Origin of the sequence: Hyunsoonleella ulvae (assembly GCF_016827605.1) — a bacterium.
GTDB lineage: Bacteria > Bacteroidota > Bacteroidia > Flavobacteriales > Flavobacteriaceae > Jejuia > Jejuia ulvae.
Window position 1 is genome coordinate 57,672 of record NZ_JAEPJQ010000007.1, and the last position, 57,671, is coordinate 115,342.

Here is a 57,671-nt window from a genome sequence, read left to right on the forward strand (position 1 = left end):
ATTAGAAAAGATGGTTGCGGAAATGTTTGGGAAAGAAACGGCCTTGTTTTTTCCTAGTGGTACAATGGCTAACCAAACTGCGATAAAGTTACAAACACAACCTGGAGATCAAATAATTTGTGATAAGTATGCACATATCTATAATTATGAATCTGGAGGTGTTGCATTTAATAGTGGGGTGTCTTGTAATTTAATTGATGGGCAACGCGGTATGTTTACAGCAAATCAGGTTGAAAAAGCAATAAATCCAGATGCGTACTATTACAGTAAAACAAGTTTAGTTGAAGTTGAAAATACAACAAATAAAGGAGGTGGAGCTTGTTGGGATTTCAATGAAATCTTAAAACTTAGAAGAGTTTGTGATAAAAATAATTTAAGTTTTCATTTAGATGGTGCTAGATTATGGAATGCTCTAGTGGCTAAAAATGAAACTACTGAGCAGTATGGGAAAGTATTTGATACTATTTCTGTTTGTTTTAGTAAAGGACTAGGTTGTCCTGTAGGCTCTGTTTTAGTTGGGGATAATACAATTATGCAAGAGGCAATTAGGATACGAAAGATATTTGGAGGCAATATGAGGCAAGTAGGTTATTTGGCAGCAGCAGCACTATATGCTCTAGACCATAACATTGAAAGGTTATCCGAAGACCATAGAAAAGCAAAAGAGATAGAAAGCGTATTAAATAAACTTTCGGTAGTAAAACAAGTACAACCTGTAGATACTAACATTGTTGTTTTTGAATTAAATCCAGATGTTAATGAGCAACAATTTACAGAGAAGTTAAGAGCAAATAATATTTTAATTATAGGAATGGGAGGAGGTAAATTGCGTATGGTAACACATTTAGACTATACCGATGCTATGCACGAAAAGCTTATACGTTTTATGAAAACGTTTTAATCGAAAAGAATTCCCCGTATGCTTGCATTGGGGTATCTGTTGGAATTGTCATTCTTGTGAAATCGAAGATTCATGAATACGAGAATCTAAAATACAGAATTTCGATTTTTGGCTTAAAGCTAAAATGAAACCAGTGAAATCCCCCTGTGACTTGTCCTGTGGATGGTGGGTTTCAAGAAATGCTTTATTTTAAAAATCCATTCCAGGAATATTCGGCATACCTTCTTTAGCAACAGCAGCTAGTTCAGCTTCGTTTACATCAGTTGCCTTTTTTATGGCTTTATTTAGGGTGACAACTAAATAATCTTGAAGTTGCTCTTTATCCTCTAATAAGGAATCGTCAATTTCTATAGACTTTATAGTTCTGTTAGCAGTTAGAGTAATCTTTAACAAGCCATCATTACTTTGTTCATCCACTAAAACTGTATCTAAACGCTTTTTTGTTTCTTCAACTTTTTTCTGGGTTTCTTTAAGTTTTCCCATCATATTCATCATATCTCCAAACATAATCTTGTGTTAAATAAATTTGTAGAGCACAAAACTATTAAAATACAGGGTATTTTTGATTTAAAAATTGTTAAAGTGGAAAAACATCTTAAGATTATTATACTATGCCTTATTTTTGCGTCCTCTTGTAAAGATGATAGACAGATGAAAAACACATTAGAAAGCATAGCTCCTCCAGTTGCAGACAAAAAACCGCATAAACTCACTATACATAACGATACCAGAATAGATAATTATTATTGGTTGAATGAAAGGGAAAATAAAGAAGTGTTGGATTATCTAAATGCCGAAAACGCTTACACAAAGACAATGATGAAGCACACAGAAGGTTTTCAGGGGGCTTTGTTTGAGGAAATGAAAGGCAGAATTAAAGAGAATGATACATCTGTACCCTATAAACTAAATGGTTATTGGTATATAACTAGGTTTGAAATAGGAAAAGATTACCCTATTTATGCCCGAAAAAAAGAAAGCTTGGAGGCTGAAGAGGAAATAATGTTTGATTGTAATAAAATGGCAAAAAATCATGCTTATTTTAAGTTGGGAGGGATTTCAATTAGTCCAGACAATACCATGGCAGCTTTTTCAACAGACATTATTAGTAGAAGACAATATACTATCAAAATAAAGAACCTAAAAACAGGAGAAATATACCAAGATGAAATAAAGAATACTACGGGTAGCATTACTTGGGCAAACGATAATAAAACCTTGTTTTACACCAAAAAGGACGAGGAAACATTACGGTCTTACAAAATACTAAAGCATGTTTTAGGGACAGAAACTACCAAGGATGTTGAGGTTTATCATGAAACAGATGATACCTTTAACACCTTTGTGTACAAAACAAAGTCAAAAAAATATTTGGTAATAGGTTCGTCTAGTACCTTATCAACAGAGTATCGTATTCTTAATGCAGATAAGCCTCATGGAGATTTTAAAATATTTCAAAAACGAACAAAAGATTTAGAATATTCCATAGCGCATTTTAAAGACCATTTCTATATCATTACCAATGCAAATAAGTCTACAAACTTTAAAGTGTGTAAAACCCCTGAATTTAATACTACCAAAGAAAACTGGAAAGACATCCTGCCGCATAGAGAAGATGTGTTAGTAGAGGATATTGAAATTTTTAAAGACTATTTGGTAGTTAATGAACGAGAGAACGGATTAAATCGTATTAGAATTATGCATTGGGCAGGTACAGAGGATTACTATTTGCCCTTTGATAATGAAACCTATAACGCTTACATTGGTAACAATCCAGATTTTGAAAGTGATACTTTGCGCTATGGTTATAACTCCTTAACAACCCCCAGTTCAGTCATTGATTATAATTTTAAAACGAAATTAAAAGACATAAAGAAAGAGCAAGAGGTTCTTGGAGGGGCGTTTAATAAAGCCAATTATGAGTCCAAAAGAATATGGGCTACAGCAAGAGATGGTGTAAAAATCCCCATATCTATTGTTTACAGAAAAGGAATTAAACTAGATGGCACTAACCCATTGTTACAATATGCATATGGTTCTTATGGTTCAACTATAGATCCCTCGTTTTCCAGTATAAGGCTAAGTTTGTTAGACCGTGGTTTTATTTATGCCATAAGTCACATTCGAGGAGGGGAGTACCTAGGAAGACACTGGTACGAAAACGGTAAATTACTCACTAAAAAAAATACATTTACTGATTTTGTTGATTGTTCAAAACATTTAATTTCAGAAGGATACACATCAAAAAAACATTTATATGCCTATGGAGGTTCAGCAGGAGGTTTGTTAATGGGGGTTATAATTAATACCAACCCAGAGCTATACAACGGCGTTTTGGCAGCAGTGCCATTTGTAGATGTTGTAACTACAATGCTTGATGATAGTATACCACTAACAACTGGAGAGTATGATGAATGGGGTAATCCCAATCAGTTAGAGTTTTATAATTATATGAAATCTTACTCGCCATATGATAACGTGGTAGAGCAAAACTATCCAAATTTGTTGGTAACAACAGGGCTGCTTGATTCCCAAGTGCAATACTGGGAGCCCGCAAAATGGGTAGCAAAGTTAAGAGACTTAAAAACCGATGGCAATACGCTTCTGCTGCATACAGATATGGATTCAGGTCATGGTGGTGCTTCGGGAAGGTTTGAGAGTTTAAAGGAAGTAGCCTTAGAATATGCTTTTTTGTTAGATTTAGAGGGGATTAGGCACTAACAAAAAAAATGCTTATTTTTGGCGAGTTAAAATCATCATTTTGAATTACTTCAATTGTTGATAAATTACATTTATGAAACAACAAAATAAAGTTTTTGACAATGTATTAGATTTAGTAGGCAATACACCGCTTGTTAAACTTAATCGCATCACTTCAAAGCTAAAAGGGAAATTTTACGCAAAAGTAGAATCTTTCAATCCAGGTCAGTCTTCCAAAGATAGAATAGCACTTTACATTATAGAACAAGCTGAAAAACAAGGTATATTAAAACCAGGAGATACTATTATAGAGACTACATCTGGTAATACAGGATTTAGTTTAGCTATGGTAAGCATCATAAAAGGATACGAGTGTATACTTGCAGTTAGTTCTAAATCTTCGGCAGATAAAATTGATATGCTAAAAACCATGGGGGCCAAAGTTTATGTTTGCCCTGCTCATGTAAGTGCTGATGACCCTCGCTCATACTATCAAGTGGCAAAGCGGCTTCATGATGAGATGAAGGGATCTGTGTATATCAACCAATACTTTAATCAGCTCAACATAGATGCACATTATGCGTCTACTGGCCCAGAAATTTGGCAACAAACAGAGGGCAAAATAACACACTTAGTGGCATGTAGCGGTACAGGAGGTACAATTTCAGGGACAGCTAAATACTTGAAAGAACAAAATCCAGATATTCAGATTATTGGTGTGGATGCATTTGGATCTGTAATCAAGAAGTACCATGAGACCAGAGAGTTTGATGAAAAAGAAATTTACCCTTATCGTATAGAGGGCTTAGGGAAAAATTTAATACCGGCAGCTACAGATTTTGATACTATTGATGAGTTTGTTAAAGTAACAGATGAAGATAGTGCGCACACTGCAAGGGAAATTGCCAGAACAGAGGGTATGTTTGTAGGGTATACTTCAGGAGCGGCAATCCAAGCCATCAAACAACTAGGTGAGGAGAAAAGGTTTAAAAAGGAAGATTTGGTTGTAGTAATATTTCCAGATCATGGTTCTAGATACATGAGTAAAGTGTATTGTGATAAGTGGATGAACGATCAAGGATTTTTTGATAGTATTCACGAAGAAGCCTCACAAAAAATTCAGTACATAAAATAGTAAGTAAATAAATACTTTTTTGAAAATGGTTTTTTGTTTATCGCAAAAAACCATTTCTTTTTTTATTTTGTCGATAATTGGAGAGTAAAAATTGTGGTTAAACCAGATAAATATTTAATTTTGCAGTAACTAACTAAGAACTGAAAAACTTCATACCTCAAACATAAAGGAACTCTATAAAAGTTCAAAAGCATTATGTTTAATTTAGAGATATATTTTTAATAGTAGATGAAAGATTTATTTGATAAGATTTACAAGGATAAGGGACCTTTAGGGAAATGGGCTTCCCATGCTGAAGGTTATTTTGTGTTTCCGAAACTTGAAGGGGAAATTTCAAACAGAATGAAGTTTCAAGGTAAAGAAGTAATTACCTGGAGTATAAACGATTATTTAGGTTTAGCAAACCATCCAGAGGTAAGAAAAGTGGATGCGGAAGCAGCCGCAGAGTATGGCTCTGCTTACCCTATGGGAGCTAGGATGATGTCTGGTCATACAAATCTTCATGAACAACTTCAAAATGAATTAGCTGCGTTTGTTAAAAAGGAAGCAGCTTATTTGCTTAATTTTGGATATCAAGGAATGGTATCTACAATTGATGCACTGGTAGCTAAGGATGATATTATTGTATATGATGTTGATGCACATGCATGTATTATAGATGGTGTGCGTTTGCACATGGGTAAACGTTTTACCTATAAACATAATGATGTAGACAGCTTAGAGAAAAACTTAGAGCGTGCAACAAAAATGGCAGAACAAACCGGAGGAGGTATCCTGGTTATTTCTGAGGGTGTGTTCGGTATGCGTGGAGAGCAAGGAAGATTAAAGGAGATTGTAGATTTAAAGAAGAAGTTTAATTTTAGGCTTTTTGTTGATGATGCTCATGGTTTTGGTACTCTTGGAGCAACAGGAGCAGGAGCTGGTGAGGAGCAAGGTGTTCAAGATGATATAGATGTGTATTTTGCCACATTTGCTAAATCTATGGCTAGTACAGGAGCCTTTATTGCTGGAGATCAGGAAATTATAGATTATTTAAAGTACAATTTACGATCTCAAATGTTTGCAAAATCGTTGCAAATGCAATTGGTGAAAGGAGCTTTAAAACGACTGGATATGTTAAGAACAATGCCAGAGTTAAAACAAAACTTATGGAAGGTTGTCAATGCACTTCAATCTGGTTTAAAAGATAGAGGTTTCGATATTGGAACTACGCAAAGTTGTGTAACTCCAGTGTATTTAAAAGGTAGTATTCCAGAAGCTATGGCTTTAGTTAAGGATTTACGTGAAAATTATGGAATATTCTGTTCTATAGTAGTTTATCCTGTGATACCTAAAGGATTGATTTTATTAAGAATGATCCCTACGGCAACACATACTTTGGAAGATGTTAGGGAAACCCTAGATGCTTTTGATGCTATTAGAGACAGGTTGCAAAATGGGACTTATAAGCGTTTGTCGGCAGCAGTGATGTCGGCTATGGGAGAGTAATTACTATCAGTATTCAATATAAAAAAAGGTTCGAAATTGTTTCGAACCTTTTTTGTTATAAATCTTTTCTGTAAGTTTTCCGTTTTCTATACACTTTGGGATCAAAATGCTTCCATATGTTTTGAATGGCAGTATTTTCCTCCAGTTCAGGAGTTCTGTAGCAAGTTTCAATACCTTTTTCAGTAAAGGTGTGGTAATATTCATTAAAAATAACCGCATGGATTCCTTTATTTTGATAATCTGGATGAATACCTATCAAATAAAAAATAACATCTTTACTTTGTTTTTTAGCCTTTAAAATATGAGTAAAACCAAATGGGAATAGTTTGCCATTGGCTTTTTTTAATGCCTCTGCATAGGCAGGCATCACTATAGCAAAACCTATTAGTTTGTCATCTTTATCTACAACAAACTTTATGTATTCTGGATTTATAAAACTGATAAATTTCTTCTTAAAATATGCTTTTTGAATATCTGTTATGGCTACAAAACTTGATAATTCAGCATAGCTGTCGTTAAAGAGGTCAAACATTTTATCAGCGTAAGGCATTACCTCCTCAGTCTTAGTAAATTTAAGTGCTTTTAGTTGGTACCTTCTCTTAATAAGTTCTTGCGCTTTCATGAACGTATCAGGATTCACATTAGAAAAAGCAAACCTACTTTCAATATAACGCTTTTCAATTATGTATCCAGCAGCTTCATAATGCTTGGTGTAATATGGATGGTTGTACCATGTTACCATGGGCACCATAGCGTTAAAACCTTCATCAACAACTCCAACTTTGTCTAGGTTGGAAAAACCTACCGGACCTTCTGCGAATTCTAGGTTATGCGCTTTGCCGATGGCTTCAACTTTATCTAATAGGGCTTTGGAAACATTAAGGTCATCAACAAAATCAAACCAACCAAAACGCATTTTCTTTTGATCCTGGCTTTTTACTTCCAGCCAATTTATAATGGCTGCTACACGGCCAACAATTTTATCGTCTTTAAAAGCTAAGAACAAATGGGCATCCGCATCATTAAAAACAGGATTTTCTCGCTTATCGAAAGTCTTTAGTTCCTGACTTATAATTGGGGGTGTCCAAAACTTAGAGTCCTTGTATATCTTAAACGGAAATTTTATAAAGGCCTTTAAGTCTCTTTTAGAAGTTACTTCTTTTATTGTAATCATATATTTATAGTAAACAGCTAAGTTGTTAAAAATCTTCGTCTTTTCGTTGTCGTTTTTTAACTTTCTTTTCTTCTGTATTTACATCCTTTTTTTTGCGTTTTTTCTTTTTCTTGGAGCCTTTGCTTCTAAGTTTTCTTTCTAACTCGTCTTCGGCAGAGTTGCCATTATCAATTTCCTTGTCTTTATGAAAATCAAATCTGTATGAGGCACCAAATGTTAGGTTTAAGACTGATGGGGTGTCTTTTGTGTTAAATGTAACTGCCGTGTCTAGTTGAAAGTTTTTGTCCCATAAATAAGCACCTCCAAAGCGTAATAGGTTATCAGCATAAAAATCACTTTTAATCCCCTGTGTTTCCCCAAAGATTACCCATTTAGGGCTAAATGAGTGTGTCAAGGTTAGGATATAAGTGAAGTCTGATTGATCCGTGCCAATTCTGTCCTTAATTAAATTCATTACAAACACCCAACCGCCGTTAAAATTATTTTGTGTGGCTACCATTACTTTAGGGCTAAAACCTTCAATACCTGGAGCTGTATACGGGTTAGCATTGGTGTCGTAATTAGCACCAACATAAACGGCTACGGCTGGAATTAAAGATTTCCAGTTAAAGCTATGGTTGGCTTTCCAACTGTAGAGGTTTGGTTTTTGCTCCTCAGCATTTTTATAGGGGTCAAAAACAAGATATTTGGCACCAACTGCTAAATATCTAAAGTTTGATCGTTTGTTTTCGGTAGTGAATGATGAAAAACTGGTAAATGTATCATTTTGATAATTGCCTTCTATGTTTATCTCTAATTCTTCAAAAAGCAAACCGTATCTTGCTGAAAAATCAATACCAAAACCAGAGACTTCATATCTGGGCAATGGTGTGCGTTCTTCTTTTAGATAATACGGGCCTATCTCAAATTGTAATACGTTTGTGCCCACGGAAAAAGCGCTCCTGGACATACCAGGTCTGTTTGAGTTTATGACTTCAGTATATTGGGCAAAAAGCATATTGCCGACGATGAAAATCAAAACAAAAAATATGTGTTTTAAAAACTTCATAGGTGTGATTTAGGGTGAGATTTTTTGCAAATGTTAGGTTGGGTTGGTTGTCATTAATTTCAAATATAGATATTTTATCTTTTTTTTATGTTTTTTCAGCATTTTTTAAGTCTCTATAATTGTATTTTTGTACAAATTAGTAATTATGCCACAAGAAGCATCTGTTGTTGGATTGATTAAAATTATTGGTATTATCTTACTCGTATATTATGGGGTAAAAGTGCTGTCTCGCTTATTAACGCCTTTTTTATTGAGATATGTCTCAAGAAAGGCTGAAGAAAAATTTGGAGGTCAGTTTAAAAGCCAAGGTTATGAAACACCTAAAAAAGAAGGAGAAGTCACTATAGATAAGATGCCAAAGCGTAAAGCATCAAATAAAAATGTAGGAGATTATGTAGATTACGAAGAAATTGACTAATTTTCAACCTTTAGCATTTTAACTTTTTTCCATGCAATTTTTATTAAAGAAATCACTTTCGCATTTCATTGTTTTGTTAGGTTTTGTGGTAGTTGCATTACTGTATTTTAATCCTGTTTTACAAGGGAAGCAGATATATCAAAGCGACATTGTGCAATACATTGGTATGTCCAAACAACAAAAAGACTTTAAAGCCAAAACGGGAGAAGAAACCTACTGGACAAATAGTGCTTTTGGAGGCATGCCTACATATCAGTTAGGGGCAAGATATCCGCATAATTACATCAAGAAGTTAGATTCGGTATTACGTTTTTTACCAAGACCAGCAGATTATCTGTTTCTATATCTGTTAAGTTTCTATATTCTTCTTTTGGTGTTAAAAGTCGACTTTAAACTAGCGGCGCTAGGTGCATTGGCGTTTGGGTTCTCAACATACCTAATCATAATTCTTGGAGTGGGGCACAATAGTAAAGCGCATGCAATAGCCTACATGCCATTAGTGTTAAGTGGTATCTTATTAGTCTTTCAAAAACGATACATACTTGGCTTTCTTGTAACAGCTGTCGGAATGGGGTTGGAGTTAGTAGCCAATCATTTTCAAATGACCTATTATCTATTGTTGCTTGTTATGGTCCTTGGAATAGCCTATTTAGTTGACGCCTACAGAAAACAAATGTTGCCACATTTTTTTAAATCGATAGGTGTTTTGGTTGGGGCAGTTGTTTTGGCTATTGGTTTAAATGCGACTAATGTGATGGCAACACAGGAGTATGTAAAGTACAGCACAAGGGGAAAAAGTGAGTTAACGATAAATCCTGATGATTCTCCAAAAGAGGTAACTTCTGGCTTGGACAAAGATTATATTACGCAGTTTAGTTATGGTATTACCGAGACGTTTAATCTCTTAATACCAAATTTCATGGGAGGTGGTACTTATGACAATGTTGGAAAAGATTCTGAAACATATGAGTTTTTTAGAAAACTAGGAGCAACACCTAGTCAAGCTCTAGAACAAGCCGAAAACGCACCAACTTATTGGGGAGATCAGCCCATTGTTGAAGCTCCTGCATATGTGGGAGCAGTCATCTTATTTTTGTTTGTATTTGCCTTGTTTTTGGTAAAAGGGCGTTTAAAATGGTGGTTGTTGGGAGGTGTATTGTTATCATTATTGCTCTCTTACGGTAAGAATTTAAATTTCTTAACTAACTTTTTTATCGACTATGTGCCGCTGTATAATAAGTTTAGAGCGGTAAGTTCCATTCAAGTGATATTAGAATTGTGTATTCCTGTTTTAGGGATTTTTGGCTTGGCTAGATTGTTTAATGATTTTAGTAAAGAAGAAGAAAAATTAAAAGCGTTGAAGTATACCACGGGAATTGTTGGGGGGCTCGTTCTTTTGTTTATATTGTTTGGAGCCTCAATGTTTGATTTTGTAGGTATAAGAGATGGGCAATACATCCAAAATTATGGTCAGGGATTTAGCCGTGCCATAAAGGAAGACCGTAAATCTATTTTCACGGCAGATGCCCTAAGAACTTTAGTTTTGGTGTTGCTTTCAGGTGGATTGATTTTTGCCTACTTAAAACATAAAATTAAAGAACAATGGGTTGTTGTTGGTTTTGCAGTTTTAATCCTGTTTGATTTGGTAGGAGTAAATAGGCGTTATGTGAACGGAGATGATTTTGTGTCATCTATTAAAATGAATAAACCTTTTGCTTCAAATGAAATTGACAAGCAAATTCAGCAGGATAAAACACACTTTAGGGTTTTCGATTTGGTATCTGGACCCTCTAAGCCCTCGTATTTCCATAATTCCTTGAATGGTTATAACGCAGCAGAATTAAAGCGTTACAGGGAGGTTTTTGATTGGTATATAGCCAAAAACAACATTAATGTGATGAATATGCTTAACACAAAGTATATTATTGCTCAAGACGAAAAAGGTAACGTTTTTCCTTATTTGAATGATGAAGCCAATGGGAATGCTTGGTTTGTGGAAGAGGTCGTTAAAGTGGCCTCTGCAAATGAAGAGATAAAGCTTCTAGGTAGTTTAGAGAATAAGAAAAAAGCGATTTACACTTTGCCTAAGAATGTTTTAAAGGCTGGGCGGTATCCTAAATATGAAGTTGATTCTACGGCAACTATTAACTTGGTAGAAGTGCAACCAAATTACTTGAAATATAATGCAAGTAATAAAAATGAGGGTTTTGCTGTATTTTCAGAAATTTATTATCCGCACGGGTGGAACGCTACAATTGATGGTAAACCTGCTGATGTTCAGAGGGTAAATTATATTCTTCGTGGTATGAAAGTACCAGCTGGCACAAATGTAATAGAGTTTAAGTTTGATCCTGATGTTGTAAGAACAGGAAGTTCTATTTCTTTGGCAAGCTCTGCACTATTAACGATTTTGTTGTTAACGGGTATATTTTACGAGTTTAAGACACGAAAAAAGAGTGCGTAAAAAAGTACTCATAATAGCATATTATTGGCCTCCAGCAGGAGGTCCAGGTGTACAGCGCTGGCTTAAGTTTGTAAAGTATTTACCGGATTTTAATATCGAACCCATTGTCTTTGTCCCAAAAAATGCTAGTTATCCAATTATAGACGAAAGTCTTAAAGCTGAAGTTTCAGAAACTACAGAAGTGATTAAACTCCCAATTTCTGAGCCTTACAAACTAGCTAAAAGCTTTTCAAAAGGTAGAGCCGATACTATTAGTAAAGGTATCATTAGTGAAGCTAGAAAGCAGTCTCTGGTTGAAAAATTGATGCTTTTTGTGCGAGGTAATTTTTTTATTCCAGATGCTAGGGTAGGTTGGGTAAAACCTGCTACTTCTTTTTTGCTGGATTTTATACCAAAGCACAATATAGAAACTGTTATCACTACTGGACCACCACATAGTATGCACTTAATAGGTTTGCAGTTAAAACAAAAACTTGGCATAAAATGGTTGACTGATTTCAGGGATCCTTGGACTACTATTGGGTATCATAAACAGTTAAAGCTGACTAAATCTTCCCAGAGAAAACATAAATCTTTAGAAGCTCAAGTATTAACCAATACTGATCAAATTATAGTAACATCATCAGCTACGAAACAAGAATTTCAACAGATAACAGAGCGTCCTATTGAAGTGATAACTAATGGTTATGATGATGAAACATCTGGATCTGTAGAAATAGATACCAAGTTTACCTTGTCTCATATAGGGTCTTTATTATCAAAGCGGAACCCAGAAATTTTATGGAAATCTATTTCTGAGTTAGCTGCTGAATATGATGATTTTAAAAAAGATTTCCAGTTAAATCTTGTGGGTTTTGTTAGTGAAACAGTTATCCAAAGTATTGAAAAACATAATTTAACTAATTATACAAATAAGGTAGGTTATATTTCCCATTTAGAATCTATTAAATATCAAAAAAAGTCTCAGATATTGCTTTTAATAGAAATAGATTCTGAAGATACAAGGAGTATTGTTCCGGGAAAGCTTTTTGAGTATATGATTTCCAATAGACCTATTATTGCAATTGGCCCCAAGGGATCTGATATAGAACATATTATTAGTAAAACCAATACAGGGGTTTTCTTTAATTACCAAGATTTAAAATCACTTAAAAAAACTATATTAGAGTATTATAAGCTATATAAAAGCGGTAATTTAAAAACGAATCCAATCGGGCTGCAACAGTATCATAGAAGGGCGCTCACACAAACTTTATCAAAGTTAGTATAATGGGTATTGTAGTATCACAATCGTTTAAAAACATTGTTTCTACCTATTTAGGTTTTGCTATTGGTGGAATTAATACATTGTTTTTATATACAAACTTTATGAGCGACACCTATTATGGTTTAGTAGGTTTTGTATTGTCTGCCGCTTATGTTATGATGCCATTGGCAGCATTTGGCGTTTATAATACACTAGTGAAGTTTTACTCGCAATTTAAAACAAGAACATCATTACATAGTTTTTTAACGCTAATGCTATTCCTGCCGTTGTTGGTTATTGTGCCTATAGCCTTGGTGGGGTATTTAGGCTATGATGTCATTACAGGGTTTTTGTCAACTGAAAACCCTAAGTTAAAAGATTACCTGTGGCATATAGTAATAGTGGCTATTGCCTTGGCCTACTTTGAGGTGTTTTATGCTTGGGTTAAAGTACACCTACAAACAGTTTATGGCAATTTTATGAAAGAGGTTTTCCATAGGGTAGGTGCCATGGTGTTGTTATTAGCTTTGTACTTTGAATTTATAAAGGTAAACCAGTTTATATCTGGGCTGGTAGTAGTTTATGTTTTGCGAATGTTAGCAATGATGGTATATGCTTTTAGTGTTCAGTTACCGGTTTTAACATTTAAAAAAGTGAATAACTTAAAACAGATATTACAATACTCATTGCTAATAATTGTTGCAGGTTTAATTGCTACTCAACTCCTTGATATTGACAAAGTAATGTTGGGTAAGTATATTCATGTAAAAAACATAGCTTATTATAATGTCGCTGTTTTTATAGCTACTGTAATTGCTGTTCCCCAAAGGGCCATGCATCAAATTTTATTGCCAATGACCGCAAAGTATTTAAACGATAAAGATATAGAGAGTTTGGCAGATTTATATAAACGTAGTTCGTTAAACTTATTTGTTGTTGGTGGGCTTATCTTTTTACTTATCGTTTTAAATATTAACCAGCTTTACTATTTAATTGCAGATGAATATCGTGTTGGTTTATATGTAGCTATTTTGATAAGCCTTTCTAAATTGTATGACACTTTGTTGGGAAGTAATAATGCCATATTGTTTAACAGTGATTATTATAGAATAGTACTTGTGTTGGGGGTAGTAATTGTTGTGTTAATGGTTGTGTTAAATGTTATCCTAATTCCTATTTACGGGCTAAACGGTGCCGCTTTAGCAACTTTTATAGCGGTGTGCCTCTATAACACATCAAAGGTTTATTTTGTTTACAGGGCATTTAAAATTTTACCGTTTACATCAAAAACCATTACCTCGGCTTTGGTTTTATTAGCAATAGTCCTAATGTTTTATTTTTGGGATTTCTGGTTTCATCCTGTTTTAAATATTACTTTAAAGTCCATTATCATTACTTCCATTTTTGCTTTAGTAGTTTATAAATTAAAACTTTCAGAAGATATCTCAATATTGATAGATAAAGTATTAAAGAAGAAGTAAAGGTAAAAGAAAACCCCACGATGTTGCTTTGAGGCATACATATCGCAGGGCTTCCCAACTAACCAACCAAAATTTATTTATCTTCTTCTACGTGTAGAATTAGATGATGTATTATTGTTTCTAGAGGTACTTCGTCCTTGTGTAGCTCTAGAATTTACTTGTCCTGTGTTTCTAGCAACTCGTGAAGCAGGTTTTGTGCTTCTAGAGGATCTGGTAACAGTTTGTCCAGAGCTTCTATTTGTGCTTTTTCTATCATATATACGAGTACTATTAGCTTTTGGTTTTTTTACAACAGTAGTGGTTCTGTATCTCGTTACTTGCTGAGACGAATTCCTTTTTGGAGCTTGCCTTACAGTAGTTGTCGAGCGCTTTTTAATAACGTTTTGGTTACCATTACCGCGAGTTCTATATTGAGAATTTCTATTGTTTGTAGAGTTATCTCGTCTCATAGTACTATTGCCTCTATTTTGAATTCTAGAATTCGTTCGATTCATATCATTGTTTCTAACACTTCTATCATTGTTGTTAGCAATTCTTCTAGAGTTATTCTTTCTAATAGTATTATCCCTAGAGATACTTCTTCTTGTGTTAGCAATGTTATTTACTTTTGTTCTATTCCTAGCGCTTCTGTTTACAGTAGCATACGTTCTGTTTCTTATTATGGTGTTACCTCTTCTACTTGCGATAGCGGTTATAGGTCTATAATTGTTTCTAAACGGTCTGTTGTAAACGTATCTCACAGGGTTATAAAAACGTCTATAAGGTCTATTGTATACAACACAGTAGTCTATTGCTGGAATGCTGTAAAAACTGTGCCATGGTCTAAACACATAACTACGGTTAAATCTGTTTATAAAACCAGTGTAATGTGAAAATCTATTGAATCTGTTGTAGTGTATATACAAACCACCAATACGATTTATACGTCCAAAATTATTGTAAAATATATTTACATTACCAGCTTGAACAACACGGCCATAAAAATCATAAAATATGGGTGTGTTTTCAATTTGAATAATAGCACCAAACTCATCATATTGTACATAAGCATTATAATTAAAACCAGAATTAAACGTGATGTTTGCATTTCTATTCCCAATAGAGATAGCTAAATCTGGCTGATATCTTAAAATGTTAAAATCAAACTGTCCATCAGGGAATACAGAAAACTCAATACCATTCTCAACAAATATGAAAGAGTTGCCATAACCTCTGTAAAATGTTGATACAGTATTGTTGTCTAAATTGGTTGTAGCGGTTGCAGAAAACCCTCCTAGGATTATAGCTGCAAAAAATAAGATAAACTTTTTCATAATTGTTAAATTTTATGGGTTCGATAAGATATTTACAAACAGCGTGCCAAAAACTTAAATATTTGGTTATCAGTATAGGTGTTTGCTTTTACTCCTATTTTTTTCTTAATTTTATAAAGCAAAAAAATTATGGCAAAGTCTTTAGAAACCTGTAAAAACTGTAATCAAAAATTCAGCAGCGCATTTAATTTTTGTCCGTATTGTGGGCAACAAGCTAAAGACGATTTAACAGTAAAGGTATTGTTCTACAATACCATAAGTAATTATTTTTCTTTTGATGCTCGTTTTTTTAAAAGCTTCTTTCCTTTATTGTTAAAACCAGGATTTATAGCCAGAGAGTTTGTAAGAGGAAAGCGTTTAAGGTACTTACACCCAGCGCAAATGTATTTGTTTATAGCCGTTGTGTTTTTCTTTTTGTTTTCTTTTATACAACGTAGCCAGGTTAAGGGGTTAGATGAAAGACTGGCAAAAACACTTAAGCAAGGTAATACCGTTGAAAGTGTTATAGATCAAAGTACAATTGACTCCATTAATCAAGAACTTAAAGAACAAAAACATATTAAAGATTCGGTAGTAGCTAGCGCCATTAAACGCACATTGCAAAATAATAAGTTTGTTCCAGACATATCGAATGTACAGATCGACTCAATAGTTAAAGCTGAAAGAATGGATGCAGATGATATAATGTCTTTCGATTTTAACACCAAAAGAGTAGATTCCCTTATACAGCTTAAAGTTGCAGATAGTATAGTTTATAAGGCGATGGGTATGGGTAATGATCCAGGGTATTGGGAAAAGCGTATGTATGCACAAGCGTTAAAATTCTATAAATCTAGAAAAGGTGGAAGCATACTCCAGGCGTTTTATGATGCTATTCCTTTCGCTATGTTTTTCTTATTGCCAATTTTTGCACTGATATTAAGGGTTTTGCATTCTAAAAGAGGTACGTATGCGCATCATCTTGTATTCAGCTTTTATTATTTCTCTTTCCTTTTTACCGTATTTAGTGTTGTTCTAGCGGTAAATTTTTTAATAGATATCCCTAATTGGGTTGATTTTTTAATTATAATGTCAACATTTATCTACCTGATAATAGCCTTAAAGAGATTTTATGTGCAAGGGTGGTTTAAAAGTATATTAAAGGCAGGTCTTGGTTCTTTTGTTTTCCTGTCTGTTGTGACGCCTTTAACCTTTTTTATATTAAGTGTTTTTGCTTTTTTATTTTACTAAAAAAAATCAAAAAAACTTAACTAATTGGTTTTTAGGTAATTATTTATTAAGTTTAGCATAGCTAATCAACAATTTTAATCATGAAAAAATCAATTTCCCTCGTGGCAATTTTATTAATTGCTATTAGTCTTACTTCTTGTAGAATACATTTCGATGCAGGTTATTCTAGTGCTGCAGATAGGTTTAGTATTGAAAGTGGTAATTCAGTTCCCTCCTCATCTGAGCTTGAACAAAAATCCAACACAGAAAGTAAAGCTTCAACATTATTAAGCAACACAACAACTACTACTAAGTCTGGTTTTTACATTGGTGTAGCTGCCGCTGACATTGAATTGTCTGATACTTTTAAGTTTCAGCCAGAAGCCAGATTTATTATTGTGGAGGATTTAAATCAAATTAATGTACCATTATTAATAAAATATAATGTAGCAGAAAAAGTCAATGCTTACGCAGGACCTAGTTTGGGTTATTTGCTAGATGCACCAAATGGTTTGAAATCAGTAAATTTTGGCGCAAATATAGGGGCGTCTTATGATTTAACCGATAAGTTTTTCCTAAATGTAAGGTACGATTTGGGTTTATCTGATTTGTCAGAAAGCTCATTTAGTAAGGTTAAATTAAGTAATTTACTAATTGGGGTAGGCTACAAATTATAACCCAAAATACGTTAAGGAATAAAAAAGGGAAGTAGTGGCACTAGATACTTCCCTTTTTTATTATTCAATATATCTATTTGTTAATCTTTTTTTCCAAACATATAGTACAATACTTTTATACTTTTTGAAATTATTTAATTATCAGATAATCTGTGCTTTTGCTAATTATAGGAATATAGTAAATCGATTTATAATTAAATTACATGTTAGCTTCTAAAAATGTAATTTATAGATTTTTTTTATGATGAAAACACACTTTTCTTACTTTGATGACTGATAATTATTTTTTTAAATGGAAAAAAATACTGAAACTCTTCGAGATGCCCTAAACAAAAATTCATTTAAAATAAAACCAATTCTTTTAGAGTTAAAGAATTACAATTTTTTTCATTCTGTTCAGAATGAGGATAGAGATGACATCAATAACAGGTTTTTGGGGAGAAAAGCTATTATTGATCGTTTAAGGAGTTTTATCCATGAGACAAATAAAAATACGGGCACATATTTAGTTAGTGGGTTTAGAGGGATGGGGAAAACGTCTGTGGTAAACAAAGCTATTACTTCACTTAATCCAAAATCAAAGTTTTCTAGATTTTTTCTGCTTATTATCTCTTTATTGCCTCTTATAATATTTTTAGAGCCAGTTTTAGCTATTTACAAATATTTTTCGTCCAGTCTCATTAGTACTAAGTGGCTTGCTGATTTATGGGAAAACAATAGTATTGAAGACTTTTTTGTGTTGTTGTATAATGAATTTCCATCAACATATATATTGATGGTTAGTTTTTTACTCTTTTTGAGTATAATTTACTATTTCGGACACAGATCTCCAAGACGATTTCATCACAAAATGTGGGTAAAAAAAATTGGGGCAAAATTTTTAAGAGGATTTGAAGCTCTTTTTAATCCCAGGTTTTACCGACATAAGTATGTATTTCATAGGATAGCTAGATTGTGTGTCATTTATATAATTGTTGTCTTATTTTTTGTTTTGTACTACTCTTTTTATTTAGACAGGCATTGCACTGGTATAAGCTATTTCGAATTTTTTTGGTTTTTAGTGCATATTGTGATTATCTGGTACTTTTTGATTGATCTTTATGTTGAATCGATAAAGTATGCTAAGGGTAAAAAGTATAAAAGTGTTATAAGAAAGTATTGGTGTGTTATTGTAACGAAAATAATTTCAGCTACCTTATTGATAGCTGCTCTCTATGGTATTTTATACCTCCATTATCATGATACTGTTGTATACAGTATTTGGTTTAAGCTTGTTATAGTCTTCCTATATTTTGTTATCAAAGGCGTGTTGAAAATGTTAAATTCTGAGGCTAAAAGTAAAAACTACAATGTTTCACTTAATAGAGTTATTAACTTATTAGATTTTCAACATTACATTACAGTTAAGATTAATTTAGGTAAAGATAACCTTACTGAAAAAGATGTTTTAAAATATATAACTAATGAGCTTTACAGGGAATACCGAAAATGGTATTATAATTTTAAAAGTTTTAAACGATTATTGAATGTTTTTGTTTTATTTCTAATTTTTTATTTATCAAGTACAATAATATACCGTACTTTTTTGAGTAATGAGTTTACTAATTTTAGCATTGATGAATATAAAATCACTTACTTTTTTCCTAGTCAGGCACTATTGAAGAACGAAAATAAATTATGGAATTCAGACATCAAATTTTTATTTGAAAACGAAACCAGAAATTCCACAATAAAAGGATATAACAAGGATATTGATTCTTTTATTGGAGGTAATGGTAATATTGGTTATGAGAGATTAAGAGTAAGTAAAAGTATATTATCAGAGACAATAGAAATAACAAACAGAAATGATTCATTACGAAAACAAGAAATAGAGCATCAATCAGTATTAAATAAAACACTGGTGTATTTTGGTATGTTCTGTAATCAATTAGATTACATGACTTTTAAATTGTGGTATAAAATTAGATATACTCTATTGGGTGAGAGAGCTAGTAGACCAATACTAAATAAAACAGTAGAAGATAATAAATTACTGAGTTTGTCGAAATTGTATCCAAAAATTCCTGTGCTTTCTGTTTTCTTTTTTATGTTAGCATTATTTGTTTTCTATAGGCTGATACCTAGCCGTTTTCGTATAATTAAAAATCATTACTATTCATTAAAAGAGTTAAAGAGGCTTAAAACTGAAATTGATGCATCTATAGTTGTTGAACAAGGAGGTAGTGCGAATGGAGTAAAAAACAGCTTTCTTAACTATCTTAAAAGATCGAGTTATGCGCCATTAGAATCAAAAGATATTACTCAGAGACTCATACATATTTTAGATGATACTTCAAACATTTTATCCATTTTCACAAAAGTAAGGTTTATTGTGGTTTTTGATGAATTAGATAAAATTAACAGTAATCATAATACAGCAATAACAAATTTAGAGGATGAATTTGATGTAGAGAATAACGAGGTTAGATATCAGGCACGACGAAAAGAACGTATAGGTAGAATACTATCTAGTATGAAACATTTTTTGAATTCTGCCCATGCTAAGTTCATTTTTATTGCTGGGCGGGAAATGTATGATGCAGCTTTGGCGGGTATATCAGATAGAGAATCTAGTTTGGATAGTATATTTAATGATAATAAAATCTATGTAAACAGTTTTTATACGGAAGGAGAGGATAATAATTTAGCGGATATTTCAAGTATTACTGAACAGTATTTATGTCAATTTTTAATACCTGATTATTATTTAGCAACAGGATCAAAACACACACCATCTATCAAGATGTATAATACCTACCTGCAAGCTAAATCTAAAGCATTGGGATTGGAGAAGGAGGAAATAGTAAAAATTATAACAACTTTAAAAGATTTTGTTGTTTATTTAACCTATAGAAGTAATGGTGCTCCAAGAAAACTATCCAGCTTAATAGAGCAATATGTATTACCGGTATCACCATCTGAATTATCTGATTCAGAGGCTGACAGAAACATTATTGTTGGATCTAATGATGAAAATTTATTTTTAAAAATAGGGTTTTACGATCAGTATAAATTTAACCTAATCTCATATTTAACTTCTCCAATATTTCTTGGTTTAGGAAATTATATTCATGAATATAGTGATAAGCTTTTGGTGTCTATTAGTTATATGTTGGACCATATATTTAAGCATCATAAGTTTGGGTTGTCTTACAGGAATTTATCGTTAACTCCCGAAATTGTAGATATCAATAAAGAGCCACAGTTTAGGGAATTTCTTGATAAGCTTATTGGTTATCTTACTAAAAGTCATTTAAGACCAATTGTTAGTGGGATTTATGACTTTAAGTTTCACGGCAAAATAGAAGCAGAAATCAAATTTTTATCTAAAATCAATGAATTGGAAGCTGCTGCATTCAATTTTACTTTAGATGAATCCATTGAATTAAAACGTCATTTTAATAGAAGGTTGGAGTTTCTTAAACAAAAGGAAGCTGATACTATTATTCATAATAAGGAAGGTTATATAGAAGATTATATAAATAATGTTTCATTACTCCATATTATGATTGGAGATCTTCATTTTAATGATGAAGAATTTCATGAGGCAATAGTCCATTATATGGATGCAATCCAAATATTACGTCAAAAGCCTATAAAGGATATGACACTTTATGAGTTTATTGTTTTTACAAGAAATCAATTAAAACTTGGGTTGGCATTTGAAAAAAATAAAATGTTTGACAGTGCCTTAATGACATTTTCAGAATTAACAGATTTAGTGATAAGAAAACGTAATATTCCAGTTCGTAAACTAGGTTTGGCGAGGTTTATAATTAAAAAGAAAGATGTAAACGAATTTTTTTATGAAAAGTGGTACAATGAGGCGACACCAATCAGTGAAGATCAGAAAAAAAGAATGTCAAAATACAAGTCCGAACAAATTAGAAGTTTAGAAGAATTTGAAAAAAATGATGATAAACGAGAACTGGTTGTTATAGGTCGATTAAAACCAGAAATAGTAAAGACTTTAGATAACAACAATATTGACGGAGTAGAAAATTGGAAAATATTATATCCTTTAAAGGATATGGATGAGATATATGGTATTAAAGAATCTGATATATCAAAAAACTTAGAGCATATTGATATTAATTATAAACCATTAAAAAACTTTTATGCGCAATCCACAGGAGAGAATATTCGACTTTTATATCAACCCATCGTAGCAAAATTGCATTTAATAGAAAAGGCGAGTCCAGATAAGTTAAAAGATATAGATATTATTAGGGCAATTAAAGAGTTTAACTTTTTGAAGTTTACCTTAAAAACAACAGAAAAACGACTTATCGTTGCGGAATTTTACAATAAAATTGGAGATCTTTTGTATTTCAAAAATGGAACTTTAAATAAATGTTTAAAAAAGAAATTGTTTGATAATATAGATGAAATAGATCCTAAGTTTGTTAAAGAGGATATCAAGGACGAATCTAAATTGCTTTTAGTTACTCCCATAGATGCTACTTTGTTTTATATTAAATCATTAGCAATTTTATTGAAGCCTAATCATGATGTTAGTAATGAAAGAAAATCTAGAGACGATTTACCAATCATTAATTTTATTGATTATTATGGTATTAAGGATATAAAAGATGATACATGTTTATGTTTTGAAAGCTTTTTTAAGAATGACGTTAAAAGGAATTTTGATAAGGTCTTTGAAAAAGTAAAAGAGATGGTATCTACAAGCTCTTTTAAGGAAAGATATGCCATTGACTATTTATTCTCTATAGCAAATGGTATAGTAGATTTAGTTGAATGTTTAACCAGTTTTATTAATAAGTACAATAACAATACATATATCTATAAGTACAATTTAAACCCTAGTTTCATTTTTAAAGTGTTAAGGTTGCCACTTAGTGAAATACTTAATATGTATCATTATGCTAGTATGATTTATATTGAAATTCAAGAGTATAGATTGGCAAGGTCTCAAAAACTAAAAATTTTTTACATCTTAAATCAGTGCAGTATTGATAGTTTGAATAGCCTTGATCTTGAAAACTTAGATTTTGCAGATACAAAAAAGGAAAGGTTTTTGGTTCCAAAATTAGAAGCATTACTGGAAGAAACGATTATGCTATCCTATTCGGCGAATAATGAAACTTATTTTATTGAACATAAAAAAGTTAAGGAAATATTAGAGTGCAGTAATTATAATGATATATGTAAGAATAGTGCAATTTTATTGGAAACTATAGAATCTGTAGTGATTTATTGGCATTTTATTTTTAAAATAATAAAGAATGAAAATAAAATAGAGCACAAAAATATAATGGAGGATAGTGGAACCTTAAAAAAAGCTCTGGTAGATTTCGTAACAAAAAACATTGTAACAACGTCTACGATTACAGGAAAAAACAACAGGTTACTTTTGCTGTCGTTACTTGTTGAGTATAATAAATGGGTTTTTGAGAATGTTAGTGCTTGTAGTAATTTTAAAACGCGAGAAGAAGTGGAATTACGTTACGAAATTAAAGAATATTATAAAAGCTTAAATTTGGAAGGACTTCTAAAGAAAGAATTTTTAATATTGAATTCTATTGGAGCATGCAATGAGATCATAAAAACACATGATATATTTAGTGTGAATTATGTTACTACAAGTAATATAGATATAGCAAGAGCGCATTATCAAATGGCTTTTTGGTGTAAAAAATTTGAGGATTTACAGAAGGGCAAAAATTTAAAGGGAGATTACGATTTAAATGAGGAAGAGTTGAATTCACTGTTACAGGAAGAAATATTAAACTCAAATAACCTTAATTATATTGATCCTAATTATCATTACAGGTTGTCTCTTGATTACAATTGTAAAGTAAAAGATTTTCATACAAGAGGTAGTGCTTTATATTTATTTATTCAACCAATATCATATTTAGATGATTTTTACAATGATAATTTAGTGCATTTTTCAATTTCAATCGAAAGAAATATGCTGCAGAAAAACTATGTGAATAAAAAAATTCAAAACATAAAAGATAAAAATATGCCTTTTAATTTTAATAGCTTTTACAATAATTAAATTTTGTCTACTAAGTACTTGCCAGTTTCAGAGAGTTTTGATTTTATAATATCCTCAGGAGATCCAGAAGCAACTAGATTTCCACCTTCTTCGCCACCTTCAGGCCCTAAATCAATAATATGGTCAGCACATTTTATTAATTCCAAATTGTGCTCAACCACAATAATAGAATGGCCTTTTGCAATCAGGGCATTAAAGGATTTTAGGAGTTTTTGAATGTCATGAAAATGCAAACCTGTGGTAGGCTCGTCAAAAATAAATAAAGCTTTATCTTTAGTGTTGCCCTTTCCTAAAAACGATGCAAGTTTAATGCGTTGCGCTTCGCCACCAGAGAGGGTAGAAGAGCTTTGCCCTAGGGTAACATAGCCCAGACCAACATCTTGTAATGGCTGTAGTTTGTTTTTAATTTTATCCTGTTGGTTGGCACTAAAAAAACTTATGGCATCATCAATAGTGAGATTTAAAATGTCGTCGATGGATTTATCAGCGAATGTGACTTCTAATATTTCTTTTTTAAAACGTTTTCCGCCACAAGTCTCACATTCTAAATGTACATCAGCCATAAATTGCATTTCAATAGTAACTACTCCCTCGCCCTTGCAGGTTTCACAGCGTCCACCATCAACATTAAAAGAAAAGTGTTTTGCTTGGTAGTTTCTTATTTTACTAAGTTTTTGTTTGGCAAACAATGCACGTATATCGTCGTAAGCCTTGATGTAAGTAACAGGGTTAGAGCGAGAGGACCTTCCAATAGGGTTTTGGTCCACGAACTCAATATGCTTAATATTGCTAAAATTACCTTCTAAATTAGAAAATTGACCAGCTTTATCGCTAAAATCAGTCAGTTGTTTTTGTAGTGCAGGAAATAATATCTTTTTAACCAATGTGCTTTTTCCGCTACCTGAAACACCTGTCACTACTGTTAACATTTCCAGAGGGAATCGTACATCTATATTTTTTAAGTTATTTTCTCTAGCTCCTTTGATGTCAATATAATATTTTGAAGTTCTTCTTGTTTTAGGTACTTCAATTTTTATACTTTCATTTAAATATTGCGCAGTTAACGATTTAGATTTTAAAATGTCTTCGTAAGAACCGTTAGCAACAACCTTACCGCCAAAAGTACCTGCTTCAGGTCCAATATCTATAATGCTATTTGCAGCCTTCATGATATCCTCATCATGCTCAACCACAATTACCGTATTGCCTAAATCTCGTAACGACTGCAGTACGGAGATTAACAGTTCGGTATCCTTTGGGTGTAAGCCAATACTGGGTTCGTCAAGAATATACATAGAGCCAACCAAACTACTGCCCAGTGAAGTAGCGAGATTAATACGCTGACTTTCTCCACCAGAAAGCGTATTCGATTTTCGGTTTAAGGTTAAATAATCTAAACCTACATTAGCTAAAAAAGAAAGCCTATTATTAATTTCTTTTAACAAACGGTTAGCAATTTTTAGGTCGTAATCATTCAATTCCAGTTCCTTAAAAAATTGAACTAGCTTTTTTATTGGCATTTCAACCAAATCTGTAATAGTTACACCATTAATTTTCACATAATTAGCTTCAGGTCGTAAACGTTTGCCATTACAGGCTTTACATTTTGTTTTACCACGGTAACGTGACAACATTACTCTATTTTGGATTTTATAGGCTTTGGACTCTAATTCGGCAAAAAAGGAATTTAAGCCTTCAAAATATTCGTTCCCAGTCCACACAAGTTGTTTCTGTTCCTCAGACAGTTCAAAATAAGGCTTATGAATCGGGAAATTGAATTTATGCGAATTGTTTACCAACTGGTCTTTATACCAACTCATGCTTTCCCCTCGCCAAGGAAAAATGGCGCTTTCGTAAACGGAGAGCCCTGTGTTAGGTATCACTAAATCTTCGTCTATACCAATAATATCTCCATAACCCTCACATTTTGGGCATGCACCATACGGGTTATTAAAACTAAATAAATGTACGTTTGGTTCTAAAAACGATAAGCCATCAAGTTCAAATTTATTACTAAATGTTTGTTGTTTGCTATTATTTAGCGATTCAACACAACATGTACCCTTACCCTCAAAGAATGCAGTTTGTACTGCGTCAGCTAAACGATTTTTAAAATCTTCTTCATGTTTAACAACTATTCTGTCTATTACCAAAGCAATGTTTTTCTCGTTTTTGGGAAGTGAAGCAATCTCATCTATTCTTAAAACATCGTTTTTAACTTTTACTCTAGCATACCCTTGCTGCTGTAAGGTCTTTAGTTTATCCTCTAAAGCGCGTCCCTCTTCGAGATGTATAGGGGCTAGTAGCAATAGCTTTTCACGTTCAGGAAAAGACATAATGTGATTAAGAACATCAGTAACAGTATTTTTTTTAACCTCATTGCCCGAAATAGGAGAGTAGGTCTTTCCTATTCTAGCAAATAGGAGTTTTAAATAATCATAAATTTCTGTTGTAGTGCCAACAGTAGATCTCGGATTTGTAGAATTTACCTTCTGTTCTATTGCAATAGCGGGCGCAATCCCCTTAATATAGTCTACTTTAGGCTTGTTCAATCTTCCTAAAAACTGCCGCGCATAACTAGATAAACTTTCTACATAGCGTCTTTGCCCCTCGGCATACAAAGTGTCAAATGCTAAACTAGATTTTCCAGAACCAGATAGCCCCGTAATCACTACCAACTCATTTCTGGGAATTACAACATCAATGTTTTTAAGGTTATGCAATCTTGCACCTTTTATAATGATGTTTTCTTTGGGGTCTACTTCAGAAATTGCAGTATTCATAGGCTTTTAAAGGAATAATTTTGCAAAGATACTATAAGTAAGTGAGCTTAAAAAATGAAGTATAACGAGGGTAAATATTAAAAAAAGATGTTAATTTTTGCTTTTTAGGAATGATTGTTGTTATATTTGAATTGTTAATAACTTTTTTTAAAATACTTGTCTATAGCATAATATTACTTTTAAAAACGAATAACCCCAAAGCCCGAAGTCTAGCTTCGTGCATTAAAAGTAATTATTATGCAAAGAGAACTTATAACCGATGCTGTTTTAGTAAGTAGCTACATTAAAGGACAAGAAAATGCGCTTGAAACCCTAATAACAAGGCACAAACACAAAATTTACAGTTTTATTTACTCTAAAGTTTATGATAAGGATATCGCCGAAGATATTTTTCAGGATACCTTTATTAAAGTAATACGCACTTTAAAACGAGGTTCGTACAACGAAGAAGGCAAGTTTTTGCCCTGGGTAATGCGTATAGCGCACAATTTAGTAATAGACTATTTTAGAAAAAGTAATAGGATGCCTAAATTCGATAACACAGGGGAGTTTAGTATTTTTTCTGTACTGAGTGATAATGCGCTTAATGCAGAGAAAAGCATTATTAAAGAGCAGGTTGAGAGTGATGTTAGACGATTGGTGGACGAACTGCCCCAAGATCAAAAGGAAGTGCTATTAATGCGTATTTATAATGATATGAGTTTTAAGGAAATATCAGAAAGAACAGGAGTTAGCATTAATACAGCGCTAGGAAGAATGCGTTATGCACTTATTAATTTGCGCAAAATAATAGACAAGCACAATATTGTTTTAACTAATTAAATATATTTTCAGTTAGGGCATTCCCCTCGATTAAACTTTAGGTTTAGTAAAACAACCAGGCGTGCTCGGGTCGGGCTTTCCGCGCTACACGGTAGCTAGCTACAATCCCTAATGCGGGTACAGGTAAATTAAAAACATAAAATTTAAGATTTTCTTTAAGGGTAGTTAAAAAAAGTATAGATATTTAGATATTGCTTTTTCAGGGTAACACAATATTAATTAATTTATGGCGTTATTGTTTTTGAATTAACCCTTAATACAATCAAATGGCAAAAATTTACTCTGAGAATTCACTTAAAAAAAACAAACATCTAGAGCCAAAGGAAGAAACGATAGCTTTTCTTTTAAATTACTCAAAGGCTCTAAAGGTTGAAAACGGAAAGCAAAAGAAGTATGAGTTGCTTCTCAACTAAAACAAAAAATCCTGATTTGTTTAAAATCAGGATTTTTTATTTTTATAATATTCCTTAATAACAGATTTCCTACCAATAGTCTTGGTGATCACATCCTTTTCTAAATCCCAACCACGAGCTGGAGAATATTCGCGACCGTACCAAATAATTTGTAAGTGTAAATCGTTCCATAACTCTTTTGGGAATAAGCGTTTAGCATCTTTTTCGGTCTGTACAACATTTTTACCAGAGCTTAAATTCCAACGGTACATTAAACGATGTATATGTGTGTCTACAGGAAAAGCAGGTACGCCAAAGGCTTGAGACATTACCACGCTGGCTGTTTTATGACCCACAGCAGGCAAGGCTTCAAGCGCTTCAAAACTCTGTGGCACTTTACCGTTGTGTTCCTCAATTAAAATTTTAGATAAACCATGTATGCCTTTACTTTTCATGGGAGATAACCCCACTGGTTTTATGATATCCCTAATTTCTTCAACCGAAAGTTTAATCATATCATAAGGGTTGTCTGCCACTTCAAAAAGCAGTGGCGTGATTTGATTTACGCGCACATCTGTACTTTGGGCAGACATTAAAACAGCAATTAAAAGTGTGTATGGGTCTTTATGGTCCAAAGGGATGGGAATGTGTGGGTAAATCTTGTTTAACGTTTTTATAACAAAGTCAACACTTTCTTGTTTAGTCATTAGGTCGTATTTTTGTAAAACGAAGTTAATAAATTATTAAACAAAAAAGATTGGTATGACAACATTAAAAGCAGGGGATAAAGCACCCGATTTTAAAGCACTCGATGAACAAGGCAACACAATAAAACTAAGTGATTACAGTGGGAAGAAGCTAGTGGTTTTCTTCTATCCTAAGGCAAGTACACCAGGTTGTACAGCTGAGGCATGCGATTTAAATGATAATTTTGAGCGTTTTCAAGCCCAAGGTTATGAGATTTTAGGTGTAAGTGCAGATAGTGCCAAAAGGCAATCTAATTTTAAAAACAAATATGGTTTTAAGTATCCCTTACTTGCAGATGAAGATAAATCCGTAATTGAGGCTTTTGGTGTATGGGGGCCTAAAAAATTTATGGGTAAGGAATATGATGGTATCCATCGCACTACCTTTATTATTGATGAAAATGGTATTATAGAGGAGGTAATAACCAAAGTAAAAACCAAAGCACATGCTGCGCAAATATTAGATGCATAAAAAAAAGAGCCATTTGGCTCTTTTTTTTATGGTTTCTTTTTAGTAGCAGCTCTACGTTTTAGGGTTAGTGGTTTTAAAGGTCTTCTAGTGTAGCCAAATAACCTGTAATCCTTAATTAAGTCTGCGGTACCTTCAGGAAGCATATTTTCCCATCCAGTTTCTCCTTTTTCAATCATTTTTAAGGCTTCTCTGGAGAAAATATTCATAATGCTTTCGTCATAGTCTTCAATATCAATAACTTTTCCATTGTATTTAAAGAATTTGTACAATTCTTTCATACGTGGGTATACTTTTAAATTCTCACTATTAATGAGTTCCCCAGTTTTAGGATCAAACATGGGGTATAGGTATACTTTTAAGTCTTTAAAGAATAATTTACCAAATGCTTCAAGGATACCTCCACTTATATGCCTGTAGTATTTCTCATCAAAAATATCTATCAAGTTACTCACACCCATAGCTAATCCCATTCTAGCCTTGGTATAATTAGAGAAGTACTCTACAACTTTGTAATATTCCTGGAAATTAGAAATCATTACAGATTGTCCAAGGGCACACAACAAATCAGCTCTATCGATAAAATCCTGTTCATCTATTTTTCCTTCAGCACGTAAGTTTGATAAGGTAATTTCAAAAACAACTACCGTTTTATCTTTATCAACCTTTTTTTCTTGTATAAACATGTCATAAGACTTTTTATACATGGCCATATTTACTTTGGTAACAGGCCTAAAACTTCCTCTGAGCGCAAGAATATTTTTTTTGTAGAAAATTCGAGCTGGTAAAACATTATTACCGTCAGGTCCGAAAACAACAGCATCTGTCATACCATTTTTAACAAGCTGTAAACTCATTAATCGGTTATCGACATGTTTAAAAACAGGTCCTGAAAAATTTATTGTATCAATTTCTAACTGGTCTTTGTCCAGATGGTCGTATAGGTACCTTAGGAGTTTTTTCGGCTCGTTGTATTTGTAAAACGCACCATATATTAGGTTTGTTCCAAGTACTCCTAGGGTTTCTTGTTGTAAACGGGCATCAGTTTCCTTAAATCTAATATGAAGAATGATCTCGTTGTAGTCTGCACCAGCTTCTACTTGGTATTTAATGCCAACCCAACCATGACCTTTAAACTGTTTTGCAAAATCTATAGTGGCTACAGTATTGGCATAAGTAAAAAATATTTTATCTGGGTTTCTGTCTCTTGTGATACGCTCTTCCATTAGAGCCATCTCATGGGTAAGCATTTTCCGTAGTCTAGACTCAGTAACATAGCGCCTATCATCTTCTATTCCGTAGATGGCGTCACTAAAATCCTTATCATAGGCAGACATGGCTTTTGCAATTGTACCAGAGGCACCACCAGCTCTAAAAAAATGCCTTGCAGTTTCCTGTCCAGCACCAATTTCGGCAAATGTTCCGTAAATGTTTTCGTTAAGGTTTATTCTAAGAGCTTTAGATTTTAATGAAGGAATATCATCAAATTCTCTGTCGCCTTGTATGCTAATTTCCATAAGCAATATAGGTTAATACAATTTTAGGTAAAGATACCAAATAACCATAGTTTACAAAAAAATAACCTTATTTTTGTTTGGTAAAATCATTGTTTTGAAAGTCACTTTTTTAGGTACTGGCACATCGCAAGGTATTCCTGTAATAGGTAGTAAACATCCTGTTTGTTTAAGTGGAGATGCTAGGGATAAACGGCTAAGAACATCGGTATTAGTAGAATGGGAGAATGGTAGTTATGTAATTGACTGCGGCCCAGATTTTAGGCAACAAATGTTACGTTGCGGATGCGAAAAAATTGATGGTATTTTATTTACTCACGAACATTCTGATCATGTTTTAGGATTAGATGATATTAGGCCTTTCTATTTCAAACAGGGCGATATCTCTATTTATGCACAAAAACGAGTGCTAAAGTCACTCAAGAAACGATTTGACTATATATTTAAAACCGAAAATAAATACCCTGGGGCGCCTTCGGTATCCATCCATAGACTAAAGAATAAAAGTTTTAAACTAAAAGATTTAGAGGTAATACCTGTAAAAGGTTTTCATTACAAACTAAGTGTTTATGGTTTTAGATTTAAAGACTTTTGTTACACTACTGATTTAAAATCAATGAAGCCTAAGGAGATGGAAAAAATAAAAGGAGTAAAAGTACTTGTTGTTAACGCTTTAAGAATAGAACAGCATTATTCTCATTTTAATCTAGAAGAAGCTTTAATCTTTATTGCCGCAATCAACCCTGAACGTGCTTATTTAACGCATATTAGCCATAAGTTAGGATTTCATGCTGAAGTAGAAAAACAGTTGCCTAAAAATGTGTTTTTAGCTTATGATAATTTAGAAATTACAATATAAAAGATGAAGCAAAAAATTTTTATGTACCTGTTTGTGTTTGCTGTTTTGCTTGTTATTTTTCAATATGCAAATGCTAAACGTGTTTTTGAAGACCAAAATCGGAAATTAGAGAATTATAAATTAAAAACAGAAAGGTTGACGGATTCCTTGTCTGTGCTTCAAAATGAAATGCTTAATCTAACACATTTTAATCTAGAGCGAAATGAGGATGCGCTTAGCTATTTTGAAAAAGATGGTTACGATATAAGTACACTAATTCCGCTTATTAAGGATGAGATTTACAGTACCAATGAGGTTAAGGGGCAACATCCTATAGTGCCTTATGCGTCTTCAGAAGGTAGAAAGATGCTCATAAATACTGTAAAGTTTTTGAATCACAAGTGGTTTATAGCTGATTTTTCAGATGGGGAATACTGGGGAGAAGTTTTAGTTAATTATTATGTGAATGATGATAAAACTATCGATTTTGAATTGACAGAATCCTTTTTGTATCCTTTCGATTAGCTATTCTATCCTGTAAGCAATACCTTTAGCTTTTTTAATCTCTCCTACATAAGAATATTCAAACGTATACGAAGAATCAGTTGTTTCAAGGATTTTTAGATGAACATCCTTTTGTTCTGCCATGTTTTTGGGGTGTATTGTCCTAAAAATCACTTCGCAATCATTTATCCACCTTATTTCTGATGAATCTGTATGGGTGTTGTATGTTTCGATTTGTAGTTTTTCAGTTCTGGTAAAATAAGATTTATAAACAACATCATTAATGGTAGATTCGCTATAAAACTCCCCTGTTTTAAAATCTTTACAACTACGTTCAACTTTATAACAGGAAACCGTTAAAACCAAAGATAAGCAAAGCAAGATTTTTTTCATTTAGAACAATTTATTGCAAAGCTACAAACTAGAAGTTTATTTTTCGAAGTTTTCAAAACTACCATCAGAATAAAAAATAACAATACGTTCAATTTTCTTTTCATGAGATGTTTTAAGCGTTGTAATTTGTTTTGGGGTGTTTTGTTGGGTTGGGGTAGGTATGGGGTGTTTTTCTATCTCATGTGTTTTTGGGAACGTGCCTTTGCCATTTAACAGCCAATATAATTCTACCTCAGGAAATGATGAAAGTACTTTTAAAACAAACTCTAAACTTGGCTTATTTCTACCAGATAATATGTGCGAAATACTGGAGCGTTGCACACCTATTTTTTCAGCAAAAGAAGAAGCAGATTCGCTGTAATATTCCATGACTTTTTGAAGTCTTTTGGTAAATTCTTCGCTGTTTATCATTGTAAATTGATATCAAGATAGATTTGTTGTTACAAATGTAACAAAAAGCTTTTAATTGTACTTAAAACAAGTTGTGTAGTTTAGTTTTAAATTAACTTTATTGTTTAATTAAAATATTATAATATTCTAATTTATTGATATTTATTATATAAAAAATTAAAATAGTTAAATTTTAGCTTACACAGTTGGAAGAAGTATTTCATTTTGTTTACCAAATTAAACAAACGTGTCAAAAACATGTGTTTACAATTGTAAAAATCGAAATGTTTACTTTTGTACACCAAATAAAAGTTATGGAAATTTCAGACTTACAATTACTATTTAAAAATCATAAGGAATTATCGCTTTTTCATAGGTATATAACCAATGAAAAAATAGTGCCGCTATTATCTAGATTTAAGACAAAAGCAAAGGTGGAAATCGTGGGAAAATCGGTTTTAGAAAATGACATTTATTCAATTAAAATTGGTAATGGTAATAAGCGAATTTTAATGTGGTCTCAAATGCATGGAAATGAATCTACCACAACTAAAGCTATTTTTGATTTTTTGAATTTATGTATTTCTGAAAGTGATATTGCTAATAAAATTTTAGATAGTTGTACACTTTGTATTATACCTATTCTAAATCCCGATGGTGCCGAGGTATACACGCGTGTAAATGCCAATGCTGTGGATTTAAATCGTGATGCGCAGAGCAGGGCACAACCGGAAAGTGTAATTTTAAGGAAGGTTTTTGAGAGTTTTAAGCCTCATTTTTGTTACAACTTGCATGGGCAGCGTACCATTTTTAGTGCAGGAAATACTAATAAATCAGCTACGATATCCTTTTTAGCCCCAGCACAAGATAAAGAGTGTACTATTACTCCAACAAGAAAGATTGCTATGGAAGTTATTGCAGAAATGAATAGCTGTTTACAAAAAATTATTCCAGAACAGGTTGGAGTATACGATGATGCCTTTAACATTAATTGTGTTGGAGATACGTTTCAAACTGAAAATGTTCCTACTATTTTATTTGAAGCAGGTCATTTTCATGATGATTATGCGAGAGACATAACTCGAGAACTCATTTTTATATCCTACTTAACGTCTCTGTATTATATTTCTACCAATAATGTTGAAGGTAAAAACTATGCGGCGTACTTAGATATTCCTGAAAACAAAAAGTTGTTTTTTGATGTTATCATAAGAAAAGCTCGCCTTCAAAAACACGACAAAGAGACTGTTGATTTAGCTTTCCAGTTTGAGGAGCGTTTGCGGGAGGGTAAAATAGAATTTATACCAATATTGAAAAAAATAGATGGGCTATCTGATAATTATGCGCATAACCAGATTGATGCTGAAGGCTCAGTAATATCTAATTTAGAAGGGAAAGTATTAGAAATAGACAGCGAAAACGTTTTCGTAAAATTGAATAATAAAGAAATCGCATTATTTTCAAAATAAAGCACATTAAATATGAGTATTCTTTATAAAAAATGTATTATTTTTGGGTTTTATTTAAGAATAGTTCATTATGGGGAAAATTAAACTAGACGAAATTGATCATCAAATTCTTGATATGTTGATAGACAATACAAGAATACCATTTACTGATATTGCAAAAAAGCTTTTAATTTCAGCGGGAACTGTACATGTGCGCGTAAAGAAAATGGAAGAATCAGGTATTATCAGGGGTTCATCTCTAACACTAGATTACAAAAAACTGGGTTATTCTTTTATTGCCTATGTTGGTGTGTACCTAAACAATACCTCCCAAACTCAATTTGTCTTGGAACGTATAAATGAAATACCATTTGTTACTGTGGCACATATCACTACAGGTAAGTTTAATATTTTTTGTAAAGTAAGAGCAAGGAATACAGAGCATGCCAAAGAGGTAATATTTAAGCTTGATGAAATTGAGGGGGTATATCGTACAGAAACCATGATATCTCTTGAAGAAAGTATTAACGATAAGAAAAGACTAATGCACTCTATATTTAATGAGATGTAGCATGTAGTTCATAATATGCATCAAAAAAAGCTCCATTGTGGAGCTTTTTTTATTTTTTAAGATTTTTTTTCACAACAAAAACAATTGTTTGCTTTGTAAAAGCCTCTTTTATGAAGTGATTGAATTATACGCTCTTTGAGTTTCAATGTAAAAACTTCTTTTTTTGTATATCCAAAATTACTTATACTAATAGATGTGTCTAATGACTGTACATAGTGCCACCAATTTTGAGGGACGAACAAAACATCGCCTGGTTCTAAAATGGCAATTTTAAATGGGTTATCTTCGAATTCTGGATATTTATTAGCGTCAAAATTATTTATATCAACCTCACTGGCCACAGCACCGTAAATATGTTTTTTACTTGGGTACATGGTTTGGTTATGTTTAGGTGAGCAGATTATAAACATTTTTCTCCCTTTTATTTGAGCATAAACATTGTTTGCGGTATCAGCATGAAAACCAGAAATGGTTCCCTTAGGTCCAATCCAAGCACTTATATCATTAACTTTTGTGTGCTTTTCAAAAAAAGAGAAATCGATATCTTCTTTTAAATGAGGGAAATAATTAAAAATATCTAAGGTAGTAAGGTAATCAGTTATTTTTTTGTTGTTAGATTCTGCATCTTTAAGTTTCTGTATGTAATCTTTCAAAGATGCTTGGTAATATCTGTTATCATCTTGTATAAAGTTTTCAGAAAGTAAATAAATATCTTTGTCTTCTTGTAAGTCAAGAAAAAAATCTAGATTCCATTTTTTTGTAGCTCCCCAATCTTTGGCATGGCCTTTTATTAAAACTGGAGTTTTTGATGAAAAATAATCACTTTTAAAGGTATTGGCATCTATCGTAAAAATTTCTTTTACAGAACTTGCATTCTGTCTAATTCGGGGTGTTATATTCATTTTTAACAGATTTATACTCAAAATTAGCTTATTTATTTGTATCCCTTTCTTTTTTTGGATTAATGGTAGAATATTACGATTAGGAAATTATACAAATAGTAAAATTGTAATGGTTAAACGTGTATTTAAAATGAGTTAATTGTAGTTTACAGAAAAGTTTTGCAATTTATGCGTATATAAAACATATTTGAGGATTAAATTTTTGAACTCAGTTAAATATGGTTTTTAACTCTTTAGAATTTTTTATTTTTCTATTTGTAGTATTTATACTTTATTGGTCAGTGTTTAAGGGGTCAAGAAAGGCTCAAAACATCTTTTTAATATTTGCTAGTTACTCATTTTATGGCTGGTGGGATTGGAGATTCTTGTCTCTAATTTTTCTAAGTACGATGGTCGATTATATTGTAGGCCTTAATATTTTTAATAGTAAAACAGAAAAACGAAAAAAAGAATGGCTTTGGTGTAGTGTCATTTTTAATGTTGGACTTTTAGGTTTCTTTAAATACTTTAATTTTTTTGTTGATTCTTGGGTAGATATGTTTTGTCTGTTTGGATATGAAATGAAAAGTACTTGGACATTAAAAGTATTACTTCCTGTTGGGATTTCTTTCTATACGTTTCAAACCATGTCCTATTCCTTTGATATCTACTACAATAGATTAAAACCTACAAAAGACTTTTTAGGGTTTGCAGCCTTTGTTAGTTTCTTTCCGCAGTTGGTAGCTGGACCAATAGAAAGAGCTTCAAATTTATTATCACAGATTTTAAATAATAGAGAATTTAGCTACGAGCGATGTGTACAAGGGTTGAAGTTAGTTTTATGGGGATTATTTAAAAAAGTTGTAATAGCAGATTCATTAGCTCCAATAGTTGATGATATATTTGCTAATTATACAACTTACCCGGCATCTACATTAATTTTGGGAGTTACGTTATTTAGTTTTCAAGTTTATGGTGACTTTAGTGGGTATTCTGATATAGCTATAGGAACGGCTAAGTTGTTTGGTATAGAACTAATGTCTAATTTCAGGTTTCCTCATTTTTCTAGAAATGTAGCAGAATATTGGCAACGTTGGCACGTATCTTTATCTACTTGGTTCAGGCATTATGTATACATACCACTTGGGGGCTCTAGAGTGAGTAAATTAAAATCAGTTAGGAATATATGTATCATATTTTTGGTAAGTGGATTTTGGCATGGAGCAAACTGGACTTTTATTTTCTGGGGAGCATTTCATGCTTTAGCTTTTATACCAGTATTTTTAATGGGTAGAAATACGAAATACAAAAATTCTGTTATTGCACAAAACACAGTATTTCCCTCGCTAGTCGAAGTTTTTCAAGTGTTGCTTACATTTAGTGTAGTTACATTTTCCAGGATATTTTTTAGATCAGAATCGATATCAGATGCGTTTAGATTTATTGGGCGTATAGCAGAGAATTTTTATTATTTAGAATATATGCATCCTATGGGATATAGAATGGTTGACTATTACATACTTTTACTAGTTTTTGTTGTTTATGAGTATGTTATTAGAAAAGACGAACGCTTGCCATTTAACTTTAAATCAAGATATATTCGATTTATAATCTACACACTTATAGTTTTTGCAATGCTGCTTTTTTATGATAGTGGTTTTGATAGGTCATTTATTTATTTCCAATTTTAGACGACATGAAAAAATTATTCTTAAAATGTTTTATGTATGCCATTCTAGTAATAATAGCTTTAGAGTTATATATTAGAGTTTTTCATTTAACAAAAGATTATCCATCTCGATATATTGATGAATATGGCGTTGAGAAATGGATGCCTAATCAGTCAGGTTTTTCAGTTACGGGTAATCGAAGACAAAATTTTTCGGAATATCACATAAACAATTCAGGCTTTAATTCTTATAGGGAATATCAACCATCAAACGATAAAGTTGAAATTGGGTTAGTAGGGGACTCATTCATTGAGGGATTTCATCAAAATTATTATAACTCTATTGGGAAAAAAATAGAAAAGCGATTAAATAGTGTTGAGGTATATGAGTTTGGGTATGCTGGATATGATTTTGCCGACCAATTACATTTAGTACATTCTTACAAAGAAGAATTTGATCTTATAGATTTTGTAGCTTTTGGCTTGAAGTTTGAAAACGATCTGTATCGTGCTGAATATAAAATTGTTGATGATAGAATGAAATTGGAATCCACCCTCTATAAAAACTTAAGAAAAATAAAAGTATTGGCTTACGTTCAGAATATTGGGGCGTTAGACCCTTTGAGAAATTTGCCTGTTAGATTGCTAACCTTTTTTAAGGAAGAGTCAAAAAAAACTGATAAAAAATTAACAGAAGAGGAGAGGTTCATAGTGGAGAGTGACACCCAACTAAAAAAATTGAATAACTTTAAAAGTTTGGTTAGTTTATATGGTTATGACAAAGAGCGATATGTACTTTTATTAGATAAAAAGAAAACCCCAGATAAGTTTATAGGGTATTTGGAAGCCAATGGCTTTGCATATATAGATTTTTCAGAGGATATGGATAATTCAAAACTTCCAACAACTTTAATCTATGATAAACACTGGAACGATAGAGGTAGGGCTATTATAGCTAAACTAATAACAAGATACCTAAAAAGTAAAGTTTAATTACCTTTTAACCTATACAAGGGAAAGAAAGAGGAACCAATATCCTCAACTTTATTTTTTGCAACTAATTCATCGTAAACATTGTTGTTGACAATGTATTTCCATACTTTAAAAATTTTGTAATCTTTTGAAAAAGAGGATTTAAATCTAAATAATTCATCATCCTCATTTCCTAATCCACCGCCTAAGTTAAAATAGGTATAATTTTCGTTGCTGCCATTAATTCTCATTTCGTCAATGAGTAATCTTATTGGAGAAATATTAAGGAAATCTGTTTTTGTTCCTGAAATATGGTATTGGATAATGTTATTTACTTTAACCATCATTGCGGCTGATATAATCTCTGAGGTTTCTTTGTCTTTAGCAAATAATACATCAGTTTTAAATTCTTCACTCTGAATGAATTTATAAAAATATTCCTTGGGAAAATAGTAACTTTTTTTTGCATTTACCCTATCCATATTTTCATAATAGAGTTCAATAAAAGTATCAATATCTTCTTTTGAATCGCTTTTTACTATATCTATTACTTTTCTCCCTTTATTTAAATACCTTTTCGTTGTTTTCGAAAAGATCATCCGTTGTTCATCTATTGGGATGGTTAAGTCGATATTGACTACATTGCCCAATTCTACAATATCTCCTAAACCATTTAGTATTTGTGATTGCCTATCAATAAATGGATTTAATCTGGAAAAAACTGAAACTATTTTTTGTCTATTGAAAAAATCATTAAGAGATTTTATAAAACTTTCATTATCAAAATTATTACTAATGTTCTTTTGAATAGGACCAGAGTACCCATATACTGAAGTTGCATCAAAGAAATCACTGTTTTCAATTTGTCTAATGACTAGAGGTAATAATATACAAGAATCATTTTCTGTATATTTTATTAGAATCGCTTTTTCGTCTTTTTTTATTGATAAATTATGGTAATCATAAGTATGATAAAAATCAAAATTAGAGACACTTTGTAATGCTTTTTGCCATTCACTTCTTTCAGTGATTAATACAATATCAGTTTTCGAGGGGGCAGTTATAGTCACGTTATTAGATTTTTTATAAATAGGAAAAAAATTATTTGAATCGCTTAGCAATGTATTAACATCTGTGTAATTTACATCTATTTCTCGTATTAATAAATTGTAAACTTTTTCGTTAATTATTTTTCTTCCTGTAAAAAAATACACATCTTCATCTTTTGAGAAAAAAGATTTTTTATACTGATAAAGACCATCGTTATTTTTTCTTCCACCACCAAGTATATAATATTTCATATTATTTTTTAACCCCCATTTGATCACTTCTATTTTTAAAAAGTCATTAGGTCTAGCATTAAAATATTCAGCTTGAGTACCTCCAAGATAGGAGTACATAATATCTCCATTTATGATAATTAGTTCTGCTGAAATGGGAGTTTCATCTTTGTAAACTATGGATATTAGAATATTATCAGCATTGTTATCAATTAGGTTTTCAAAATAGGAGCGAGGGTAAAAATAGTTTTTTGTAGCAGCATTACGCTCCATAGTTTTTATGTAAATATTATAGAATTGATCTATAACTTGAGGGGTAATACCACTATCATAAATTATACAACGTAAATTACGTTTTTCTGCTTTTCTATAATTATTTCTAACCTTTTGCTTGAAATTTAACCAAAGTTCTTCAAAAGCGATTAATTTACCTTTTACATTGCTCAAAGTAGGAATTAAATGGCCTGAGTAGTTTACGTGATTACCTTCTAAATTAAACCTTATAAATTCAGTGACTACGTTGTTGCTTTTATACCATTCATCAACTTTAATCCAAAAAAAATCTAAATCCTCTGGGGTCGTTTTATTTGTTAGGGGGCCGCTGTAGCCATAGGGAGATGATGCATCATAATAGCTTTTGTCTTTTAGGGAATCTATTTTATTTAAAAAAATCGGCATCACAACTTTAACATCTTGGTTCTTCTTTAAAACAAAGTAATTAAGTTTGTGATTTTCTTGATAGTTGCAATATTCTAAAGAATAAAATGTACAATAATTCTCAAACTTATTAAGAATATCATAGTATTTCTTGATATCATCCTCGGAGTTAATGGTTGTAAATTCTAAACTATATATTGGCAGGCTTGGCATTATTTTTTGTTTTATGTTGGTTTGGATCCAGTAAATTCAGGCATATTGGTACCTTCATTATTATTTATCCCAGATGGAACGATGATTTTTTTGATAGTGAGGAGAATAATTTTTAGGTCCAATAAAAACGATTGATTTTTAACATACCAAACATCTAGTTCAAATTTTTTTTCCCATGTTAACGTATTTCTTCCCATTACTTGCGCCCAACCTGTTATACCAGGAGCTACATTATGCCTTTGTTTCTGAAAATGGTTGTACAAAGGTAAATAATGTACCAATAATGGTCTGGGACCAACTATACTCATGTCACCTTTTATCACATTAATCAATTGTGGTATTTCGTCTACAGAATATTTTCTAATGAAAGCTCCTATTCTAGTCACTCTATTTAAACTATGAATATTTTTCTCATCCCCAGGTTTCAAATCTTTCATGGTTTTAAACTTTATAATCTTAAAAACACGCTCATTTTTACCTGGACGTAGTTGAAAGAAAAACGGCTTTCCGTTATTAGTAAATAATAAGCATAAAGTGATGACTATAAACACAGGGGATAACAGCAAGAAAACAGTAGCTGCAAAAAGAAAATCAAATAAACGTTTAATATTTTTATATTTCATATTTGTAAAAGTAAAATAGGCTTTTATACTTGCCTATATTTTACGTTTAAAAGTTATTATTTTTTGATAAGAAACATTCATGTTTGTTTTTCTTTAACCTGTAATTCTTCAATTTTAGAAATGGTTTCTAAAACTATTTTTTTTCCGTTTTTAGCAAATCTGGGATAAAGTGTTTCAAAAGTATCGTCTTCTGATACTTTTATAGCGCGTTGACATAATATAATACCCTCATCGATTTTATCATCAATGATATGGGTTGTTATTCCTGTAATTTTTACGCCATAATCTAATGCGTCTTGAATAGCTGTTTTAGTTGCTAGGAAGCTTGGAAACAAAGAAGGGTGAATATTTATTATGTGATTAGGGAAAGCTTTTAACATTGGTTGTTTAATTATATATTTAAAATTTAGCATAAAAATATAATCAATATCCCTACTCTTTAACACTTTAGTTAATCGTTCTTGATAATAAAATAAACTTGGATAATCATTTTTAAAGACTTGTAATGTTTCGATATTATGTTTTTCTGCATATTCTTTAGCTCCACAAGGTTCTTCTTCATAGATAACCAAATCAATGCTAGAGTTATTTAATTTTCCTTTCACAAAGGCTTTAAGGGTGTCCTTAGCGTTTCTTCCCCAACCAGTTACTAAAATGGCCCACTTAATTTTTTGATCTGATTGCATCTAAATCTTGGATAACGGAATTTGGATTTACTACCACGTCTTTAGAGGTAATGACTTTTTTTATTGTTTTGGTAAAAATTTTAAAGTCTAAATTAAAACTTAAGTTCTCAACATATTCGATATCTTTTTGCAACCTATCATTCCAATTCAATAAATTTCTACCAGAAACTTGAGCTAATCCAGTAATACCTGGTCTTATATAATGTCTTTTTCTTTCAGTATCTGAGTAATAAGGTAAATATCTTATTAATAAAGGCCTAGGGCCTATGAAACTCATATCGCCTTTTACGATATTGATAAGTTGTGGTAATTCATCTAATGATGTTTTTCTAATCATTTTGCCTATTGATGTTAAGCGTTTTTCATCAGGTAATAACTTTCCGTTTTTATCCTTTTTATCATTCATGGTTTTAAACTTTATTATACTGAATATTTTTTCGTTCTTTCCAGGGCGTTTTTGAACGAAAAACGGATTACCCTTGTTAGTAAATGCAAGGATCATGATTAGTAATATAAATATAGGTAAGGTTAATATTAGACCAAGCATAGCTGTGATGACATCTAAAAAACGTTTTAAACAAAATTGATACATACCAATATAAATGTTTTATACTGTTAGATAAGTTATTTAAGACTAACTACGTTAAATTCAGTTCTCTCTCAATTGTTTTTAATAAATCTCCTATATTATTCATATTCATCAGGTCCATAAGTTTAAACTTAATATTAAAACTTTTCTCAATATCTGTAATAATCATCATATGAGTAATGGATTCCCAACCATTTACATCATTGGCTGTTGTTGTTTCATTTAGAGTGAAATTGTCGTGTTCAAGAATCTTAACAAAAGATTCTTTTACCTTTTCTAAAATAGCTTCTTTTTTCATTTTATTTTGAAATTAATAGTCTTAATTGTTTTCTATCAAGTTTTCCATTAGTGTTATGTGGCAACTTATCTACAAAATGAAATTGACTAGGAATCATATAGTTTGGAAGCTTATCTTGAAGAAACTCAATAATAACATTAGTATCGATATTTTTACCTTCCATAACTAAAGCAAGTTCATTATTACCGTTATTATTATTTACATCAATAACACTTATATTTCTATCTTTTATGAATGCTTTTATTTGATGCTCAATTTCTCCTAATTCTACCCTAAATCCTCTAATCTTTACTTGAAAATCTTTGCGTTCAACATACATTAAATCCCCATTGTTATCTATATAGCAAATGTCCCCTGTTTTGTAAAACCTTTTTATTTGTCCTAAATTATCTTTTGCATTGAAGAAAGCTTTAGCATTTAATTCATTATTTTTCCAATAACCAGTGGTAACTTGATTACCTGCCAAACATAGCTCACCGTGATTCCCTTTTGGTTGTTCGTTATTTTCTTCATCTACGATTAAAAAATCAAATCCATCTAAAGGCTTTCCAACGGATAGTACACCAGCATGAGTTTTGTATTCGTTTGGATTAAAAGTATAGTAAGTACTACATACAGTGCATTCTGTTGGCCCATAATGATTGTATATAGTACTATTTGGAATACATTTAGTCCACTCCCTCAAAATATTATCATAGAGTTTTCCTCCGCCAAAAACACAATACCTAACACTTTTGGCATCAATTTCATTAAAATAGGGTCTTAGGTAATAAATGATGGATGGTACCATTTTCAGGACTGTTAAATCGTATTGCTTAAGCAATTTAAATATTTGAAAATATTTTATACTTTTTGGAGGAACCGTGTATACACAAGCACCAGCAAGAATTGCAGGCATAAAAGCGGTAAGGGATGCGTCAAATGTTAAGTCGTACATTTGCAAGCACTTATCAGAGCTATTTATTTTATACTCTTTGTCATTATAAAGAGCAGTTAATAAAGCGTTTAAATTATAAAAACGTATGGGTATGCCCTTTGGTGTTCCAGTACTTCCACTAGTAAAAAGTATGTAAGCAATATTATTTTGATAATAATTAAAAGCCTTGATTTTCCCTAATGTTTCTGATGGTTCGTGACTTTTAATATTAATAATTTTATAATTATTTATGTAATCGGAATTTTTAGAGCTATCGAATACTGTTACGCAATCTATTTTTTTTAATATTTCATTATTACGTTTTACAGGAGCATCTGGATTAATGGGGATATAGGCTTTGCCTTCGAACCAGAGGGCAAAAATTGTAGCATAGGTTTCTAAATCATCATTAGCTATTAGACCAATTAGTTTGTTTTCTTCATTTATTTTGTTGTTTATTATGTATCTAATGTGTAAGACACAATCCATCAGCTCTTTGTATGTGTAAAACTTTGAGTCAATACACAAAGCTTGTTTATCTGAATGTTTGGTAAAGCTGTCTACGAGTCTATCAAGAAAATTCATATAAATAATTTATGCAAAGTGACCATCTTGTTGATAAACAAATTCATTTTTCAAGTCGAAGCCTAGGCTATTGTTGTATACAGAGACTATATTACGTTTGTTTACGTACACACTTGTAAAAGAGTTTTTAATGTATTTACCTAAATTTTCATCTTCAGTTAAAAGAAAAGTACATTTAGATTTTATAAAGTGCTCCATTAAAGTATCAGCGCAAAATTTGTAATTTTTTTCAGAACACAAAAAGTATCTTGTTACAAATTCGTTTCCTCTTATTAAGAATGAAATAAAACCAATCAATTGATGATCTAAATATACCATTAAACTATTGTTGTGTATTTTGTTTGAAATACTGCTTATAAGGCATGTATAGTTATTTTTATGGTTCAAAGGTGCATTGGTATATTGATTATTGTTTATTTGCCAATTAATATAATTTTTGGTTTTGAAAACTAAATCGTTTTTAACAAAAGGGGCAATAAATTCCCAGTTTTTTTCGTTTATGTAGCTTATGTATTCATAGGAAACACCATTTAAATTAAATTTTAAACGATTTAATTTTGTTATTGAGTAATGAGAAATCCATTTGATGCCTTTTAAAACGGGAGAAATAAATTTAAGCATCTTGAGTTTAGAAGTGAGAAGGCCATCATCCAGATTGAACATAAAAATATATCTCGTTCTTTCTGAGAATTCTGTATAAGGCTGCTTTTTGTAATACTCTAAAGTATCAGCACCCAAGTATTTAATAATTACTTTTTCTTTAGCAGCATCTGTTGAAGCTTTCTTTGTATAGGCAGATAATACGGAATCCTTGTATTTATCACATACCCACCATCTACTACTCCAAAACACCTTTTCGATACCATTTTTGGTTTTAATTAGATCGGGTATTAGATAAACAAATGAAACTATTTCTTCTTTTTCAAGCCCCATAACTCCACAAATATCATTAGCTTCAAAGCGTTCATTTTGTAACAACCATTTTGCTTTGCTTTTACTAAACGGAACCATTTTATTAGAAAAACCCCAATATAAATTCTGTTCCAAAGCAATTTCTAGTTTCTCTTTTGTAATTAATTCTAAACGAAGATCTGTCATTGGTTGGATAGGTTAAACGGAGAAAAATACTATTTTAAATTATCGTATTCGTTTAAAAGGGCATCCCAAATTACTTGGCGTTGGTATCTTTTAACAATAAGATCTCTACAAGTTTTACTAGAAAACTGTATTTCCCCTTTAAAAATTGAAACCATCTTGTTGTATAGGGTATTTGTGTCTTTAACGGGGATAATTGTCCCATTTTTACCTTCTATTACAATTTCATTACAACCATTAATGTTTGAAACAATACAAGGAAGACCCATAGCTCCTGCTTGCATCACTACATTAGGAAAACCTTCCCTGTAGCTAACAAAGGTTAAAACGTTGGACAACACAAAATAAGGACATACGTCTTCTACCCATCCTGAACTAACAATATTTTTATTGGTTTTTATAATTTCAGTTGTTTTTACTTTTAAAGGGTCTAATTCATTTTCATAACCGCCTACCAGTAGTAGTTTTATTCCAGAGTGATTTTTACACATTTTATCAAATGCTTCTATGAGCTCATTAACACCTTTATCAGAGACTAGTCTACCAACAAAAAGAAATACAAAATCTGATTTTTTAATACCAAGCTCTTCTCTCAATTTATCTTTTTTATCTTCATCTGTAAACCTGATTGGATCGAACCTTTGTATATCAATTCCATTAGAACTACCATTTCCAATAACCGTCAATTTACTTTTATTTGTAAAATTGTGTTCTAGAATTATATTTTTTAGCCCAAAAGAATTTGGATATATTTTCGTAGCCCAGCTATAAGTTGCTCTTTCTACAAAATTTAATAATAATCGTTTCAGACCTTTTGCTTCAACAAGAGGTAATCCAGCGATAGTATGTAATCTATGTTCAACACCAGCAAGTTTAGCAGCTAACATAGACAAAGTCCCTGCTTTTGGTGTATGAGAGTGTACAATAAAGGGTTTTTCTTTCTTAAACAATCTATAAAGCTTATAAACTGCTATGATATCCTTTAATGGAGTTATTTTCCTGGTCATTTCAATCGCGAATGCGGGGACGCCTTCTATAGCAGGGAGTCTATCTAGTTCATTGTTTTTTCCTTGAGAAGAAACACCAAGAATTTCATAATGTTGAGACATAAACTTTAGTTGTCCATGCAAAAGACCTAAAAGAGATAGTGGAACCGTAGTAATCCTTATTATTTTCTTTTTCATAAACTTTAGTAATAGCCTCTATAGTTTAGTAGGCAAATATAAGCAAGTATTAAAAATGGTAGCGAATTAATCCATCTAATACATGGTTTTACGTTATGAAGTCTAATTCGAAGCATTAAGAAATATTTTTTAATTATAATTTTAATATTCTTACAGTTTGATGATAATTTTTACCAATAATTAAAAACTCTCTTCCATTTACTTCATAAACTTTTACATCTTCCATTTTAGAAATGGTTAAATACAAAAAATCAAGAATATTTTTTTTCAGAAATTTATAATCATCACTTAAAATATTTATGATATTAGAAGAGGCTAACTTTTTTTTGTTTATGGTTCTCACATCAGAAATAGGTCCAGTGTCTAACTTATGATTTGTATAATTTTTACGTTCCCTTCTTATTAAAAATAACATCCTAGGTATAAATTCATTTATCTTTTTAGATTTTAAGAACTCTTTTATTAGGTACTTAATATAAACACAATGCATAAAGAACGTTTGTTTTTCCGAATAAACTAAATAATGATAATATTGATAAATATTATTACTCCATCTTCTCTTGTAGTCTGTTCCTCCAACCCCCATTTCAAATAATTTGTATCCATTTTCAATACACCATTCTATTTGTTTATAAATTTCTACATGGCCTAATCCAAACTTCGTGTAATCAATATCAAAAGACGACACATAACTAAATAATATTTTATCGTAATGATAATTCAAGGAAATTTCAATTGGCTCATCATTGTTGAAAATCACAAATAATGATGCATCTTTTGAAAGTATTTTAGCAAATGTGCTTTTTTTTAAATAATTCCATTCGGATAAATTTTTATGAGTTTCATTCAATTGATTAAACCGATTAGTAATCATTCTATGAAGATTATCCATTAAGAATAGATACTCGACATGATTTATATCTCCATGATAAAATTTATAATCTATGTTAAGGCATTCCTCCAGACGGTTTACATATCTTTTAATGATACTTCGTTTTTTACTTTTAAACTGTTTTAGGATATAGTCATCTGCAGATTTAAATTCATTTAATAAAATTGAGTACCCCCAATTATATTGAGGTATTTTTTTAATTAGAAACTTTTCGTCTCTTAGGGAAAGATTAAAATATTCTGGTACCAAAGGTAAGGAATAATAATTTTTATATTCCTCTTCAACATCTTTATTAAAAAGACTCTGGCCGCAGTAGTGTACTTTAATAAAAAGTTTTTGGTAACTATTTTTACTTAATTGTATTGGAAAAACCTCTATATTTCTTTTGTTGTCTGACATGGACTTAAGTTTCTCGTTCTATTTTAGCATTAAACTTACCAGACTTTAAAAAGTAAGTATACGATGATTTACTATAGCTGTAAATGATAGTATTTATTACTTTTTGCCTTTTATCAAAAATAAATTTATTGACTGTTCTGGTTAAATTAGAATCTAGATTAAAGTAATCTATTTCTGTTAAATATTCAGGTTTTGGAATCTTATCTAGCAATTGGTATTTATATGTGTTTTTTTTCTTTAATCTATTTGATTTATTCGAAATGCGAAATTTTAATTTTGAATATATTCCATATAACTTGTGAAAGTTTATTTTTTTAAGAAGGATGATTAAATAATACTTTAAATATGCCTTGCTATAACCGATATAAACTTTAAGTTTAGAAATAGGCCCTTTAGAGTGACAAAAAAAATGCTCTTCATATTCATATTTAGTATCTATATATTTTCTTTTGTGGTTAAAATCTCCTCTGCCCATGTCAAAAACACGAATATTATTTTCAAAGCTCCAGTTTAGATGATTAAGCATGTTAACATGACCAATATTAAACATATCATAAGCAGTATCATAAACACTATTCCAATGAAACACGGTGTGCTGATAAATAAAGTTTAAAGTTATACAAATAGGTTTATTTTGATGATATATAGCAAAGATGGCGGCTTCCTTATTGTGGATTAGGGCAAACATTATTTTATGGTAAACCTCTAAATAGGGTAACTCAAAGTTTATTTCTTTTTTTTGATTAAATCGTTTTACTATCAATTCTTTTAGAATCATGAATAATGTATCATATTCTAACCGAGTAATCTCACCAAAAAAGACTTTATAATTGGGGTTGATGCATAAGTCTAAACGTTTTTTATATCTTTTTAGTTGTGATTTTCTACCTCTCCCAAGTTTTTTACTTAGATAAAAGTCTAAACTATGATACTTCTGCAGATTTATTAAAAAACCATTGTATAAAGGAGCTTTTAGGACTCTTGTATTGTTTGGGTTCTTTTCAGTATCTAATTTTAAGTAATTAGGGATATCATAAATTGAAAACGTTGAATGGGCTTTAAAAGCAACTTTTTTTTTAGGAATTGTTATTAAACCGTGGTTTGCTAAAGTATTGGTTACCCTCTTTATGCATCTAATATTGGGGTTTTCTTTAAAAAAAAAATCTAGAAACAAACTCAGTCTTTTGGACATACTAACTTTTTTGATTAAAAATTAAAAATAGCCTTACTTTATCTCCTATGATTTGATAATGATTCGTATTATCTAAACTATGATGTAGAGTAATGTTACTTAAGTTCTCATTAGTCTCAAATAAAAAATCATGGACATGCTTTTTTAAGAATGCGTAATCTTTCTCCTTATAAAGTATTACCTCAAAATTATCAAATCCTTTATTACTTTTCTTTTTTTCAGAAAGTTGCGGGATGTCCTGTTCTTTATGTTTTAAGGCAAATTTTACTTTTTTTATTTTCTTTATGGAGGTGTAGATATTAGTTCGCTTTATAACTCTGAAAGTAGAAAATTTACATCTGTTTTTTATATTAATAATTACCATAGCTGGGTAAAGCCACCATTTGCTTTTGGGAATTAATAACTGTGTATGATTATAATATAGTGTTGTACTCCATTTTTTCTTGTAATAGTCATAGCCTTTCAGTAAATCATACACTTCAAATTTATTGTTGATACACCATTCAATATTTTTTATCATATCGATGCTTCCAAGATTAAACTTGGAATAATCGATGTTATAGCCACTAATAATGTAAAAGGCCATATTGTCTAAAAACATATTTATTCTAATGCTTATGGGATCATTTCCATTAAAAATAACTAGCATATTAGCCTTTTTTTTACAAATTAAATCAAAGCATAAGCTATGGAACTCTTCTAGATATTGAATTTCATAATTATACTCTTGTTTTTGTGAAAATCTTCGAGATAATAATTCTTTTAATACAATAAAATACGTATCGTATTCTTGTTGAGTGATACTGCCGTAATATGTTTTTACCCTTATGTTAAAACATTTATTGAGTTTTTTTAAGCGCCTCTTTAAATTATTTCTAGACTTTGCACTAAATTGCTGGGCTAAATAATCATCACAGTTATCAAAGTTTTTTAGATTAATTAAATGTCCAGAAATGGTTTTGTAGTGTATAGAAAGAAATGAAGGCTTCTTTTCTGTTTTAAGGTAATCTGGAATGTCTCTTATCAAGGTAGCATCTGTACTATATTCTTTTACAACATTTGGGATTTTAATAATTTTGGACTTAAAGGAAATTGTTTTATAACAAGATAAATATTTGTCTTCCGTAATTAATGCTTTTAGAAATGTTATTTTGTTAAAAACCTTCAACTTAATGTAATTTTGGTTATTGTATTACTGCTCTTAATAAAATATGCGTTCTTATCTGAAAGATGTTGATGTACTTCTATACAATCCAATTCTTCTTGGACTTTATATAAAGCATCATAAACGGGACGTTTTAAAAAGTTATAACGTTCATTGGTAAAATCAATCTGTCTGGTTTGGGTAATTATTGTCGGATTGTTTAGTTGTTCTAATAAATAGTGAAGCTTATTACTTGTTACAGTGTTCCTATATTTATATTTGAGTATTAAGTGGTACAAATAATCGAATTTTAATTTTTTTAGAATTCCAATTATCTTATAAAACGAGCTTATTTTGAGAAACAAAGAAATCCCTCTAAGTTTTGCCCAAAAATTATTTTTTTGATAAATTATATGTTTCTGAAAGATATAGTTATCATCTATTAACCGTGATTTATACTCATATTTTCCCTTTAATAAATCAAAAACTTTAATGTTGTTATCATAACACCATTCCAATTGCTTAATAAAATCAGTAAAGCCTAAGTAATATTTAGAATAATCAATATCGTAAGCTCTTACATAGCCATAAATAACTTCATCTCTTATCAAGTTAAGACAAATGCTAATAGGTTTATTTTTATCGTATATAACAAAAAGTACCGCCTCCTTGTTTCTAATCAGGGGAAGGGCGATTTTAGTATACACTTCCCAACGTGTTAAATCATAGTTTTTTATTTTCTTTTCAACAAAACGTTTTTCAATAAGTTTATGAAATTCTGAAAACAAGGTATTGAATTCATTTTCTGAAATATTGCCATAATAGGCCTTATATGAAATGCTAAATACCTTCTCTAACCTTCTCCTGTAAGTTTTAAATTTTGAACGCCTACTACTGCTGAAATTGGTATTTAGATAATCTGTTGTGTCTTTATAGTTTTTTAGTATTATCATGGAGCCTTCAAAACTATTTACCGTTTTAACTGCCCATTTACTTTCATTATAATTAGGAATGAGGTAACTAGGGAAGTCATACAAACAGAATACTGGAGTAGTGTAAGGATTTGTAGCCTTTTTTAAAGCACTGTTTTTTTCTGTTATCTTATTGAAAAGACTATGAAACACAGGTAATTCGTTTCTATTCTCCAAAAAAACACTTAACATGTCCAATCTTTTTATCTTCTTGTGCATATAAGTTGTAACTTATAAAGTATTTTATCAAAATTGAGTATACCTCCAATTATTTTTTTATCTCTTAAAAATTGAATTATTTTTAGTTCTGAGGCCAATAGTTTTGAAAATAAAATTGAAAATAAAGATGATTTTTTATAATAAATGCGATAGTTAAAGGAATATTTATGATTACACCATTTAGATTTATATGGAGATACTCCTATGCCCATGTCAAAAACAGTTATTTCACTTTTTAAACACCATTTTATATTGTTTAAAGTGCAAATATCTCCCATATTATACTTAGAATATGCTGTGTCATATACTTGTATATGGCTGAGCACAGAATTTTTTTTGTGGTAGTTTAATGTTATTGCTATGGGTTTTGTATTGTTGAAAATAACATGTAATGATGCTTTTTTACTTAAAATTTTATCATAAACCTCATTTTTTATTCCTATCCAATTTTTTAGATATCTATTTAGAATTTTCTTTTGCTCAAAACGTTTTTTTAGCATTGTAAAGAATTCGTTAAAAATAATTTCAAATTCCTTTTCAGACATTTCTCCAAAAAACACTTTCTGCTTTATATCATTATCATTTAATAGTTTTCTTTCTTTAGAAAACAAGTTTTTGAGATTTCTTTTACTCAATTGGTTGTGTAAAAACTCATCTAAAGATTGGTACCTTTTTAGAAAGATCAAAGCTCCTTGATGCTGTTTTACATCTACATACTTTAAATGAGAGTTATTGCTTTCTGAGTTGATTTTAATATACCCAGGCACATCTTTTACGATAAAGGTACTTTTGTTTAAAGTAATTTGAGTTTTTTTTGTTAATTCACTTGAGTTTAGTTCGTTTACAACGCTTTTTAAATTAGGGATATATGTTTTGTCATCAACAAACAAATCAAAAATAAAAGAACTTTGAAAAAATAAACTATTAAAAAACAAACTGAATAAATTTAACTTTAAATCCTCTTTCTGTTTCTGAAAAACAAAATTTTATGGACATAATTCATTAAATCGTTCCTCCTTAGGAATAATTTAAATCTATAGTAATTAGTATAGATTTTTGACAGAATTCTAGCAATTATAGATTTACTGTCAAAATAAAGATGATATTCATACCAATATGTGTGATTTGCCCACCTTTTCTTATACTCATAGTAACCTTTAGAAAAATCTAAAGTATCAATTTTATTATCAAAGCACCATTCAAGTTGTTGCATAGTACTTACCGTTCCAAGTCTATATTTTGCATAATCTGTATCAAAAACCCTTATAACGTCAAACATTACATTTTTAGCAAAGTTTGTTAATGTTATAGCTATTGGCTTATCTTCATCAAAAATAACAAATAATGCCGCAGATTTATTTCTAATCATTGGAAGTGTTACTTTCTTGTAAAAGGCCCATTCTTGGGGCGTTAAAATATTATTGTTAATTTTTTTTCTCAAAAAGCGTTTTTTTAAAAGTGTTTTGAAATATGAAAACACATATTCATATTCTTCATTGGTTATTTGGCCATGATATATTTTGAGCTTGGAACTAATTGAGTTATCAATTTTTCTTTTGTAAGATTTAAACTTTCTTCTACTTTTTGCACTTATAACATCAAGCATGTAATCGTTTAAATTTGTGTATTCTTTTAAATGACAGCGATAACCTGGATATTGAACAATTTGAATCGATTTTAAACCAATTTTGTTGTTTAGTGTTGTGGGTTTATAATGAGTGGGTACATCATACAGAATAAAAAGTTTATTCTTGAAATCATATTTAGTAAAGTTCTTGGTGAGTTCATAAGTAATTGCTTTGGTATGAGTTTTGCCTAGGTTATAGTACACTGGCAAATACTCATTTTTTATTAGCGGTAAATTATTAAATATGTTATTTCGCCTCACGGCTTTTTCATAAGAAAAATGCTCTAGCCAAATACTTGTAAAAGCTTCAGATAAAAAAGGATTATTTTTCATTTAGTCTGGCTTTTGATTTTTTCAATACTAATTTGAGGTCCTGACATAATACTTTTGTGAACTTGATAGCACTATTAGATTCAAAATGTGATCCATCATAAGTTCTATAGGTGTTATTTGTCTCTGAATAATTTAAGAATTTCAAATTATAGGCTTTGCTTATACTATCAATATACGAATTAAAGTTTGGCCAATAATTATTTTCAAAATCTAAAAAATATTTATCGCAAGGCATTCTTACTAAAACAAGAATCCCTTTTTCTTTAAGAAATTCGATAGTCTCAATAAAATAATCTTTTCTATATGAAGAAATAATCTCATTTTTAGCTTTATCCTCGTAGAACTTGTAGTTTAATGATTTCCAGTGGTCTATATCTTTGTCAGTTATTATACTTTTCTTAGTGTTCAGTCTTATTTCATTCCAGCCATTTTCATGAGAAATCCTATTTGGCCATTGCTCGTTAACATGTAATGCATTGTATAATGAAGCAGGGTAAGTTTTAATGATGTAGTTGTAATTAGGGTTGGATGTGAAGTTATTTATCTTTCCAATGGTCAATGTTTTGTCAAATTCTGTTATCTGCTCATTTTTAATAAATCGTTTTGGAGATGTAAAATTACCAGGACTTACAGACATTATAAAAATCCCATTATCCATGTCAGAAATCTTAGCCTTAATTGCGTTTAGATAAACACTACCAAAATGAGCTTCATTTAACGCAAAGTTTACAAATGCAGAGTTACTTTCTTTAAAATTAAACAGCTCACTATCAGTTATATAAGTGGATATTCCCTCATTAGCTCTAGATAGACCTAGAATTAAATTGTTGGATTTTTGTGTAAACTTGTAATAATGTGGGTCGACATAGGTCTTACTTAGTCTATCTACCATGAAAATATAAGCAAGAATAAATACACAAGCAAAAAGCACTATTTTTAAAATAAAGGATCTAAGCATGGTTTAAAACTGAAAATAAATAAATGAGTTTTGTCTATTTATGGCAAATAGTACCATAATAATTATATAAGTTAAGCTAAGTGCGTACTTAGTGTAGGTATTTTTATTTATAAATAATTCATATATTTTATCATTTCCTTTTTTATAAAATACGTATTGTGTAAAAAGGATTAAAACAATGGATAAAAATATTTCAAAATAGTTGTTTATAATATTAAAATGCAAACTTCCAAAATTAAACATGTGCTTTAAATAAGATAAAGCATGTGAAACGTTTGGAGACCTAAAAAAAACTAATGTGAGTATTATTAAACTAATGCCGGTAAACCATCCCGTTAAGCCTCGTAACCTTTTGGAAAAACCTAAATAATCAAAAATTTTCGACCTTATTTTATTTGAAGAAATTTCGCAAACTAAAATCAATGCATTAAGTAAGCTCCATATCACAAATGTCCAGTTTGCTCCGTGCCAAAGGCCATTTACAAAAAAAACGATGCTAACAGCTAGTAGCCTTGAAATCTTTTTCCTCTTAACCAATGGTATATAAATAAAATCACGTAACCATGTCGTAAAGGATATGTGCCAGCGTTTCCAAAATTCTGCAATCGAAGTCGCAAATATTGGACGATTAAAGTTTTGAATTAAATCAAATCCCATTATTTTCGCTACCCCTATAGCTATTGAAGTATAAGCTGAAAAGTCATAATATATTTGAAAACAAAAAAATATGCTTCCCAACATTAAAGCTAAGTTATGAGGAGAATCAGGTGTACTAAATGCAGCATCAACGTATACACCTAATCTGTCTGCCACAACAAGTTTTAAAAAAAAACCCCATGCAGCAACAATAATACCTTGCTGCATATTTTTTATTGATAAAGGTGTTTTTGATTTTATCTGTGGTAACAAACGTGACGCCCTTTCTATGGGGCCAGCTACTAATTGGGGAAAAAAAGCGACGTAAAGTGCAAATTTCCCCAAATGCTTTTCAGGTTTTATAACTCCTCTATATATTTCAATCGAGTAACTCATTGTTTGAAACGTGTAGAAACTAATGCCTACAGGAAGTAAAATATTACTAAAGTTATAAGAGCTGGTTTCTTCAGCAGAGATAAGACTTACGCCAAAAAAATCGAATATACTCTGTAGGTTGGATGTGAAGAAAAATAGATACTTAAAAGATATTAAAATACCAACATTGGTTATTATGCTAAGTATTAGGTAGTTTCTTTTGATACTTTTTTTTGATGCTTTAAAAATCTTTATGCCACAAAAATAATCAACAAGGGTAGATATTATTAATAGAACAAGTAATTCAGGCTCATGAGCCATATAAAAATAATAACTTGCTGAAAGCAACCAAGCCCACCGATACCTATGAGGAATACTATAATATCCTGTGATAACAATAGGTAGGAATATTAGGAATTCAAACGAATTGAATAACATAATTATACTGTTTTGTTAAGTCTAAGCTAAATTTGGTTTTGTGAAATTAGTATTTTGTTAGCTTGTTTTTTTAAAAAATAGGTAAATGGCAAATAAAAAAGTTAAATGAATTCGTTTAATTATTAGTTTATATTTTGTTATGATGAATCTATTTGTTTGTTTTCTAATTAGTTAAGTGGGAATAGTTATTAAAACTTATTAACATATCTGCTATTTATTTCCACTGTAACCTTATTTTTGCGCTGCTATTTAAGAATTCGTAATCCAAAAGGGAATTTAATTCGTATATATTTTAATTAATAAGTTTGTTGTAAACCAACACTTACATTTAGTTTTTTTATCGATAAAATATGTATTTAATCGAAAAGACTCAATTTCAATATGTATTTTATCGAAAAAAAATAACCTTTTAACGTTTTTTAAAAAAATATAAATATTATTGCAATGAATAAAATTCCCAAATCTCAAAGAATTATGAAAAAGACATCCAATTTAATAATTTACTTTTTTCTAGCAACTATTACTTGTGTATCTTGTAATACAGAGGAATTATATGTTGAACCAGAACAGGTTGAAGAAGAAGTTGTTGACAAAACTGAAGAAGAGCCTGTAGAAGAAGAAGAGCCCGTTCAGGTAGATACAAGTTTACCATGTGATTTTGATTTAAGTAATATACAACCTAACTCAACAGTTGTTATTAATTGTATCCTAGATTTAGGGGGACAAACTATAAACCTACCAGAAAATATAACTTTTGTTTATGAAGGTGGGGATATAGTTAATGGTCAGTTAAATTTTGCCGATGGAGGTAATTTTGATACCGTGTTTATGAATTCCTCTCTAACAATAGGAGGAATTGCTCCTGCTATGAAGGATCCGGTTTTCGTATTTAAACCTGAACGATGGAAGATAGTTGAGGGTAGAGTCTCCGATGAACAAGCCAAGACCAATACTGATTTAATGGAAGAATATTTCCTAACGGTTAAAAACCTTGGAATCAGTACTTTTAAAATTGACAAGTTGGATGCTTATTTTAAAGTTGATGGTTTTCTTAATCAAGCAGTTCCGGAATTGCATGCTATAAATATTCCTTCTGATTTCAATTTAGAAATGACTTCAAACACACATTTAAGAATGCAGCCTCATGGTCACTTCAGAGCAGTGTTACTTGGTATATACGATGAAAAGAATATAAGTGTTACTGGAGGCGTTTTACATGGAGACAGAGAAGAGCATAATTATGGTTCTGGATTTGTAGACTCAGATGGTGCTACGGGTAATACACATGAATGGGTAACTGTGATGGCCATAAAAGGGGGGCAAAATATAACGATAGATAATGTGACAATGATGGATCCTGCGGGAGATTGTTTAAGTATTGCGAGTATATATCATTATTTTGACCCAAGACACATCAGATCAAAAAATATAAGTATAAATAATACAAAATTTATTAGAGCTCGTAGAACTAACTTTGTAATTACCAGTGCAGAACAGGTAACAATAGAAAATAGTGAGTTTATTGATGGAGGAATTGATATGCCTAATTCGAATGGGGCTGCCCCATCTTCAAACTTAAATTTTGAACCAGTACGAGGGAAAGATCCTGCTACTGGAGAGATTATTGAATATGAAAGAGTAAGTCACATTTACATAAGAAACAATAAACAGATTGTTAATGATAAAGCTGCTAACCCTAAAGCAGGAGACTTTCAAATATCACATGGAAACGGTCCCATTATTATAGAGGGTAATGAAATGGTTAACACAGGTATTTCTTTCACTACTGTAGACGGATTAATAATCAGAAATAACGAAATCATTAACGGAGAGATAGCTGCAGGTGGTTCTGGAAATATCAATAGAACTGACACTGTATTTGGAAACGAGATATATGGAAACACCGTTGTGACTGATAAAACAGCTATTAGTATTGCAGGAAACGGTACAACAGTGAGAAACAATACTTTTGAAGGTAAAATCGGGGCTTCTTTCGGAGCTGGGGCTACAAATACTTCAGAAGGATCATCTAATACAATATTTAGAGATAATGTGATTAAAGCTGAAAATAGAGGTATTACAAGTATGAACACCTTATCTAACGTTTTAATCGAGAACAATGAAATTATGATGTTAGCAGGTAGTACTTTTGGTCTTGTACTCACAAACAGTTGGGATAGTGTGACAGAGGAAGCGAATTTTATTGTTAGAGGAAATACTATTACTGGAACTAAATCTGGGACAGAAAGAGGGGCACCTTCCAGTGTTATAGGTGCAAACTCAATAACCCTTGAAAATAATAATATGGGAGAGATTCAGATTAATGGAGGTAGAGACATTAATGTTATTGATAATAAAATAGAGGGAAGTATTGGTAGTAATGGTGTTTTATTTTATGCAGATGCACCAAATACATTATTTGACAGTAATGAAATTACTATATACCCAACCAAAACCCCTTTAAATATCGACTGTGTTGCTATGGCTAATGGTATAAGTCTTTCTTCTACTACCTTTGAAAACCAACAGTGTATTGAAAAATAATTTTTATTATTTGGTATAGATTTGGAAATACCATTTTTGAAAACAATAAAACGACCATACTTTAAACGTATGGTCGTTTCCATTTATGTGTTCTTTTACTAAAT

48 protein-coding genes (2 of these 48 cut by a window edge) are annotated in these 57,671 nt (G+C 31.2%); 21 read left to right on the top strand and 27 right to left on the bottom strand.

Features of this window, described 5'->3' with window-relative positions:
- A protein-coding gene (locus JS605_RS15525; protein WP_203258642.1) for a threonine aldolase family protein crosses the window boundary here: on the top strand, window positions 1-901 show its 3' portion. It extends 116 nt beyond the left edge of the window; only the last 901 of its 1,017 coding nucleotides appear in the window; the start codon falls outside the window, past its left edge; its stop codon occupies window positions 899-901.
- A gap of 189 nt (window positions 902-1,090) precedes the next feature.
- Here the strand turns inward: JS605_RS15525 and JS605_RS15530 are convergent, their stop codons facing one another.
- Window positions 1,091-1,408 (bottom strand): YbaB/EbfC family nucleoid-associated protein, encoded by a 318-nt coding sequence (locus JS605_RS15530; protein WP_203258643.1) that lies wholly within the window; start codon window positions 1,406-1,408, stop codon window positions 1,091-1,093.
- A gap of 144 nt (window positions 1,409-1,552) precedes the next feature.
- Between JS605_RS15530 and JS605_RS15535 the strand changes: the two genes are divergently transcribed.
- The 3 genes from JS605_RS15535 to JS605_RS15545 all read left to right on the top strand — a co-directional run bounded on the left by JS605_RS15535 (window position 1,553) and on the right by JS605_RS15545 (window position 6,224).
- Complete coding sequence (locus JS605_RS15535; RefSeq protein WP_203258735.1) at window positions 1,553-3,622, top strand: S9 family peptidase; 2,070 nt, start codon at window positions 1,553-1,555, stop codon at window positions 3,620-3,622.
- A gap of 73 nt (window positions 3,623-3,695) precedes the next feature.
- Window positions 3,696-4,736: a PLP-dependent cysteine synthase family protein gene (locus JS605_RS15540; protein ID WP_203258644.1), complete on the top strand. Its 1,041-nt coding sequence runs from the start codon at window positions 3,696-3,698 to the stop codon at window positions 4,734-4,736.
- Window positions 4,737-4,964: 228 nt separating this feature from the next.
- The gene (locus JS605_RS15545; protein WP_203258645.1) at window positions 4,965-6,224 is read left to right on the top strand and encodes an aminotransferase class I/II-fold pyridoxal phosphate-dependent enzyme; all 1,260 of its coding nucleotides are present in this window, start codon (window positions 4,965-4,967) and stop codon (window positions 6,222-6,224) included.
- Window positions 6,225-6,279: 55 nt separating this feature from the next.
- On the opposite strand, the gene JS605_RS15550 is transcribed toward JS605_RS15545, so the two are convergent.
- Complete coding sequence (locus tag JS605_RS15550) at window positions 6,280-7,398, bottom strand: GNAT family N-acetyltransferase (protein ID WP_203258646.1); 1,119 nt, start codon at window positions 7,396-7,398, stop codon at window positions 6,280-6,282.
- Between the two features lie 25 nt (window positions 7,399-7,423).
- A complete protein-coding gene (locus JS605_RS15555) occupies window positions 7,424-8,446 on the bottom strand; it encodes a transporter (protein ID WP_203258647.1) in 1,023 nt (340 codons plus the stop codon).
- A gap of 145 nt (window positions 8,447-8,591) precedes the next feature.
- On the opposite strand from JS605_RS15555, the gene JS605_RS15560 reads away from it, so the two are divergent.
- Genes JS605_RS15560 through JS605_RS15575 form a run of 4 tightly spaced genes read left to right on the top strand, consistent with a single transcriptional unit; the run spans window position 8,592 to window position 14,055 of the window.
- Entirely contained in the window at window positions 8,592-8,864 is a 273-nt protein-coding gene (locus JS605_RS15560) for a DUF4834 family protein (RefSeq protein WP_203258648.1), read from the top strand.
- Window positions 8,865-8,895: 31 nt separating this feature from the next.
- Entirely contained in the window at window positions 8,896-11,328 is a 2,433-nt protein-coding gene (locus tag JS605_RS15565; protein ID WP_203258649.1) for a YfhO family protein, read from the top strand.
- Complete coding sequence (locus JS605_RS15570; RefSeq protein WP_203258650.1) at window positions 11,321-12,598, top strand: glycosyltransferase family 4 protein; 1,278 nt, start codon at window positions 11,321-11,323, stop codon at window positions 12,596-12,598. The genes JS605_RS15565 and JS605_RS15570 overlap by 8 nt, the downstream gene beginning before the upstream one ends.
- Entirely contained in the window at window positions 12,598-14,055 is a 1,458-nt protein-coding gene (locus JS605_RS15575) for a lipopolysaccharide biosynthesis protein (RefSeq protein WP_203258651.1), read from the top strand. The genes JS605_RS15570 and JS605_RS15575 overlap by 1 nt, the downstream gene beginning before the upstream one ends.
- Window positions 14,056-14,132: 77 nt before the next feature.
- Here the strand turns inward: JS605_RS15575 and JS605_RS15580 are convergent, their stop codons facing one another.
- Window positions 14,133-15,368 carry a hypothetical protein gene (locus tag JS605_RS15580; protein WP_203258652.1) on the bottom strand — a complete coding sequence of 412 codons (1,236 nt, stop codon included), beginning with the start codon at window positions 15,366-15,368 and terminating at the stop codon, window positions 14,133-14,135.
- Window positions 15,369-15,497: 129 nt separating this feature from the next.
- On the opposite strand from JS605_RS15580, the gene JS605_RS15585 reads away from it, so the two are divergent.
- The 3 genes from JS605_RS15585 (at window position 15,498) to JS605_RS15595 (ending at window position 23,321) form a co-directional block, all read left to right on the top strand.
- A complete protein-coding gene (locus JS605_RS15585) occupies window positions 15,498-16,598 on the top strand; it encodes a DUF3667 domain-containing protein (protein ID WP_203258653.1) in 1,101 nt (366 codons plus the stop codon).
- 80 nt (window positions 16,599-16,678) lie between these two features.
- A complete protein-coding gene (locus JS605_RS15590) occupies window positions 16,679-17,254 on the top strand; it encodes an outer membrane beta-barrel protein (RefSeq protein ID WP_203258654.1) in 576 nt (191 codons plus the stop codon).
- A 292-nt stretch (window positions 17,255-17,546) separates the two neighbouring features.
- Window positions 17,547-23,321: an ATP-binding protein gene (locus tag JS605_RS15595; protein ID WP_203258655.1), complete on the top strand. Its 5,775-nt coding sequence runs from the start codon at window positions 17,547-17,549 to the stop codon at window positions 23,319-23,321.
- Here JS605_RS15595 and uvrA read toward each other — a convergent pair.
- Entirely contained in the window at window positions 23,318-26,104 is a 2,787-nt protein-coding gene (gene uvrA / locus JS605_RS15600; protein ID WP_203258656.1) for an excinuclease ABC subunit UvrA, read from the bottom strand. The genes JS605_RS15595 and uvrA overlap by 4 nt on opposite strands.
- 237 nt (window positions 26,105-26,341) lie before the next feature.
- On the opposite strand from uvrA, the gene JS605_RS15605 reads away from it, so the two are divergent.
- Both JS605_RS15605 and JS605_RS15610 read left to right on the top strand, forming a co-directional pair.
- Window positions 26,342-26,926 (top strand): RNA polymerase sigma factor, encoded by a 585-nt coding sequence (locus tag JS605_RS15605; RefSeq protein ID WP_203258657.1) that lies wholly within the window; start codon window positions 26,342-26,344, stop codon window positions 26,924-26,926.
- Between the two features lie 266 nt (window positions 26,927-27,192).
- Window positions 27,193-27,339: a hypothetical protein gene (locus tag JS605_RS15610; RefSeq protein ID WP_203258658.1), complete on the top strand. Its 147-nt coding sequence runs from the start codon at window positions 27,193-27,195 to the stop codon at window positions 27,337-27,339.
- 26 nt (window positions 27,340-27,365) lie between these two features.
- On the opposite strand, the gene JS605_RS15615 is transcribed toward JS605_RS15610, so the two are convergent.
- A complete protein-coding gene (locus JS605_RS15615; protein WP_203258659.1) occupies window positions 27,366-28,025 on the bottom strand; it encodes an endonuclease III domain-containing protein in 660 nt (219 codons plus the stop codon).
- A 55-nt stretch (window positions 28,026-28,080) separates the two neighbouring features.
- Between JS605_RS15615 and bcp the strand changes: the two genes are divergently transcribed.
- Window positions 28,081-28,536: a thioredoxin-dependent thiol peroxidase gene (gene bcp / locus JS605_RS15620; RefSeq protein ID WP_203258660.1), complete on the top strand. Its 456-nt coding sequence runs from the start codon at window positions 28,081-28,083 to the stop codon at window positions 28,534-28,536.
- Between the two features lie 26 nt (window positions 28,537-28,562).
- On the opposite strand, the gene JS605_RS15625 is transcribed toward bcp, so the two are convergent.
- Entirely contained in the window at window positions 28,563-30,050 is a 1,488-nt protein-coding gene (locus JS605_RS15625; protein WP_203258661.1) for a TonB-dependent receptor, read from the bottom strand.
- Between the two features lie 94 nt (window positions 30,051-30,144).
- Here JS605_RS15625 and JS605_RS15630 point away from each other — a divergent pair, with 94 nt between their 5' ends.
- Together JS605_RS15630 and JS605_RS15635 are read left to right on the top strand one after the other, a co-directional pair.
- Complete coding sequence (locus tag JS605_RS15630) at window positions 30,145-30,906, top strand: MBL fold metallo-hydrolase (protein WP_203258662.1); 762 nt, start codon at window positions 30,145-30,147, stop codon at window positions 30,904-30,906.
- A 3-nt stretch (window positions 30,907-30,909) separates the two neighbouring features.
- Window positions 30,910-31,410 (top strand): hydrolase, encoded by a 501-nt coding sequence (locus tag JS605_RS15635; RefSeq protein WP_203258663.1) that lies wholly within the window; start codon window positions 30,910-30,912, stop codon window positions 31,408-31,410.
- Here JS605_RS15635 and JS605_RS15640 read toward each other — a convergent pair whose 3' ends face one another.
- Both JS605_RS15640 and JS605_RS15645 read right to left on the bottom strand, forming a co-directional pair.
- Entirely contained in the window at window positions 31,411-31,782 is a 372-nt protein-coding gene (locus JS605_RS15640) for a DNA topoisomerase IV (protein ID WP_203258664.1), read from the bottom strand.
- A gap of 36 nt (window positions 31,783-31,818) precedes the next feature.
- Window positions 31,819-32,193: a helix-turn-helix domain-containing protein gene (locus JS605_RS15645; RefSeq protein ID WP_203258665.1), complete on the bottom strand. Its 375-nt coding sequence runs from the start codon at window positions 32,191-32,193 to the stop codon at window positions 31,819-31,821.
- 293 nt (window positions 32,194-32,486) lie between these two features.
- Between JS605_RS15645 and JS605_RS15650 the strand changes: the two genes are divergently transcribed.
- Both JS605_RS15650 and JS605_RS15655 read left to right on the top strand, forming a co-directional pair.
- Window positions 32,487-33,641, top strand: coding sequence for a M14 family zinc carboxypeptidase (locus JS605_RS15650; RefSeq protein ID WP_203258666.1), 1,155 nt, complete (start codon window positions 32,487-32,489; stop codon window positions 33,639-33,641).
- 70 nt (window positions 33,642-33,711) lie between these two features.
- Entirely contained in the window at window positions 33,712-34,191 is a 480-nt protein-coding gene (locus JS605_RS15655) for an Lrp/AsnC family transcriptional regulator (protein WP_130935936.1), read from the top strand.
- Window positions 34,192-34,247: 56 nt separating this feature from the next.
- Here JS605_RS15655 and JS605_RS15660 read toward each other — a convergent pair whose 3' ends face one another.
- Window positions 34,248-35,093 carry a cupin-like domain-containing protein gene (locus tag JS605_RS15660; RefSeq protein ID WP_203258667.1) on the bottom strand — a complete coding sequence of 282 codons (846 nt, stop codon included), beginning with the start codon at window positions 35,091-35,093 and terminating at the stop codon, window positions 34,248-34,250.
- A 389-nt stretch (window positions 35,094-35,482) separates the two neighbouring features.
- Here JS605_RS15660 and JS605_RS15665 point away from each other — a divergent pair, with 389 nt between their 5' ends.
- Together JS605_RS15665 and JS605_RS15670 are read left to right on the top strand one after the other, a co-directional pair.
- Complete coding sequence (locus tag JS605_RS15665; RefSeq protein ID WP_394369027.1) at window positions 35,483-36,763, top strand: MBOAT family O-acyltransferase; 1,281 nt, start codon at window positions 35,483-35,485, stop codon at window positions 36,761-36,763.
- 5 nt (window positions 36,764-36,768) lie between these two features.
- Window positions 36,769-37,734 carry a hypothetical protein gene (locus JS605_RS15670; RefSeq protein ID WP_203258669.1) on the top strand — a complete coding sequence of 322 codons (966 nt, stop codon included), beginning with the start codon at window positions 36,769-36,771 and terminating at the stop codon, window positions 37,732-37,734.
- Here the strand turns inward: JS605_RS15670 and JS605_RS15675 are convergent.
- The 16 genes from JS605_RS15675 to JS605_RS15750 form a co-directional block, all read right to left on the bottom strand.
- Window positions 37,731-39,863, bottom strand: a complete 2,133-nt coding sequence (locus tag JS605_RS15675; protein ID WP_203258670.1) for a GNAT family N-acetyltransferase — start codon at window positions 39,861-39,863, stop codon at window positions 37,731-37,733. The genes JS605_RS15670 and JS605_RS15675 overlap by 4 nt on opposite strands.
- Window positions 39,864-39,874: 11 nt before the next feature.
- Window positions 39,875-40,486: a sugar transferase gene (locus JS605_RS15680; RefSeq protein WP_203258671.1), complete on the bottom strand. Its 612-nt coding sequence runs from the start codon at window positions 40,484-40,486 to the stop codon at window positions 39,875-39,877.
- 77 nt (window positions 40,487-40,563) lie between these two features.
- The gene (locus tag JS605_RS15685; RefSeq protein WP_203258672.1) at window positions 40,564-41,172 is read right to left on the bottom strand and encodes a formyltransferase family protein; all 609 of its coding nucleotides are present in this window, start codon (window positions 41,170-41,172) and stop codon (window positions 40,564-40,566) included.
- Window positions 41,150-41,764, bottom strand: coding sequence for a sugar transferase (locus JS605_RS15690; RefSeq protein WP_203258673.1), 615 nt, complete (start codon window positions 41,762-41,764; stop codon window positions 41,150-41,152). The genes JS605_RS15685 and JS605_RS15690 overlap by 23 nt, the downstream gene beginning before the upstream one ends.
- Before the next feature lie 46 nt (window positions 41,765-41,810).
- Entirely contained in the window at window positions 41,811-42,059 is a 249-nt protein-coding gene (locus JS605_RS15695) for an acyl carrier protein (RefSeq protein ID WP_203258674.1), read from the bottom strand.
- Between the two features lies 1 nt (window position 42,060).
- The gene (locus JS605_RS15700; protein WP_203258675.1) at window positions 42,061-43,560 is read right to left on the bottom strand and encodes an AMP-binding protein; all 1,500 of its coding nucleotides are present in this window, start codon (window positions 43,558-43,560) and stop codon (window positions 42,061-42,063) included.
- Between the two features lie 9 nt (window positions 43,561-43,569).
- On the bottom strand, window positions 43,570-44,658 hold the full coding sequence (locus JS605_RS15705) for a hypothetical protein (RefSeq protein WP_203258676.1): 1,089 nt from the start codon (window positions 44,656-44,658) through the stop codon (window positions 43,570-43,572).
- Between the two features lie 29 nt (window positions 44,659-44,687).
- Window positions 44,688-45,839 carry a glycosyltransferase family 4 protein gene (locus JS605_RS15710; protein WP_203258677.1) on the bottom strand — a complete coding sequence of 384 codons (1,152 nt, stop codon included), beginning with the start codon at window positions 45,837-45,839 and terminating at the stop codon, window positions 44,688-44,690.
- Window positions 45,840-45,972: 133 nt separating this feature from the next.
- Window positions 45,973-47,130 (bottom strand): GNAT family N-acetyltransferase, encoded by a 1,158-nt coding sequence (locus tag JS605_RS15715; protein ID WP_203258678.1) that lies wholly within the window; start codon window positions 47,128-47,130, stop codon window positions 45,973-45,975.
- A gap of 4 nt (window positions 47,131-47,134) precedes the next feature.
- On the bottom strand, window positions 47,135-48,322 hold the full coding sequence (locus JS605_RS15720; RefSeq protein ID WP_203258679.1) for a GNAT family N-acetyltransferase: 1,188 nt from the start codon (window positions 48,320-48,322) through the stop codon (window positions 47,135-47,137).
- Window position 48,323: 1 nt separating this feature from the next.
- Window positions 48,324-49,490, bottom strand: coding sequence for a GNAT family N-acetyltransferase (locus tag JS605_RS15725; protein ID WP_203258680.1), 1,167 nt, complete (start codon window positions 49,488-49,490; stop codon window positions 48,324-48,326).
- Window positions 49,487-50,629 (bottom strand): GNAT family N-acetyltransferase, encoded by a 1,143-nt coding sequence (locus JS605_RS15730; RefSeq protein ID WP_203258681.1) that lies wholly within the window; start codon window positions 50,627-50,629, stop codon window positions 49,487-49,489. The genes JS605_RS15725 and JS605_RS15730 overlap by 4 nt, the downstream gene beginning before the upstream one ends.
- Window positions 50,630-50,640: 11 nt before the next feature.
- Entirely contained in the window at window positions 50,641-51,591 is a 951-nt protein-coding gene (locus JS605_RS15735) for a GNAT family N-acetyltransferase (protein WP_203258682.1), read from the bottom strand.
- Between the two features lie 17 nt (window positions 51,592-51,608).
- Window positions 51,609-52,616 carry a GNAT family N-acetyltransferase gene (locus tag JS605_RS15740; protein ID WP_203258683.1) on the bottom strand — a complete coding sequence of 336 codons (1,008 nt, stop codon included), beginning with the start codon at window positions 52,614-52,616 and terminating at the stop codon, window positions 51,609-51,611.
- A complete protein-coding gene (locus JS605_RS15745) occupies window positions 52,606-53,574 on the bottom strand; it encodes a hypothetical protein (RefSeq protein ID WP_203258684.1) in 969 nt (322 codons plus the stop codon). Before JS605_RS15745 ends, JS605_RS15740 begins: the two co-directional genes overlap by 11 nt.
- 3 nt (window positions 53,575-53,577) lie before the next feature.
- The gene (locus JS605_RS15750; protein WP_203258685.1) at window positions 53,578-55,023 is read right to left on the bottom strand and encodes an MBOAT family O-acyltransferase; all 1,446 of its coding nucleotides are present in this window, start codon (window positions 55,021-55,023) and stop codon (window positions 53,578-53,580) included.
- Window positions 55,024-55,497: 474 nt separating this feature from the next.
- On the opposite strand from JS605_RS15750, the gene JS605_RS15755 reads away from it, so the two are divergent.
- Complete coding sequence (locus tag JS605_RS15755) at window positions 55,498-57,567, top strand: right-handed parallel beta-helix repeat-containing protein (protein ID WP_203258686.1); 2,070 nt, start codon at window positions 55,498-55,500, stop codon at window positions 57,565-57,567.
- A 6-nt stretch (window positions 57,568-57,573) separates the two neighbouring features.
- Here the strand turns inward: JS605_RS15755 and asnB are convergent, their stop codons facing one another.
- On the bottom strand, window positions 57,574-57,671 hold the end of the coding sequence (asnB, locus tag JS605_RS15760; RefSeq protein ID WP_203258687.1) for an asparagine synthase (glutamine-hydrolyzing). 1,798 nt of this gene lie beyond the right edge of the window; the window shows 98 of its 1,896 coding nt (coding positions 1,799-1,896); the start codon falls outside the window, past its right edge; the stop codon is at window positions 57,574-57,576.

Excerpts from the sequence above, each read along its gene's own strand:
- JS605_RS15530 (WP_203258643.1), bottom strand. The coding sequence starts at position 1,408 with ATGTTTGGAGATATGATGAATATGATGGGAAAACTTAAAGAAACCCAG.
- JS605_RS15535 (WP_203258735.1), top strand. The coding sequence starts at position 1,553 with ATGAAAAACACATTAGAAAGCATAGCTCCTCCAGTTGCAGACAAAAAA.
- JS605_RS15540 (WP_203258644.1), top strand. The coding sequence starts at position 3,696 with ATGAAACAACAAAATAAAGTTTTTGACAATGTATTAGATTTAGTAGGC.
- JS605_RS15545 (WP_203258645.1), top strand. The coding sequence starts at position 4,965 with ATGAAAGATTTATTTGATAAGATTTACAAGGATAAGGGACCTTTAGGG.
- JS605_RS15550 (WP_203258646.1), bottom strand. The coding sequence starts at position 7,398 with ATGATTACAATAAAAGAAGTAACTTCTAAAAGAGACTTAAAGGCCTTT.
- JS605_RS15555 (WP_203258647.1), bottom strand. The coding sequence starts at position 8,446 with ATGAAGTTTTTAAAACACATATTTTTTGTTTTGATTTTCATCGTCGGC.
- JS605_RS15560 (WP_203258648.1), top strand. The coding sequence starts at position 8,592 with ATGCCACAAGAAGCATCTGTTGTTGGATTGATTAAAATTATTGGTATT.
- JS605_RS15565 (WP_203258649.1), top strand. The coding sequence starts at position 8,896 with ATGCAATTTTTATTAAAGAAATCACTTTCGCATTTCATTGTTTTGTTA.
- JS605_RS15575 (WP_203258651.1), top strand. The coding sequence starts at position 12,598 with ATGGGTATTGTAGTATCACAATCGTTTAAAAACATTGTTTCTACCTAT.
- JS605_RS15580 (WP_203258652.1), bottom strand. The coding sequence starts at position 15,368 with ATGAAAAAGTTTATCTTATTTTTTGCAGCTATAATCCTAGGAGGGTTT.
- JS605_RS15585 (WP_203258653.1), top strand. The coding sequence starts at position 15,498 with ATGGCAAAGTCTTTAGAAACCTGTAAAAACTGTAATCAAAAATTCAGC.
- JS605_RS15590 (WP_203258654.1), top strand. The coding sequence starts at position 16,679 with ATGAAAAAATCAATTTCCCTCGTGGCAATTTTATTAATTGCTATTAGT.
- JS605_RS15595 (WP_203258655.1), top strand. The coding sequence starts at position 17,547 with ATGGAAAAAAATACTGAAACTCTTCGAGATGCCCTAAACAAAAATTCA.
- uvrA (WP_203258656.1), bottom strand. The coding sequence starts at position 26,104 with ATGAATACTGCAATTTCTGAAGTAGACCCCAAAGAAAACATCATTATA.
- JS605_RS15605 (WP_203258657.1), top strand. The coding sequence starts at position 26,342 with ATGCAAAGAGAACTTATAACCGATGCTGTTTTAGTAAGTAGCTACATT.
- JS605_RS15610 (WP_203258658.1), top strand. The coding sequence starts at position 27,193 with ATGGCAAAAATTTACTCTGAGAATTCACTTAAAAAAAACAAACATCTA.
- JS605_RS15615 (WP_203258659.1), bottom strand. The coding sequence starts at position 28,025 with ATGACTAAACAAGAAAGTGTTGACTTTGTTATAAAAACGTTAAACAAG.
- bcp (WP_203258660.1), top strand. The coding sequence starts at position 28,081 with ATGACAACATTAAAAGCAGGGGATAAAGCACCCGATTTTAAAGCACTC.
- JS605_RS15625 (WP_203258661.1), bottom strand. The coding sequence starts at position 30,050 with ATGGAAATTAGCATACAAGGCGACAGAGAATTTGATGATATTCCTTCA.
- JS605_RS15635 (WP_203258663.1), top strand. The coding sequence starts at position 30,910 with ATGAAGCAAAAAATTTTTATGTACCTGTTTGTGTTTGCTGTTTTGCTT.
- JS605_RS15640 (WP_203258664.1), bottom strand. The coding sequence starts at position 31,782 with ATGAAAAAAATCTTGCTTTGCTTATCTTTGGTTTTAACGGTTTCCTGT.
- JS605_RS15645 (WP_203258665.1), bottom strand. The coding sequence starts at position 32,193 with ATGATAAACAGCGAAGAATTTACCAAAAGACTTCAAAAAGTCATGGAA.
- JS605_RS15650 (WP_203258666.1), top strand. The coding sequence starts at position 32,487 with ATGGAAATTTCAGACTTACAATTACTATTTAAAAATCATAAGGAATTA.
- JS605_RS15655 (WP_130935936.1), top strand. The coding sequence starts at position 33,712 with ATGGGGAAAATTAAACTAGACGAAATTGATCATCAAATTCTTGATATG.
- JS605_RS15660 (WP_203258667.1), bottom strand. The coding sequence starts at position 35,093 with ATGAATATAACACCCCGAATTAGACAGAATGCAAGTTCTGTAAAAGAA.
- JS605_RS15665 (WP_394369027.1), top strand. The coding sequence starts at position 35,483 with ATGGTCGATTATATTGTAGGCCTTAATATTTTTAATAGTAAAACAGAA.
- JS605_RS15670 (WP_203258669.1), top strand. The coding sequence starts at position 36,769 with ATGAAAAAATTATTCTTAAAATGTTTTATGTATGCCATTCTAGTAATA.
- JS605_RS15675 (WP_203258670.1), bottom strand. The coding sequence starts at position 39,863 with ATGCCAAGCCTGCCAATATATAGTTTAGAATTTACAACCATTAACTCC.
- JS605_RS15680 (WP_203258671.1), bottom strand. The coding sequence starts at position 40,486 with ATGAAATATAAAAATATTAAACGTTTATTTGATTTTCTTTTTGCAGCT.
- JS605_RS15685 (WP_203258672.1), bottom strand. The coding sequence starts at position 41,172 with ATGCAATCAGATCAAAAAATTAAGTGGGCCATTTTAGTAACTGGTTGG.
- JS605_RS15690 (WP_203258673.1), bottom strand. The coding sequence starts at position 41,764 with ATGTATCAATTTTGTTTAAAACGTTTTTTAGATGTCATCACAGCTATG.
- JS605_RS15695 (WP_203258674.1), bottom strand. The coding sequence starts at position 42,059 with ATGAAAAAAGAAGCTATTTTAGAAAAGGTAAAAGAATCTTTTGTTAAG.
- JS605_RS15700 (WP_203258675.1), bottom strand. The coding sequence starts at position 43,560 with ATGAATTTTCTTGATAGACTCGTAGACAGCTTTACCAAACATTCAGAT.
- JS605_RS15705 (WP_203258676.1), bottom strand. The coding sequence starts at position 44,658 with ATGACAGATCTTCGTTTAGAATTAATTACAAAAGAGAAACTAGAAATT.
- JS605_RS15710 (WP_203258677.1), bottom strand. The coding sequence starts at position 45,839 with ATGAAAAAGAAAATAATAAGGATTACTACGGTTCCACTATCTCTTTTA.
- JS605_RS15715 (WP_203258678.1), bottom strand. The coding sequence starts at position 47,130 with ATGTCAGACAACAAAAGAAATATAGAGGTTTTTCCAATACAATTAAGT.
- JS605_RS15720 (WP_203258679.1), bottom strand. The coding sequence starts at position 48,322 with ATGTCCAAAAGACTGAGTTTGTTTCTAGATTTTTTTTTTAAAGAAAAC.
- JS605_RS15730 (WP_203258681.1), bottom strand. The coding sequence starts at position 50,629 with ATGTTAAGTGTTTTTTTGGAGAATAGAAACGAATTACCTGTGTTTCAT.
- JS605_RS15740 (WP_203258683.1), bottom strand. The coding sequence starts at position 52,616 with ATGAAAAATAATCCTTTTTTATCTGAAGCTTTTACAAGTATTTGGCTA.
- JS605_RS15745 (WP_203258684.1), bottom strand. The coding sequence starts at position 53,574 with ATGCTTAGATCCTTTATTTTAAAAATAGTGCTTTTTGCTTGTGTATTT.
- JS605_RS15750 (WP_203258685.1), bottom strand. The coding sequence starts at position 55,023 with ATGTTATTCAATTCGTTTGAATTCCTAATATTCCTACCTATTGTTATC.
- JS605_RS15755 (WP_203258686.1), top strand. The coding sequence starts at position 55,498 with ATGAAAAAGACATCCAATTTAATAATTTACTTTTTTCTAGCAACTATT.